At 64.2% G+C, this 57,671-nt stretch carries 49 protein-coding genes (2 of these 49 only partly in view); 40 read left to right on the forward strand and 9 right to left on the reverse strand.

Annotation, left to right across the window (positions count from 1 at the left end; translation table 11 throughout):
• From EGM87_RS03165 to EGM87_RS03180, 4 genes are all read left to right on the forward strand, one after another.
• Nucleotides 1–223, forward strand: partial view of a F0F1 ATP synthase subunit A gene (locus tag EGM87_RS03165; protein ID WP_503345423.1) — the 3' end only. It extends 536 nt beyond the left edge of the window; the window shows 223 of its 759 coding nt (coding positions 537–759); its start codon lies off the left edge, out of view; the stop codon is at nucleotides 221–223.
• Between the two features lie 53 nt (nucleotides 224–276).
• Complete coding sequence (locus EGM87_RS03170) at nucleotides 277–504, forward strand: F0F1 ATP synthase subunit C (protein ID WP_004207392.1); 228 nt, start codon at nucleotides 277–279, stop codon at nucleotides 502–504.
• 89 nt (nucleotides 505–593) lie between these two features.
• Nucleotides 594–1,088, forward strand: a complete 495-nt coding sequence (locus tag EGM87_RS03175) for a F0F1 ATP synthase subunit B family protein (RefSeq protein WP_137709888.1) — start codon at nucleotides 594–596, stop codon at nucleotides 1,086–1,088.
• A complete protein-coding gene (locus EGM87_RS03180) occupies nucleotides 1,081–1,695 on the forward strand; it encodes a F0F1 ATP synthase subunit B family protein (protein WP_061938755.1) in 615 nt (204 codons plus the stop codon). The genes EGM87_RS03175 and EGM87_RS03180 overlap by 8 nt, the downstream gene beginning before the upstream one ends.
• Nucleotides 1,696–2,142: 447 nt before the next feature.
• Here the strand turns inward: EGM87_RS03180 and EGM87_RS03185 are convergent, their stop codons facing one another.
• Nucleotides 2,143–3,198, reverse strand: a complete 1,056-nt coding sequence (locus EGM87_RS03185) for an NAD(P)-dependent alcohol dehydrogenase (RefSeq protein WP_137709887.1) — start codon at nucleotides 3,196–3,198, stop codon at nucleotides 2,143–2,145.
• Nucleotides 3,199–3,376: 178 nt separating this feature from the next.
• On the opposite strand from EGM87_RS03185, the gene uvrC reads away from it, so the two are divergent.
• From uvrC to EGM87_RS03275, 18 genes are all read left to right on the forward strand, one after another.
• Nucleotides 3,377–5,290, forward strand: a complete 1,914-nt coding sequence (gene uvrC, locus EGM87_RS03190) for an excinuclease ABC subunit UvrC (protein WP_137709886.1) — start codon at nucleotides 3,377–3,379, stop codon at nucleotides 5,288–5,290.
• Nucleotides 5,291–5,456: 166 nt separating this feature from the next.
• Nucleotides 5,457–7,124, forward strand: a complete 1,668-nt coding sequence (locus tag EGM87_RS03195; protein ID WP_253719131.1) for a sensor histidine kinase — start codon at nucleotides 5,457–5,459, stop codon at nucleotides 7,122–7,124.
• Nucleotides 7,125–7,269: 145 nt separating this feature from the next.
• A complete protein-coding gene (locus tag EGM87_RS03200; protein ID WP_137709884.1) occupies nucleotides 7,270–8,055 on the forward strand; it encodes a DUF2569 domain-containing protein in 786 nt (261 codons plus the stop codon).
• A 655-nt stretch (nucleotides 8,056–8,710) separates the two neighbouring features.
• Nucleotides 8,711–8,902 carry a Flp family type IVb pilin gene (locus EGM87_RS03205; RefSeq protein ID WP_025546516.1) on the forward strand — a complete coding sequence of 64 codons (192 nt, stop codon included), beginning with the start codon at nucleotides 8,711–8,713 and terminating at the stop codon, nucleotides 8,900–8,902.
• Between the two features lie 22 nt (nucleotides 8,903–8,924).
• Nucleotides 8,925–9,122: a Flp family type IVb pilin gene (locus EGM87_RS03210; RefSeq protein WP_025546518.1), complete on the forward strand. Its 198-nt coding sequence runs from the start codon at nucleotides 8,925–8,927 to the stop codon at nucleotides 9,120–9,122.
• Nucleotides 9,123–9,188: 66 nt separating this feature from the next.
• Nucleotides 9,189–10,118, forward strand: a complete 930-nt coding sequence (gene cpaB / locus EGM87_RS03215) for a Flp pilus assembly protein CpaB (protein ID WP_171010036.1) — start codon at nucleotides 9,189–9,191, stop codon at nucleotides 10,116–10,118.
• 10 nt (nucleotides 10,119–10,128) lie between these two features.
• On the forward strand, nucleotides 10,129–11,610 hold the full coding sequence (locus tag EGM87_RS03220; protein WP_137709883.1) for a type II and III secretion system protein family protein: 1,482 nt from the start codon (nucleotides 10,129–10,131) through the stop codon (nucleotides 11,608–11,610).
• Between the two features lie 14 nt (nucleotides 11,611–11,624).
• Nucleotides 11,625–11,897 (forward strand): hypothetical protein, encoded by a 273-nt coding sequence (locus EGM87_RS03225; protein WP_137709882.1) that lies wholly within the window; start codon nucleotides 11,625–11,627, stop codon nucleotides 11,895–11,897.
• A 22-nt stretch (nucleotides 11,898–11,919) separates the two neighbouring features.
• Nucleotides 11,920–13,494 (forward strand): pilus assembly protein TadG-related protein, encoded by a 1,575-nt coding sequence (locus tag EGM87_RS03230; RefSeq protein WP_137709881.1) that lies wholly within the window; start codon nucleotides 11,920–11,922, stop codon nucleotides 13,492–13,494.
• Nucleotides 13,495–13,499: 5 nt separating this feature from the next.
• The gene (locus EGM87_RS03235) at nucleotides 13,500–14,009 is read left to right on the forward strand and encodes a TadE/TadG family type IV pilus assembly protein (RefSeq protein ID WP_137709880.1); all 510 of its coding nucleotides are present in this window, start codon (nucleotides 13,500–13,502) and stop codon (nucleotides 14,007–14,009) included.
• A 5-nt stretch (nucleotides 14,010–14,014) separates the two neighbouring features.
• On the forward strand, nucleotides 14,015–14,671 hold the full coding sequence (locus EGM87_RS03240) for a TadE/TadG family type IV pilus assembly protein (protein WP_101756474.1): 657 nt from the start codon (nucleotides 14,015–14,017) through the stop codon (nucleotides 14,669–14,671).
• Nucleotides 14,668–15,903, forward strand: coding sequence for a CpaE/TadZ family protein (locus EGM87_RS03245; protein ID WP_061938727.1), 1,236 nt, complete (start codon nucleotides 14,668–14,670; stop codon nucleotides 15,901–15,903). Before EGM87_RS03240 ends, EGM87_RS03245 begins: the two co-directional genes overlap by 4 nt.
• A complete protein-coding gene (locus tag EGM87_RS03250) occupies nucleotides 15,903–17,258 on the forward strand; it encodes a TadA family conjugal transfer-associated ATPase (protein WP_044661955.1) in 1,356 nt (451 codons plus the stop codon). Before EGM87_RS03245 ends, EGM87_RS03250 begins: the two co-directional genes overlap by 1 nt.
• Nucleotides 17,258–18,259, forward strand: coding sequence for a type II secretion system F family protein (locus EGM87_RS03255; protein ID WP_025546534.1), 1,002 nt, complete (start codon nucleotides 17,258–17,260; stop codon nucleotides 18,257–18,259). The genes EGM87_RS03250 and EGM87_RS03255 overlap by 1 nt, the downstream gene beginning before the upstream one ends.
• Nucleotides 18,260–18,263: 4 nt before the next feature.
• A complete protein-coding gene (locus tag EGM87_RS03260) occupies nucleotides 18,264–19,232 on the forward strand; it encodes a type II secretion system F family protein (protein WP_061938721.1) in 969 nt (322 codons plus the stop codon).
• Nucleotides 19,233–19,267: 35 nt separating this feature from the next.
• A complete protein-coding gene (locus EGM87_RS03265) occupies nucleotides 19,268–20,029 on the forward strand; it encodes a tetratricopeptide repeat protein (protein WP_253719133.1) in 762 nt (253 codons plus the stop codon).
• Nucleotides 20,026–20,838 (forward strand): tetratricopeptide repeat protein, encoded by an 813-nt coding sequence (locus EGM87_RS03270; RefSeq protein ID WP_137709878.1) that lies wholly within the window; start codon nucleotides 20,026–20,028, stop codon nucleotides 20,836–20,838. The genes EGM87_RS03265 and EGM87_RS03270 overlap by 4 nt, the downstream gene beginning before the upstream one ends.
• Nucleotides 20,838–21,359 carry an A24 family peptidase gene (locus tag EGM87_RS03275; RefSeq protein WP_253719135.1) on the forward strand — a complete coding sequence of 174 codons (522 nt, stop codon included), beginning with the start codon at nucleotides 20,838–20,840 and terminating at the stop codon, nucleotides 21,357–21,359. Before EGM87_RS03270 ends, EGM87_RS03275 begins: the two co-directional genes overlap by 1 nt.
• A gap of 305 nt (nucleotides 21,360–21,664) precedes the next feature.
• On the opposite strand, the gene EGM87_RS03280 is transcribed toward EGM87_RS03275, so the two are convergent.
• Together EGM87_RS03280 and EGM87_RS03285 are read right to left on the reverse strand one after the other, a co-directional pair.
• Nucleotides 21,665–22,324, reverse strand: coding sequence for a response regulator (locus EGM87_RS03280; RefSeq protein ID WP_099185835.1), 660 nt, complete (start codon nucleotides 22,322–22,324; stop codon nucleotides 21,665–21,667).
• Entirely contained in the window at nucleotides 22,321–24,006 is a 1,686-nt protein-coding gene (locus EGM87_RS03285; protein ID WP_226870019.1) for a sensor histidine kinase, read from the reverse strand. The genes EGM87_RS03280 and EGM87_RS03285 overlap by 4 nt, the downstream gene beginning before the upstream one ends.
• Nucleotides 24,007–24,215: 209 nt before the next feature.
• Here EGM87_RS03285 and recO point away from each other — a divergent pair, with 209 nt between their 5' ends.
• The 12 genes from recO (at nucleotide 24,216) to EGM87_RS03345 (ending at nucleotide 46,508) form a co-directional block, all read left to right on the forward strand.
• Nucleotides 24,216–24,950: a DNA repair protein RecO gene (gene recO / locus EGM87_RS03290; protein ID WP_048577925.1), complete on the forward strand. Its 735-nt coding sequence runs from the start codon at nucleotides 24,216–24,218 to the stop codon at nucleotides 24,948–24,950.
• Between the two features lie 110 nt (nucleotides 24,951–25,060).
• Nucleotides 25,061–26,107: a 3-isopropylmalate dehydrogenase gene (gene leuB, locus EGM87_RS03295; RefSeq protein ID WP_137709876.1), complete on the forward strand. Its 1,047-nt coding sequence runs from the start codon at nucleotides 25,061–25,063 to the stop codon at nucleotides 26,105–26,107.
• A gap of 10 nt (nucleotides 26,108–26,117) precedes the next feature.
• A complete protein-coding gene (gene metZ, locus EGM87_RS03300; protein WP_137709875.1) occupies nucleotides 26,118–27,326 on the forward strand; it encodes an O-succinylhomoserine sulfhydrylase in 1,209 nt (402 codons plus the stop codon).
• Nucleotides 27,327–27,359: 33 nt separating this feature from the next.
• Nucleotides 27,360–27,758, forward strand: coding sequence for a Co2+/Mg2+ efflux facilitator ApaG/CorD (gene apaG / locus EGM87_RS03305; protein WP_025546552.1), 399 nt, complete (start codon nucleotides 27,360–27,362; stop codon nucleotides 27,756–27,758).
• Nucleotides 27,755–28,546, forward strand: a complete 792-nt coding sequence (locus EGM87_RS03310; protein ID WP_044661964.1) for a LysR family transcriptional regulator — start codon at nucleotides 27,755–27,757, stop codon at nucleotides 28,544–28,546. The genes apaG and EGM87_RS03310 overlap by 4 nt, the downstream gene beginning before the upstream one ends.
• A gap of 143 nt (nucleotides 28,547–28,689) precedes the next feature.
• Nucleotides 28,690–29,397 (forward strand): tetratricopeptide repeat protein, encoded by a 708-nt coding sequence (locus EGM87_RS03315; protein ID WP_137709874.1) that lies wholly within the window; start codon nucleotides 28,690–28,692, stop codon nucleotides 29,395–29,397.
• Between the two features lie 757 nt (nucleotides 29,398–30,154).
• Nucleotides 30,155–39,865 (forward strand): cadherin-like domain-containing protein, encoded by a 9,711-nt coding sequence (locus EGM87_RS03320; RefSeq protein ID WP_137709873.1) that lies wholly within the window; start codon nucleotides 30,155–30,157, stop codon nucleotides 39,863–39,865.
• A 40-nt stretch (nucleotides 39,866–39,905) separates the two neighbouring features.
• Nucleotides 39,906–40,613, forward strand: a complete 708-nt coding sequence (locus EGM87_RS03325; RefSeq protein ID WP_171010035.1) for an OmpA family protein — start codon at nucleotides 39,906–39,908, stop codon at nucleotides 40,611–40,613.
• A 12-nt stretch (nucleotides 40,614–40,625) separates the two neighbouring features.
• A complete protein-coding gene (locus EGM87_RS03330; RefSeq protein ID WP_137709872.1) occupies nucleotides 40,626–42,020 on the forward strand; it encodes a TolC family protein in 1,395 nt (464 codons plus the stop codon).
• A 53-nt stretch (nucleotides 42,021–42,073) separates the two neighbouring features.
• Nucleotides 42,074–44,233: a type I secretion system permease/ATPase gene (locus EGM87_RS03335; protein WP_137709871.1), complete on the forward strand. Its 2,160-nt coding sequence runs from the start codon at nucleotides 42,074–42,076 to the stop codon at nucleotides 44,231–44,233.
• Complete coding sequence (locus EGM87_RS03340; protein WP_503345420.1) at nucleotides 44,230–45,237, forward strand: cell wall hydrolase; 1,008 nt, start codon at nucleotides 44,230–44,232, stop codon at nucleotides 45,235–45,237. Before EGM87_RS03335 ends, EGM87_RS03340 begins: the two co-directional genes overlap by 4 nt.
• Nucleotides 45,234–46,508: an HlyD family type I secretion periplasmic adaptor subunit gene (locus tag EGM87_RS03345; RefSeq protein ID WP_137709869.1), complete on the forward strand. Its 1,275-nt coding sequence runs from the start codon at nucleotides 45,234–45,236 to the stop codon at nucleotides 46,506–46,508. Before EGM87_RS03340 ends, EGM87_RS03345 begins: the two co-directional genes overlap by 4 nt.
• A 45-nt stretch (nucleotides 46,509–46,553) precedes the next feature.
• On the opposite strand, the gene EGM87_RS03350 is transcribed toward EGM87_RS03345, so the two are convergent.
• From EGM87_RS03350 to EGM87_RS03360, 3 genes are all read right to left on the reverse strand, one after another.
• A complete protein-coding gene (locus EGM87_RS03350; RefSeq protein ID WP_137709868.1) occupies nucleotides 46,554–47,615 on the reverse strand; it encodes a transglutaminase-like cysteine peptidase in 1,062 nt (353 codons plus the stop codon).
• A gap of 150 nt (nucleotides 47,616–47,765) precedes the next feature.
• Complete coding sequence (parE, locus tag EGM87_RS03355; protein ID WP_137709867.1) at nucleotides 47,766–49,742, reverse strand: DNA topoisomerase IV subunit B; 1,977 nt, start codon at nucleotides 49,740–49,742, stop codon at nucleotides 47,766–47,768.
• Nucleotides 49,743–49,789: 47 nt separating this feature from the next.
• Nucleotides 49,790–50,227: a MarR family winged helix-turn-helix transcriptional regulator gene (locus EGM87_RS03360; RefSeq protein WP_025546568.1), complete on the reverse strand. Its 438-nt coding sequence runs from the start codon at nucleotides 50,225–50,227 to the stop codon at nucleotides 49,790–49,792.
• A gap of 136 nt (nucleotides 50,228–50,363) precedes the next feature.
• Here EGM87_RS03360 and EGM87_RS03365 point away from each other — a divergent pair, with 136 nt between their 5' ends.
• Nucleotides 50,364–50,789, forward strand: coding sequence for an organic hydroperoxide resistance protein (locus EGM87_RS03365; protein ID WP_137709866.1), 426 nt, complete (start codon nucleotides 50,364–50,366; stop codon nucleotides 50,787–50,789).
• 71 nt (nucleotides 50,790–50,860) lie between these two features.
• Here EGM87_RS03365 and EGM87_RS03370 read toward each other — a convergent pair whose 3' ends face one another.
• On the reverse strand, nucleotides 50,861–51,541 hold the full coding sequence (locus tag EGM87_RS03370) for a GcrA family cell cycle regulator (RefSeq protein WP_137709865.1): 681 nt from the start codon (nucleotides 51,539–51,541) through the stop codon (nucleotides 50,861–50,863).
• A gap of 117 nt (nucleotides 51,542–51,658) precedes the next feature.
• Between EGM87_RS03370 and EGM87_RS03375 the strand changes: the two genes are divergently transcribed.
• The gene (locus EGM87_RS03375; RefSeq protein WP_137709864.1) at nucleotides 51,659–52,507 is read left to right on the forward strand and encodes an ABC transporter permease; all 849 of its coding nucleotides are present in this window, start codon (nucleotides 51,659–51,661) and stop codon (nucleotides 52,505–52,507) included.
• Nucleotides 52,508–52,551: 44 nt separating this feature from the next.
• Here EGM87_RS03375 and EGM87_RS03380 read toward each other — a convergent pair whose 3' ends face one another.
• Nucleotides 52,552–52,677, reverse strand: a complete 126-nt coding sequence (locus tag EGM87_RS03380; protein ID WP_255308867.1) for a hypothetical protein — start codon at nucleotides 52,675–52,677, stop codon at nucleotides 52,552–52,554.
• The gene (locus EGM87_RS03385) at nucleotides 52,677–53,996 is read right to left on the reverse strand and encodes a UDP-glucose dehydrogenase family protein (protein WP_137709863.1); all 1,320 of its coding nucleotides are present in this window, start codon (nucleotides 53,994–53,996) and stop codon (nucleotides 52,677–52,679) included. Before EGM87_RS03385 ends, EGM87_RS03380 begins: the two co-directional genes overlap by 1 nt.
• Before the next feature lie 174 nt (nucleotides 53,997–54,170).
• Here EGM87_RS03385 and wecB point away from each other — a divergent pair, with 174 nt between their 5' ends.
• The 4 genes from wecB to EGM87_RS03405 form a co-directional block, all read left to right on the forward strand.
• Nucleotides 54,171–55,313, forward strand: a complete 1,143-nt coding sequence (wecB, locus tag EGM87_RS03390; protein ID WP_137709862.1) for a non-hydrolyzing UDP-N-acetylglucosamine 2-epimerase — start codon at nucleotides 54,171–54,173, stop codon at nucleotides 55,311–55,313.
• An 89-nt stretch (nucleotides 55,314–55,402) separates the two neighbouring features.
• A complete protein-coding gene (gene wecC / locus EGM87_RS03395) occupies nucleotides 55,403–56,713 on the forward strand; it encodes a UDP-N-acetyl-D-mannosamine dehydrogenase (protein WP_137709861.1) in 1,311 nt (436 codons plus the stop codon).
• Between the two features lie 121 nt (nucleotides 56,714–56,834).
• A complete protein-coding gene (locus EGM87_RS03400) occupies nucleotides 56,835–57,545 on the forward strand; it encodes a polysaccharide biosynthesis/export family protein (protein WP_137709860.1) in 711 nt (236 codons plus the stop codon).
• Nucleotides 57,545–57,671 carry the start of a GumC family protein gene (locus EGM87_RS03405; RefSeq protein ID WP_137709859.1) on the forward strand. It continues 2,015 nt past the right edge of the window, so only the first 127 of its 2,142 coding nucleotides appear in the window; the start codon lies at nucleotides 57,545–57,547; its stop codon lies off the right edge, out of view. The genes EGM87_RS03400 and EGM87_RS03405 overlap by 1 nt, the downstream gene beginning before the upstream one ends.

Below are 57,671 nucleotides of genomic sequence, written 5' to 3' on the forward strand. Positions count from 1 at the left end.
GTTCGTCGCGATGACCGCCGGGCACGTGCTTTTGAAGGTGCTCGCAGGTTTCGTCATCAACAGCGCCAATGCCAGCCCTGCGCTTGGCCTGACCGTCGGCGCCGCCAGCTTCATCCTGATGATCGGCATCAGCGCCCTGGAATTGCTGGTGGCGGTGATCCAGGCCTATGTGTTCGCGCTGCTGACCTCGGTCTACATCAACGATGCCGAGAACCTGCACTGATTTTCCGCCATTACCTCAACGTTCGAATAGAGTTTAGAAAAGGAGTTTATAACATGGACGCAGAAGCCGCAAAGCTGCTCGGTGCTGGCCTGGCCGCCATCGGTGCGGGCATCGCCGCCCTCGGTGTGGGCAACGTCTTCAGCTCGTTCCTCGAAGGCGCGCTGCGCAACCCCGGCGCTGCCGACGGCCAGCAGGGCCGCCTGTTCATCGGCTTCGCCGCCGCGGAACTTCTGGGTCTGCTGGCGTTCGTTATCGCCATGATCCTGGTGTTCGTGGCCTGAACAGCCGCTTTGGGGCGGGCAGGGATGGCCAGTCGGCCGCCATGCCCGTCCTCTGATTGACCGCGCCCTGATCGGACGGACCCGAAAAAATGCCTCAAATCGCGCAAATTGCCGAAACCTATTCATCGCAGATCTTCTGGCTGCTGCTGACATTCGGTTTCGTTTTCTTCGTCATCGGCCTCGGCATGGTGCCAAAGGTTCAGGCGACGGCCGATGCGCGCGACGCGAAGATCAGCGGCGATCTGGATGCCGCCAAGGCGGCTTTCGCCCGCGCCGATGAGGCGGAGGCCGACTATCGCGCCCGCGACGCCGAAAGCCGTGCTGCCGTCCAGGCCAGCCTGGCCAAGGCGAAGGTGGAGGCAGCCAAGGCTTCGGAAGCCAAGCTGGCCGCCGCCGATGCGGACATTGCAGGCCAGATCAATGCGGCCGAAGCCCGTATCAAGGCTGCCACCGACGCAGCCATGGCAGAGATTGAAACCGTTGCCGCTGATGCAGCGCGCGACATGGTGGCTCGCATTTCCGGCGTGAACGCGTCGGAAGATGCGGCCCGCAACGCAGTAAAGGCGGCACTGGCCCATGGCTGAGGCAGCAGCACAGCATAGCGAGACGGAAGCCCCGCACCTGAATGAGGCGATCCATTCGGAGGGGATGGAGCCGGTCGGCACCGTCGCTCACGAAGGCGTGGCCCCGCACACCGACCCGAAGGCCGTCGGCATGGATGCCACGGCCTGGGTCAGTCTGGCGATGGCGGTGTTCATCCTGATCCTGTTGATCAAGAAGGTGCCCGGTCTGATCGGCGGCGCGCTGGATGGCCGGATCGCGCAGATCAAGGCGCAGTTGGAGGAAGCCTCCAAGCTTCGCGCCGAAGCCGAAGCGCTCAAGGCCGAATATGAAGCCAGGCTGGCGGCTGCCGCCGGCGAGGCGGAGGCGATGCGCAAGTCCGCCGAGCATGAAGCGGCAACGCTGCTGGAGGACGCCAGGGCCAATGCCGTCGCGCTGGTCGCGCGTCGTCAGAAGATGGCGGAGGACAAGATCGGCGCGGCTGAGCGCGCGGCGGTCGCAGGCATCCGGTCCAAGGCGGTGAACGCCGCGACCGGCGCCGCGGCGGCGCTGATCGCTCAGGGCCATGATGCGCAGGCCGATAAGCTTCTGGTCGATGACGCGATCCGGGGGCTTGGCCCGAGCGTCTGACAGACACTGCCGAGGGTTGGAGTAGAAAGGCCAGTGCGGTTTTGCGCTGGCCTTTTTCTTTGAGCGGTGAAGCGGTTTCAAAGCATCGTGCAGAAAAGCCAGTCCTAGCCTGTCGAAGGATGGGGACCGGTTTCCTGCTTGATAGGATGCGACTACAGAAACCTGGAGCGCGCAACCAGCTCCCGATTTATCGCAGCGCGCTCTGGAGCGCCGTTCAAGCCTGTGGAATCACCTGCTGACTCGTCAAAGGCGGCGAATAAAGGGTGGGGCAGCCGAACGGATACCACAGGATCGGAATCCGCTCTGCGTTGGAGTTTTCGGGCAGACCATCCTTAGCAGACGAGGGCGGAACGGAGTTTCCGCCTTCGCAGGAGCGCATCTGCATTCGGGAGGGCAGGCGCGGGGTCGATCAATGGCCGGCGACGGGGCCGGCCATTGATCTGCCGATCAGGCTGCCGCCAGCGACGCGCTATCGATGACGAAGCGATATTTGACGTCGCTCTTCTGCATCCGGTCATAGGCGGTTTCGATGTCCTGCATCGCGATCATCTCGATGTCCGCCGTGATGCCCCTTTCCGCGCAAAAATCGAGCATCTCCTGCGTTTCGGCAATGCCGCCGATCAGTGAACCGGCAATCGACTTGCGCCCGAAGATCAGCACGCCGACGCTGGGCGAAGGGTGCGGATGTTCCGGTACGCCCACCAGGCACATCGTGCCGTCGCGCTTCAGCAAGGTGGTGAAGGCGTCGAGATCATGGCTGGCGGCCACCGTGTTCAGGATGAAGTCGAAACTTCCACCATGGGCGGCCATCTGGTCCGGATCGCGCGAGATGATGACTTCATCGGCGCCAAGGTCCAGCGCATCCTGCCGCTTGCTTTCCGAAGTCGTGAAGGCGACGACATGGGCGCCCATGGCATGGGCGAGCTTCACCCCCATATGGCCGAGCCCGCCGATCCCGACGATACCGACCTTCTTGCCGGGTCCGACATTCCAGTGGCGCAGCGGCGAATAGGTGGTGATGCCTGCACAGAGCAGCGGCGCCACAGCCGCCAGTTGATCCGCCGGGTGGTTGATCTTCAGGACGAACTTCTCGCTGACGGTGATGCTTTGCGAATAGCCGCCGAACGTATGCCCGGGCGCATCCGGCGTCGGACCGTTATAGGTGCCGACAAAGCCGTTCTCGCAATATTGCTCCAGCCCTTCGTCGCAGGCCGAACAATGCTGGCAGCTATCGACCATGCAGCCGACGCCGACCGTGTCGCCGACCTTGAACCGGGTGACGCCGTTGCCGACGGCGGTGACGTGGCCGACGATCTCATGGCCGGGAACGCAGGGGTAAAGCGTGCCGCTCCATTCGGAGCGGACCTGGTGAAGATCGGAATGGCAGACGCCGCAATAGGCGATGGCGATCTGCACGTCATGTTCGCCGGCCGGGCGGCGTTCGATGTCGATGGGTTCCAAGGGCTTATCGGCGGCATGGGCGCCATAGGCTTTCACGATCATGATCGGCTCTTCCTTCAAGGAGGAGCGGCCTCCCTGAAGGGACCGCATTATGGAGGATAGCGCTACCAGTTCCGGCAGCAGCAGAAAGATAGGAAGGGCCAGCCAAGGATCAACGAGGACGGGCCGAAATTTAACCCCATGCCATTGCGATCCGGGACCATCCCGCTATTTCTCCCTCATGTCGCGTCCCCAATCCCCCGATCGCTTTCATGAAGACAAGGCCACCTTCACCGTCACCGGCAGCCAGCCCGACATAGAGGCCGGCGTGGAGGCGATCCGCACGACGCTCAAAACCCTGCCGACCCGCCCGGGCGTCTATCGCATGCAGGATGCGCGGGGCGATGTGCTTTATGTCGGCAAGGCACGTGCGCTGCGCAACCGGGTCACCAACTATACCCAGGTCGACCGCCTGCCCAAGCGGCTCCAGCGCATGGTCGCCCAGACCCGCTCGATGACGATCGTCACCACCAACAGCGAGGCGGAGGCCCTGCTGCTGGAGGCGCAGCTCATCAAGCGTTTCCGGCCACCCTATAATGTCCTGCTGCGGGACGATAAAAGCTTCCCCTTCATCCTGCTGCGCGAGGATCATGACTTTCCCCGCGTCCAGAAGCATCGCGGCGCGCGCAAATATAAGGGGCGCTATTATGGCCCCTTTGCCAGCGCCGGATCGGTGACGCGAACCATCAACGCGCTCCAGAAGCTGTTCCTGCTGAGAAGCTGCACCGACAGCTTCTTTGCCAATCGTTCGCGGCCTTGCCTCCTATATCAGATCCGCCGCTGTTCCGCCCCTTGCGTGGGCCGGATCGACGATGCCGCCTATGGCGAGCTGGTCAAGGACGCGCAGGATTTCCTCGGCGGCAAATCGACCGCCGTGCAGAAGAAGCTGGGCGAGGCGATGCAGGCGGCTTCCGACGCCATGGACTTCGAGCAGGCGGCGGTGCTGCGCGACCGGCTGAAGGCGCTGACCTTCATCCAGGGCAGCCAGGCGATCAACGCGGAGGGGCTGGGCGACGCCGACATCTTCGCCCTGGCGACCAAGGGCGGAGCGATGTGCATCCAGGCCTTCTTCATCCGCGGTGGGCAGAATTGGGGCCATCGCAGCTTCTTCCCCGTCCATACCGCCGAAGTGGCGGAGGACGAGGTGCTCAGCAGCTTCATGGCGCAATTTTACGAGGAAGTGCCGCCGCCCAAGCTGATCCTTGCCGACCGGGCGCCCGCCGAATGCGAGCTGATGGCGCAGGCGCTGACCGAGCGCATCGGGTCCAGGGTGCGGATCGAAGTGCCCCAGCGCGGCGACCGCACCCGCCTCATCAAACAGGCGCAGCGCAACGCGGTGGAGGCGCTCGACCGGCGGCTGGCGGAAACCACGACGCAGGCGAAGGTGCTGGAGGAGATGGTCGAGACGTTCGGACTGGACGGGGTGCCCGACCGCATCGAAATCTACGACAACAGTCACATCCAGGGCGCTCATGCCCTAGGGGCGATGGTCGTCGCGGGTCCGGAGGGCTTCCGCAAGAACGCCTACCGCAAGTTCAACATGAAGAACCCGGAAACCTCGAACGACGATTTCGCGATGATGCGGGAGATGTTCGAGCGGCGCTTCGGCCGCGCCGCGCGCGAGGACCCGGATCGCGACAGCGGCGAATGGCCGGACCTGGTGCTGATCGACGGCGGCAAGGGACAATTGTCCGCCGCCCGGACGATATTGGAGGATATGGGCATAGAGGATGTCTGCATGATCGGCATCGCCAAGGGGCCGCATCATGGCCGCGAGGGGCGGGAAGTATTCCACATGCCGGACGGGCGGGAGATCACTTTCCCCCTCAACCATCCCGTGCTCTTCTACCTTCAGCGGCTGCGGGACGAGGCGCACCGCTTCGCCATCGGCGCGCACCGTCAGAAGCGCAGCAAGGCGATCACCGTCAGTTCGCTCGACGAAGTGCCGGGCATCGGACCTTCGCGCAAGAAGGCGCTGCTGATGCATTTCGGAACCGCCAAGGCCGTGAAGAGCGCGGCGTTGGAGGACCTGCTGAAGGCGCCGGGCGTTTCCAAGGCGGTGGCGCAGCAGGTCTATGATTATTTCCACGGCTGAGCGACGGCAGGGGTGGTCCGGATTGCCGCCGCCATATTGCCCGGAACGTCGGATTATCTCTGCGACGAATGGATCGCCATTTGACCATCGCCATTTGACCGGGGCATGATTTCCTTTCCATAAGAAGCGGCTCGACAGACATGATGCATCGGGCCGGATGGGGGATATGCGTCACGCGATGAATGGGCCGGGCGAAATCGCGATGCGCTTGAGCTGGTGGGACATGCGGGCGCTGTCGGCATTGCGTCCGTGGCAGACGCTGGATTTCACCCGACTGTTGCTGGCCGTCATCTATGCCGTCGTCAGCTTCGGCTTCTCCAGCGCGCGCCACTGGGCGGAAAGCGCGGAGCATGTGCTGATCCTGCTCATGCTGCTGCTGGCGTTTTCGGCGGTGCTGCTCTCGTCCCGCTCCTGGGTGACGGACATGCGGATCAGACGACCGGTCATCTATCTGGACACATTGCTGTTCCTGGCCCTGCTGGTCGTCACCAACCCGTCCAACAGCCCTTATTTTTCCGGCAGCTTCTTCGTGGCGGTGGAAGTGGCGCTGATCGTGCGGCGGCGGTTTCATCTGCTTGTTGCCCTGGCGGCGGGCATGGCTGCGGTCGGCGTCACATGGCTTGACGAGATCGCTTCCCTGCCGTCGGAGCCGGAAGCGGAGCGGGTCGTGCTGCGTGCCTGCTATCTGGCGGTGGCGATCCTGGTGACCGGCGTGCTGCTCGGGCCGCGCCGGGAAACGCTGTTGCAATTCGAGCGGGACAGGCGGTTGCTGGAAGGGGAGCTACCGCCCGCCGGGAGCGATCATGGCCCGTTCCTGCTCCATGCCTTGCGGCTTGCGACCCGCGGACATGGGGTTGCCGTGCTGTTCCGCCTTGCCAGCCATGAGCCCCTGCGCTTCGCCAGCAGCGCGGCGCGCGAAATGCCTGCGGTGGGTTTCGGCAACTTGCTGACGGCAGAGACCGGTTGGCATGACCGGTCGAGACATGCGTCGATCTCGCTGTCGGCGGATGGAATAGCCGTGCTGGGACCGTTGTCGCCGGGCGGTCAGGCATGGACGGCGCTGCTGGACGCAGAAACGCTTCTGACGGTAAGGGTGACCATCGGCACCTTCGAGGCGGTGGGCGCGGCCTGCCTGGACGATCCCTGCCATGAGGATCGGGCCGCCATCGCGCAGCGGGTCTTCGAAAGCGCATGTGAGGAACTGACTGTCCGCAACAGCCTGGACCTCGCGCATGTGATCGCCGGTGCGCGGGAGCGGGAGCGGCTGCAGCGGGAATTGCACGACAGCGTTCTGCAGGCGCTGGCCAGCATCCGTTTCCAGATCGCGCCGCTGCTGGCCGGGCGGCAGGTCGAGCCGCTCGCCGTGATCGAGAATGTCGACCGCATCGCGAAGGACCAGATCGCCACGATCCGCTGGATCATCAATCCGGACGTGGATGAGGAGGATTTCGCCTATCTGCCGGAGACGCTGGCGATGGTGGTGCGCTCCCTGGGCGAGCAGTGGGGCATAGACTGCGAGTTGAAGGTGGAGGACGGCAATTGCGCGACCAGCGCGATGATCGGCCGGGAACTGAGCTTCGCCGTGCGGGAGATCGTCGCCAATGCGGTACGCCATGCGCGGGCGACCATGGTGAACTTCGCGCTGGAGCCGGACGGCAACCGCATCGCCCTTCAGGTGAGCGACGATGGCGTGCCCAATATGGCGCGGCTGGGATCGAGCGGGGCGGTGCCTTCGCGGTCGCTGATGCGGCGGATACAGATGCTGGGCGGGGAGGTGTTCCTGCAGAATATCGGTGGGCGAACGACGATCCGCATCACCGTTCCGCGCAAGTAACGGGCCGCCGGGCTTTATCTTTTCCAATGGCTCACCATATCTGGACGGCCGCGTAGAACCTTTCCCGCGATTGCGCATTTACCGGGCGTTTACCAACATCGCGGATAGTCGCGGCAAGGTTCGGCGTGCAAAGGAGTCCGGTTCCATGGTGCGAATGGTCAGGGACCGTCTCTACCGCAAGAGCGTGGCCGTCGTGCTGTCGATGCAGGTCAATCTGGAGCGCATCGTCGCCATCTGGATCATGGCTGCCGCCTTCGCCTGCGGCCTGCGGCTGGCCTTTCCGGCGACGCCCTACAGCGGAACGCCCTGGGGAAGCGGGGCGGGCCTGCTGCCCTATATGCTGGTGGTTGGCGCGCCTGTTGGGTCGCTGCTGCTGGGATTGAAGCTGTTTCCGGCGGGACGCATCCATGCCCAGCCCGCCTTTCGACTGGCGCAGGTGGGCCGCTGGCGCAAGGTCGACTGCCTGAGAGCGCGGGAGATGTCGCAATTCGGCCTCTATGGCGTGATGGCGTCTCTGCTGGTGGGAATTGCGGTGAACGTGCCGGTGCGCACGCTGGAATTTCTCAGCTCCATTCCCGCGTTGGGCAGCTATTCGCCGCCCTGGTTCGTCGGTCTCTATAGCGTGATGCTGGCGGATGTGGTGATATTGTCCAGCCTTTACATGTTCGCCTTTGCCATGGCCCTGCGCCTCGTGCCGCTCTTCCCTCGCTTTCTGGTAATGGTCTGGGGTGTCGACCTGCTGGCGCAGTTGGGCATCGCCCATCTGGTGGCGGGGATCGACAATGTGCCGCATGGCGTCGACGCCGCTTTGCTGGACATGCTGACAGGCAATGTGAAGAAGGTCCTGATCAGCGCCGCGATCTGGCTGCCCTATCTGCTGTTGTCGGATCGGGTGAACCTCACCTTCCGTCATCGGGTAAGCGCGAGGTAAGGAAAGCGGCAACATTTGTTCCTGAATGGGTCAGGTGCAAACCGCTTTATTTCCGGGCCTTTGTGCGACGAGTCGCGGCTGATTCGCGATGATCGGTGCGAGTGGCGGCGGCTGCTATGGCCAAGTTATCGATCCTGTCTGCCCCGAATAGCCTAGAACGAAGGTATTAGTCGCCCGGGTAATTCAGCGGCGGACAGCCAACTATTCCTCTCAAATAAGACAGGCTTGAGTTCCTGAGAACTGTTATTTTATTCAAAATGAAATTCGGATAATATTCCTTGAATTTCAGTTTGACTATGATATTTTGAAATAGAGAAAAATAAAAATCTCAATAATATAAAAGAAAATCTCTAATTTTCTAAAAGCATATATCCAAAGATATATTAGAAAAATACCATTGTTTACTTAAAGTAATGAATCTGGTTGACGGAAAAGGTTAACAAAAAATTGCTTTAAGATTTTGAAAAATATACATATTTTTTACCATGTTGACTTGCATCAGCTTTGGTCCAATTTGAAAGCAAGTTCTACGGGAACTGCCAACTACCTGGTGATCGGAGCATACCGGCGCCGGGGTCGCGAGGTGGACAGGCCCCTACCGTGGAGCTGAGCAAGAGCAACTGGGAATTGCTCCCAGCGAGTAGGGGTAAAAGATATGACCTTTTTGAAGAGCCTGTGGGCCGACCAAAGTGGTGCGTCGGCGGCCGAATATGCTTTGATCCTGGCGATCGTGGGGACGGGTATCGCGCTGGCCGCCTGGAATCTTGGTGGCGCGATCAAGAACTCGATGAATGCGGCGACCAACTGCGTCAAGACGGTCGGTACGAACACGCAGCCCAGCTGCTAAACTGTAAATAGGGGTGAGGGACATGACTTTTTTCAAAAATCTTTATGCTGATCAAAGCGGCGCATCGGCGGCTGAATATGCTTTGATCCTCGCTATTGTCGGTACCGGCATTGCGTTGGCTGCCTGGAACCTTGGTGGCGCGATCAAGAACTCGATGAACTATGCCACCAATTGCATTTCGACTGTCGGCACAGGCAATTCTCCGTCAGCGAACTGCTAATGATGAAATAGGAAGGCCGGTCACATCACTGGCCTTCCTATACCTTCAATTCCGGGGGGAGTTGTCGTGGGGCAGCGCAGATCACTTATAGTCCTAGGCCTCGCAATATTGTTGGGTCTTGCGGCCGTTTTCGTCGCCAACGCCTATCTGAGCCGCGCCGAAAAGGCGCCGCCACCGGAAGGCGGAATGACCAAGGTCGTAGTGGCGACCGTCTCGCTGCCTTTCGGATCGGCGGTCACCGCCGAAAAGATCCGCGTGGTCGACTGGCCAGCCAATTCCGTACCGCCCGGCGCTTTCCGCGACCCCATCCAATTGACCTCCCTCGGCAAAGGCCGCGTCGTCCTTCGGCAAATCGAGCCTGGCGAACCGATACTGGCCTCCAAGCTCTCCGGTGAAGGCGGGCGGGCCACGATGTCGGCGGTCCTGGCCCCGGAAATGAGGGCCGTCGCCGTACGCGTGAGCGATGTAGCCGCTGCGGGCGGCTTCGTGCTTCCCGGCGACACCGTCGATGTCTTCGTCACCCGCACCCTTCAGGACCCGGCAGGCGGCGGCAGCCAGCAGATCACCGACGTCCTGCTTCAAGGCACGCGCGTGATCGCCATCGACCAGAACGCCAATGACACGTCCAAGGACCCGGCCGTCGGCAAGACCGCGACGCTGGAGGTCAACCAGGTCGATGCGCAGAAGCTGGTTCTGGCGCAGCAGGTCGGGCAACTCACGCTGGTCCTGCGCAATATCACCGACAAGCCCAATCCCGCCGTGCAGACCGTCGGTATAGAGGATTTGCGCGACGGCGCCTATGTGGGCGGTTTTGCCGGCCCGCGCGCCCGCGTTGCCGACCTTGCCTATCTGCCGCCGCGTCCGGCCTCCGCGTTCCGTCCCGCACGCCGCGCGATTCCGAAGAACACGAACGCTCTGCCGTCGACCGCATCGGTCGAGATCGTGCGCGGCACGACCGGCACCAGCTATGAGGTGAAGCGCTATGGTTCCCGCTAAGTCCTTGCCGATGCTGGCATTGTCCCTGGCGCTGGGCGCCGGTGCGTCGCTGCTGCCCATGCAGGCCCAGGCGCAGGTCGCCTCGCTCAACGTCAATAACGCCAACCATGCCGGCCAACTCGACGTGCCCCTCAACAAGAGCCAGGTGCTGACCGTCGACCGGCCTTTTTCCAAGGCGTTGGTCGGCAATGCGGAAATCGCTGACGTCCTGCCCATGACCAACCGTTCGGTCTATGTGCTGGGCAAGAAGATGGGCACCACCAGCCTGACGCTCTACGACAGCCGCAACATGATGATCGCGGTGGTCGACGTGGCCGTAGGCCCCGATGTCGTGACGTTGAAGCGGCAATTGTCGGAACTGTTGCCCGGTCAGCCTATCGGCGCCCGCATTTCCAATGACGCTGTGGTACTGACCGGCACCGTGTCGAGCGCGGCGGCGGTCGATCGCGCAGTGCAGATCGCTAAGACCTATGCCGGTGACAAGGTCGTCAACATGATGTCGGTAGGCGCCGCTCAGCAGGTGATGCTGGAAGTGCGCTTTTCCGAAATGACCCGCAGCGCGGCGAAGCAGTTCGGCATCAACACCGCTTTCCTGTCCGATAGCGGCAAGGTGGTGGGCGGCATCGGCAATGCGGCGCAGTCTTCCGCCATCTTGTCCGACACCAATGGTCGGCCGATTGTGGATCTGAGCAAGATTCTGGACAGCTTCGGCATCGGGGCGGCGAATTATTCAGTGGGCAGCCTCAACCTCACCACTGCACTGGACGCGCTGGAGCGCAAGGGCGTCGTGACCACGCTGGCCGAGCCGACACTGGTCGCGCTGTCTGGCGAAACGGCGTCTTTCCTGGCGGGCGGCGAGTTCCCGATACCGGTATCGCAGGGCGGCAATAGCGGCGGCAGCGGCAATAACGGCGGCAATTCCATCACCATCGAATTCAAGCCCTTCGGTGTCAGCCTGGGTTTCACGCCGACAGTGCTGGAGGATGGCATCATCAATCTGGTGGTGGAGCCGGAGGTGAGTTCCATCGATCCGTCCGCTTCGGTGACGATCAACGGTCTCACCATCCCGGGCCTGCAGACGCGGCGCGCCAGCACCACGCTGGAATTGCGCGACGGGCAGTCCTTCGCCCTGGCAGGGCTGCTGCGCAAGGATTTCCAGGACACGGTGCGGCAGTTTCCGATCCTGGGTTCCATCCCGATTATCGGCGCACTGTTTCGTTCCAGCGGTTTCCAGAAGAGCGAGAGCGAACTCGTCATCATCGTGACGCCGCGCCTTGTGAAGCCGATGCGGGCAGAGGATGTGCGCCTGCCGACCGACCGGGTCGCGCCCCCGCACGAACTCGACCTGTTCCTGATGGGGCGGACAGACAAGGCGGTGGGGATCAATCCGCTCGATCCCAATGCGATGCCGCCCGAAGCGCCCAAGAACGCGCCTGCGCCTGCCACGGAAGCGCCCGCGACAGGCAAGGCGCCCAGCGGATATGAGCTGTGAGCAGGAGGTTGACGATGCGTGCACTTTATCTTGCCCCGGCTCTGCTTCTGCCCCTGCTGGCAGGCTGCACGGCGAACGATCCGACCTTCGGCGGCGCGGTGCGCAGCAATTATGCGATGCAGGTGATCGATCCCGACCCGCATTATGAAGGTACGTTGGTCGAGGGTGGTAATGGACAGACCTCTGCCGCGGCCGTGGAACGCTATCGCACCGACAAGGTGAAGAAGCCCCAGTCGATCCGCACGACCAGCGGTACTGGGGGCGGTGGCTCCGGGGGCGGCAACTGAGCGCGGAAGGAGAAGTGATCCCATGTCTGCCTGGCGTAATGGATTGTTGCAGTCGACCAGCGGCGCGGTAGCGCCCACGGTCGCACTGTCGCTTTTCGCGCTGATCGCGGCGGGGGGAATTGCTTTCGACTATGCGCGTATGGCTGGGCTGGACACCGAATTGCAAAGCGCAGCGGATGAAGCGGCACTGGCAGCGGCCACGCAACTGGATGGGGAGACTAACGCCAGGCAACGCGCGAGAGACGCGGTCAATAATCTTATTCAGAATGATGCGCGATTTGCCAACGACGGCTGTGGTAGAGCGGTTAAAGTTGCCGGAACGAATTTGGCCGGATGTAATAGTAGTGGTACGATAATATTCTATCAGGATAAAGCAAAATCCAACACAGCAACTAGTGACGCCAATGCAAATTTCGTTCTAGTGACGGTTGACTCCCGTACTTCTTTTTTTGCTCTGACGCCAGTAGTGAGAGCATTGTCTTCCGGATTGATTTCGGCACAGGCCTTTGCTGGTGTGGGTTCAGCAATTTGTAAGGTTCCACCGGTGATGATCTGTAATCCGGATGAGCCGACTAGTAATAGTAACGAAGATCTCGACTTCAATCCGGCGCGAGGCGTGGGATTGAAGTTGATCACCGGTAACGCCGATGCGGCAGGCAATTTCGGCTGGCTTGAAGCAACCTTCAAAAATGGCGCCAATGGTCTCGCTGCAGCACTGGGTTACGATAATATTCAAGCTGATTGCGAAAGTACGGATGGTGTCGCGACCAAGACAGGCATGGATACTTCCGTGCTGGATGCGCTCAATACGCGCTTTGACGTCTATGCCAATGGTAATACATGCCCGTCGCAATTCGGTGGAACATGTTCGCCGTCGAGAAATACTCGAAAGGACCTGGTATGCGATTCCGACGACGCGACAACTTGCAAGAACAGTAACAGCTTCGGAGTTTCGAGCAATCCCTATCGACCTGACAGCGTTGCTGTGCTGAAGGATGGAGATACCTATCCGGACATCATGGGATACCCTCGGGACCTGTGTCACGCCGTGCAGCAAAGCGAGCAAACCTGTGGCGTCAAGGGGAATGGGACATGGGACAGAGACGCATATTTCAAGGTCAACTATGGATGGGCCGGTCAATATGACTGGACTATTGGAACTGGGCTGAGCGCAACTGCCACGCGCTATGAAGTCTATAATTGGGAGGTTGCGAACCCAAGTGTAGTGGTTGGTTCCAAAGCTTATGGTATAGGGGTTCCGCAGGCTTTGAACGGCAAGTCCACAGGGTTCGGATCGCCGGCCAACGGGATTGCGGGCATCACGCCGAGCTCGGCTGGTATAGACCGCCGGCGTATTTCGGTCGCGGTTCTAAATTGCTATGCGCTGAAGCTGCACGGCAAGACCACCGGCATAAAGCCACCCAAATGGTTGGACGTGTTTCTGGTCGAGCCGTCCATCGCCCGGGGCAAGGGCAATAAGGCATATACTGATAAGAAGGAAGTATATGTCGAGGTCATAGGGGAGACCGGAACCGGCACTAACGGAGCTAGCAATCCTCAGGTCATTCAACGTTCCGTCCCCTATCTGATTGAGTGATGGCGATGGCACGAAATTTCCTTTCTCGCTTATTCACCTGCGACCGGGCCGCCGCCGCTGCGGAAATGGCGTTGGTTACACCACTTCTGATTGTCCTGATGTTCGGTTCCTTCGAAATGGGCAATTATTTCCTAAGCGAACATGTCGTCGCCAAGGCCGTGCGCGATGGAGCCCGCTATGCGTCTAGACAGTCATTTACCAATTTTTCTTGTCCGAACAGTGTCAATGGCGGAGTTGTGACCAGTATACAGAATGTGACGCGTACGGGGCAGGTTTCTACTGGAGGCACGGCACGGCTGGCCGGTTGGACAAATGGAAATACCGTGTCCGTTACTCTAAGCTGCACGACGATAACCGGCGGTAATTATTCGGGCATATATAAAGGAATGACGAACCTGCCCAGAGTCAAGGTTTCTGCTACAGTTCCTTACAGATCGTTGTTCTATGTGTTGGGCTTTACCAGATCGTCTCCCCAACTGGTGTCCGAATCCGAAGCTACGGTGCAGGGAATATAGGGAATATGATGTGCAGGTTCGTCCGCCTTGTCCGCGATACTCACGCCTCGTCGGCGGCAGAGTTCGCAATCGTGCTGCCGTTGCTGCTAATTTTCCTGCTCGGTGTAATTGATGTCGGACGGTTGATGTGGACTTGGAATCGTGCTGAAAAAGCGACGCAGATGGGCGTACGCTATGCCGTCGCAACCGATATGGTTCCCAATGGCCTTGCTGCCTATAGCTTCGTCGTTAGCGGCGGGCTGTCTCAAGGTGACGTTATTCCCCAATCGTCCTTTGGTGGCGCTTCCTGCCTCATCAACGCGGGCGCCGTGAGCTGTTCTTGCAAGGCAGGTGCGACCTGTCCTCCAAATCTGATTGGCACGACTAACAGCGATAAAGCGAATGCGTTGACGGCCTTCAACAATATAGCTGCGCGCATGAAATTGTTTTTTCCAAAAATTGGTCCGACCAACGTGCAAATCGATTATGACTATTCTGGTCTTGGCTACGCTGGAGATCCTAACGGTTCGGATGTATCGCCACTAGTCAGAGTGAGCTTGCGTCAAGATAATCCAGTTACATTCACGCCAATGCTTTTTAGATTTTTCAACGGTACCATAACCCTACCCAGTTTCAGCGCCGCTCTCACCATGGAAGACGGCCAGGGCTCGGCATCAAATTGAGGGACAAGATCGTGGGCATCGTGACGAACGCAACGGAACCCGTCGAGAGCTGGACCCTCAATATCGGGGATGAAGGCCTTCACCTCATCCTGTCGGAGCAGGAGGTGCAGGCATCCGACATATTGGGCGATCGCCTGACGGGCCAATCGCTCACCCTGTCCATGCTGGGCGCGGGGGAGGCTGTGCCGGCGCAACTGGTGGCCGATGCCAAGGCGATCATCATCGAGGTTCAGCCAGACAATGAAGCCTCCATGGTGCGGCTCGCCGGCCTTCGCGCGGCTCATCCAAAGCTGATGCTGGTGGCGGCCGTGCGTGGCGCGCAGATCGCCGTCGTGCGCGCCCTGTTGCGCAGCGGGATCAACGACGTCATCGAACTGCCGCTGCGCGCCCATGATCTGGCGGCGATACTGGACGATCTGCGCAGCCGCATCGCAGCCAGCCGTCAGGACGACGTGAAGACCGGCCAGCTTGTGTCCATCATCAAGAGCGTTGGCGGCGTCGGCGCGACGACCATAGCGACGCAGGCGGCCAGTCTTCACGCACGCTCGACAAAGCAGGGCAGCGGTGAGGTCTGCCTGTTCGACTTCGACATACAGTTCGGCAATGCCGGCACCTTCCTGGGGATTTCCTCGCCCCTGACACTGGCGGACCTTCTCAACGCGGGCAGCCGCGTCGACAATGAGCTGTTGCGGACCGTCACCGTGGAAACTTCGACCGGCCTCAGGGTCGTGACCGCGCCGGCAGACATCATGCCGATCGAGGCAGTAAACGCCGATCAGGTCTTCCGCATCGTCGAACTGGCGCAGCGCAGTTTCGATACGGTCTATCTGGACCTGCCGGGCAACTGGACCAACTGGTCGATGTCGCTGGTGGCGCGTTCGCAGGTCGTGTTTCTGGTGTGCGAACTCACCATCGCCAGCCTGCGGCAGGCGCGCCGTCAGATTTCCCTGCTCCGCGATCAGGACATCGATCCCGCGCGCATCCATGTCGTCGCCAACCGCGTGGAGAAGAAATTCTTCCGCGCCATCGGTCTGGAGGATGCGGCGGCGGCGCTGGATCATCCGGTGAAGCTCAGCATCGCCAACGATTTCCCGCTGGTCAGCTCGGCGCTGGACCAGGGCGTATTGATCCAGGAGCTGAAGGCGCGCAGCCGCATCTGCAAGGATATGCAGGACATCGTCGATTGCTGCATCCAGGCTGCTGAGGCCGAAGGTCAGGCGGAGAAAGGCTGATGTGGCAGATCCGAAAAGGCGAACGCGGCGACCCTAGGGACGAGGTGGGACCGGTCGAGACCGAGGCCGCCCATCTGGAGGAGGACCGGCATACCGAACTCAAGGTGGCGCTGCACCAGAAGCTGATCGACATCATCAATCTTTCCGCGCTGGAAACCATGTCGCGGGCGCAGGTGGAAGCCGAAGTGGGCGAGATCGTCCATGAGCAGCTCGCGCTGCAGAAGCATGCGCTCAATCTGGAAGAGCGTCGCCGGCTGGTGTCGGACATATTGGATGAGCTGCTGGGACTGGGACCGCTTGAGCCGCTGCTCAAGGACCATAGCATCACCGACATATTGGTGAACGGGCACAAGGTCGTCTTCGTGGAGCGCAATGGCCGGCTGGTCGAAACCGCGACCCGGTTCAAGGACGAGAAGCATCTTCTGCGCATCATCCAGAAAATCGTGGCGGCGGTGGGCCGGCGGATCGACGAATCCTCCCCCTTTGTCGACGCGCGCCTTGCGGATGGCTCCCGCGTCAATGCCGTGGTTCCGCCGCTGGCCATCGATGGATCGCTGCTTTCCATCCGCAAGTTCGCCAAGGTGCCGATCAGCATGGCGCGCCTCACCGAACTGGGCAGCGTGCCCGCGCCGATGGCGCAGGTCCTCTCCGCTGTGGTGGAGGCGCGGCGCAACGTGCTGATTTCCGGCGGCACCGGTTCGGGCAAGACGACCCTGCTCAACGCCATGTCAGCCGCCATCGATGAACATGAACGCATCGTCACCATCGAGGATTCGGCCGAACTGCAATTGCAGCAGCGCCATGTCGCGCGGCTGGAAACCCGTCCCGCCAATATCGAGGGCAAGGGAGAAGTCACGCAGCGCGACCTGGTGAAGAATGCGCTGCGCATGCGGCCCGACCGCATCATCGTGGGCGAGGTTCGCGCCGGTGAAGCCTTCGACATGCTTCAGGCCATGAACACCGGCCATGACGGATCGATGACGACCGTGCACGCCAACACGCCGCGCGATGCGCTGTCCCGTGTCGAGCAGATGATCGGCATGAGCGGCATCGACATCTCGCCGCGTTCCGCCCGCGCGCAGATCGCTTCGGCGCTGAATGTGATCGTGCAGGTGGGACGGCTGGCCGATGGCCGCCGCCGTCTGCTCAGCCTGTCGGAGATCACCGGCATGGAAGGGGAAGTCATCACCATGCAGGAAATCTTCCGCTTCAAGATGACGGGCCGCGACGAGAACAACATGGTGCGCGGCCATTTCGAGGCGACGGGCATCCGTCCCAAATTCATGGGTGAACTGGCCGACCGGGGCATCGCCCTGCCGGCCGAATTGTTCCGGCCCGATGCGGTGATCCACTGATGAACCCGCTTTACATCCGCGTCTTCGTCCTCGTCCTGCTGTTCGCGGCGGTGATCCTGACGATCGAGGGCATTGCAGGCTGGCTGCGCGCGCGTGCGACGACCGATCGCGTGGTGAACCGGCGGTTGAAGATGATCGCGGCCGGTTTCGAGCGCAGCACGGTACTCTCCAAGCTGCGGCGAAGCGACGAGGCGGTGAGCTTCGACCGCTCCTCCCTGTTCGGACGGGCGGGGCTGGGGGTGATGCGGGTGCTGCATGGCGCCGGACTGACCTTTCCGGCGCGCACGGTGCTGATGCTGATGCTGATCGCGGCGGGCGTGCTGTTCCTGCTGGTGATGGTGGGCGGCATGGCGGCGGGTTACGCCCTGACGGCAGGGATGTTCGTGATGGCGCTGGCCTTTGCGGGCGCGCTGGGCATCGCGCTGCCGATGATGGTGCTGACGCGGCTTGCCCAACGGCGGCGCAAGAAGATGGAGGAGCAGTTTCCGGTCGCGCTGGACACCTTCGTCCGTGGCCTGCGCGCCGGCCATCCGATTGCCGCTGCGCTGGACCTGCTGACCAAGGAGATGCGCGATCCGATCGGCAGCGAATTCGGCATCGTCGTCGATGAAGTCACCTATGGCGCCGACCTGCGCGATGCGTTGCAGCGCATGGCGGAGCGCTGGGACATGAACGAGATGCATATGTTCGTCATCTCCCTGTCGGTGCAGAGCGAGACGGGGGGCAATCTTGCGGAGATCCTGGAAAATCTGTCGACCGTGATCCGCGAGCGGGCGAGCCTGTTCATGAAGGTCCGGGCGCTCAGTTCCGAAGGGCGCATGACGGCGGTGATGCTGACCGCCCTGCCGATCCTGGCCTTTGTCGGCCTGTTCCTGGTCAATCCTGCCTTCTATCTCGATGTCGCGCAGGACAGCATGTTCATCATCGGCTTTGTCGGCTTGATCGTCCTCTACCTGATCGGCTTCGTCACGATACGCCGCATGGTCGACCTGAAGGTGTGATGCGATGTTGAGTTCGGCACTGTTCATCCAGTTGCGGCCTTTCCTGTTGGGCTTGCTGTTCATCGCCATCGTTGCGCTGGTCTTCGGCCTGTCGGAAGTCGTGATGCGCAACGCGCGGGTGCGCAGCCGGCTCGACCTGGTCGGGGAAGGCGGGGCGTCCCAGAATGGCAGTCAGACGCTGCGCGGTGAACGCAACAGCAGCGAGTGGAAGAAGCTGGTCGACCGCATCGAGAAGATGGGGATCTCGCTGGTCGATACGAACAATGTGAACTTGCGCCGGCGCCTGATCGCGGCGGGTTACATGTCGCCGGAAGCGCCTAAGCTATTCACCCTTTTTCGCCTTGTGCTGACCTTTGCCCTGCCTGCGATATTCGTGATCACATCGCTCGGCAATCCGGAACCGCCCGCTCCGCTCACCCTCTATATGATCGCATCGCTGCTGGCGGTGTCGGGGCTTTACATGCCCAACCTCTATATTTCGGCCAAGGCAGCGCGCAGGCGGGAAGAAATCGTCCACGGCTTTCCCGATGCGCTGGACCTGATGCTGGTCTGCGTCGAGGCGGGCCTGGGCCTGGAGGCGGCGATGGATCGGGTGGGCCGCGAACTGGCCCTGTCCCATCCGCTGGTATCGGCGGCGCTGGGCAAGGTGGTTCTGGAACTGCGCGCGGGGCGTAGCCGGCAGGATGCTTTGCGGCGCATGGCGGACGATGTCGACGTGGACGAAATTCGCTCCTTCGCGACGCTGCTGATCCAGTCCGATCAACTGGGTTCGAGCGTGGGTCAGACCTTGCGCGTCTATGCAGCGGAGATGCGTGAGAAGCGGCGTATGCGCGCCGAGGAGAAGGCGCATCGCCTGCCGGTCCTGCTGTCGGTGCCGCTGGTCGCCTGCATGCTGCCGGTGATGATCGGCGTGCTGATGCTGCCGGCGGTGGTGCGGGTGGTGCGCGACATCCTGCCGGTCATGACTCGTTAGGATAAGGGGGAGGGGGGACCATGAACAAAGGGATAATGGCAGTCGCTCTCATCATGGCGACGACGGCGTGCAGCGGGCCGCAAAAGGGCGTCCTTTCGATAAGGCCCGTCAATCAGCAGCCTGCCGGACCGGCGCAGGATGCGCTGGCGCGGGGAGACCTGCTGTTTTCGCGGGCGGAATATGCGCTGGCGCTGGATGCCTTCCGCCGTGCAGTGCGCAACGATCCGACCGATGCGCATGGCCTGAACGGGGTGGCGATCAGCTATGCGGCCATGGGGCGGCATGATCTGGCGCGGGAATTTTTCGAACTGGCCCTGTCGCGGGCGCCGGAAGATGCCCGCATCGCGCGCAACTTCGCGCGGAGCCTGTCGGCACAAGGCCTGAAAGGCGAGGCCGATGCGCTGCTTGCCCAGGCCGGCGCGGCGCAGGCGGGTACGGCTGTCGTTGCTCGTCCGACGCTGGCTCAACTGGCTTCGGCTGCGCCGGCCGCGCGCCCGGCGCCGGTCGCGGGCGTCGAGTTGGAACGCCTTTCCTTGGGCGAGGTGCGGTTGCGGACGATGGAGGCAGCCGCACCGGCGGTACGCACCAACCCGCAACTGATGACCCGGATCGTCACCGTGGCCGAAACGCAGGCCCGGCCCGAACTGACGGCCCCCATCATCGCCGTCGGCAGGCCGGATGCGGCGGCTTTGCCCAATCTGGCTGCGCGCGAAGAAGCAAAGCCCGCTTATGACGGTCTGTTCGAGCGCTTGTGGAAGAGCATGGTGCGGCCCGACCGGAAAGGCGCTCGGGGATGATCCGGGCGCTGCTGCTGGCGGTTGCGGCGCCATCCGCCGGGGCGGTGCCGCCGCCGCTGGACTATGCCCGGCTGGTGGACGAGGCGATAGATGGCGGGCGGATCATCCAGGCGGATGCGATGTTGAGCCAATGGCGGGCTGGCGCGCAATCGGGCGACCTGCAAGCGATAGAGATTGCGGATGCGCGCATGGCGCTCGAAAAGCGGCGGGATGAGGAGGCGCTGGCGCGTTTCACCGCGCTGGAGCGAAGTGGCCTCAACAACTGCCGCGTCGATGAGGGGAGGGGGATCGCCCTGCTGCGCCTCGGCCGGTCGCAGGAGGCGCTCGAGCCGTTGCGCCTGGCTGTGGCCGATTGCGACGGTCGCTGGCGCTCATGGAATGCGCTGGGCGTGGCCTATGACCAGGCGCAGTCCTGGGCGTTGAGCAATGCGGCTTATGAGCGGGCGTTCCAACTCACCGACAAGCCTTCCCAGGTCCTCAACAATTACGGACTGTCGCTGCTCAAGCAGGGCAAGGCCGAGAAGGCGGCGGTGATCTTCGACAAGGCACGCGAAAGCGCGCCGGAAGATGCGCGGGTGATCGCGAATGGCGACACAGCCTATGTGATGGCGGGACAGGACATCAGCCGCCGGCCTGCCGACACCGCCGATGAGTGGGCGCGCCGGCTCAGCAATGCCGGGCAGGTGGCGATGCGGATGGGCGATCTGCCGAAGGCGCAGGCCTATCTCAGCCGTGCCGTGACCGAAGCCGACAGTTTCGTGCCTGAAGCCGCGGCCGCGCTCGACACCTTGAAGACCACGGAGAAGTGATGAAGGATCTGGTGCTGCTTGCCGTTTCGCTCGTCCTCATCGCGGCGGCGGTGGAGGATATGGCCCGGCTGCGCATATCCAATATCTTCCCCCTGCTGGTTGTCGGGCTTTATGCGGTCTGGGTCGCTGTGGCGGGGTGGGAAAATGACATCTGGCGGAACGGCACCGTTTTCCTGGGCATGTTCGCGGTGGGATGCGGCCTGTTCGCCATACGCGCGATGGGCGGTGGCGACGTCAAGCTGATGACGGCCTGTGCGCTGTGGTTCGACTGGGCGGGGGTGATTCCCTGGATCGTCTATGTCACCGTCGGGGGCGGTGTGCTGGCGCTGGTGCTGATGGCCGGCCGGCGGCTGGTGCCGCAGAGCGTGCGGGAAGGTTCGTCCGTTGCGCTGTTCGGCAAGAAAGGGCCGATTCCCTATGGCGTGGCGATTGCGCTGGGCACGATCATGGCGCTGTATATGGCCGGACCCAATCCCAGCGGCGTGGCGCGTCTGCCGGATTTCGTGCACGGGCTGAATTAGCGCATCGTGGGTTGAATCGGATCGCGCATCGGGTACGGGTTGAGCCATTCGGCAAGCCCGGGCCTAGGGGTATCGGGTGATCCGGATACAGGCATGATGGCGTTTCCGGCTCGCCTTTCGGCTGGTTGGCGCCATTATGCGCCCGCGCAGGCACCCGAATTGATCGAGTGGCTCGTGCAATCTCAGTTCAACCGGTGCGATGACATGCTGGCGGCGGGATTGAATTCCAGCCAGTGCGGGAGCACGCGACGCCGCAAGGGAAAGCAGACGATCCGCTTTTTGCTATCTCGCCGCCAAACAGCCGCTCAATGCTCCATCCCTACGGCGGGCATTTCACTGTCCATCGACATCATCATGATGATCAGTTCCGAGCGCGACTTGATGTTGAGCTTCTGGAAGATGCTGTGCAGGTGCACCTTCACCGTGCCTTCGGTGAGGCCGCACCGGCTCGCTATTTCGCGGTTGCGCAGGCCGGCGCGGATCAGGCCGGCGATCTCCAGTTCCCGCTCCGTCAGCACCGCAAGCACATTGGCTTCGCTGGCGGGCGCGGAAATGCTGTGCACCAGCGCCTGTTCCATGACGAAGGGGGCGATGCTCTTGTTGCCGTTCATGACCTGCTGGATGCAGCTTAGCAGGTCGTTGGGATCGCTGTCCTTCAGCACCACTCCGTCGACGCCCAGCTTGATCGCTTCCAGCGTCTGTTCAGGGCGGATATGCACGGTCATGAAGATGACCGGCACGGTGCTGCCGCTGTTGCGGATGGCGGACAGGATCGCAAGGCCGCCGCCACTCTTCATGCTGACGTCCAGGATCAGCAGGTCCGGTTCGCCGGCCTGCATCCGCTCCAGCGCCTCTTCGACCGAGCGGGCGCAGAACAATATGTCATGGCCGTGGGAGTTCAGGAACTGCGCCATGCCGTCCAGGAAGATCGGGTGATCGTCGACTATCGCAATCTGGGTCATCATATCGGAGACCTTGGTAAGGAGGAGGGTAATCTGATCGAGATCAGTGAATTCATGCTCAGATTATGAAAATATGCCGTTCCGCCGATCTTGCCCAGCCGCTTCATGATCGATTGCGACTGGAGTTCGAAGTCGCCGGTATAGTTTTCGCGGGCGACCGCCTGCGGTCCGGGATTGTCCTTCAGTGCGATCAATATCTCGTCGTCGACCTGCGCGATCGACACGGTGATGTGGCGCGCATGGGCGTGCTTGACCGCATTGGCGGCGGCTTCGCGGATCAGATATTCGACCTCCGCCGCCGTTTCGGCCGACACGGTCATGGAGCGTTCGGCCAGGTTCAGGCGGCAATCGATCGCCCATTGCAGGGCGATGAAGCGGCAGCAGCGTTCGACTTCGCGGCCAAGGTCCACATCGGTTTCGGCCGACACCGGACTTTGCTGGCTGAGCAGCCGGCGCAGATGCGCCTGTTCCGCCGTCACCAGTTCCTCCATCGACCTGAGTTCCGCCAACTGGTCCGGAACGGCGGCATCCGACAGGCCGTGGATCGTCGTCGCGAGTCTGACGCGCAGCGCCGCCAATGTCTGCAGCACGCTGTCGTGCAGATCGCGGCTCAGCGCCTGACGCGCCTCGGCAAAGGTCCGCTGGCGCCAGGCGAGGAAGAAGAAGTGGCGTTCGAGGAAAAGGTCTATCCCCTCCTGTATGCGCAGGCAGCGCAGCAGAACGGCGGGCGACCAGCCATGGCTGGTCCCGATGAACAGCCGGCCGCGCAGTTCCCCCGCCTGGATATGGATGCTCGCGCCCTGGCCGGGGCCGAACACGTCCGATATGCTGTCGATCAGGTCCGGCGCGCGCTCGTTCCGCAATATGCCGAGGCGGCTGCGCAGCAGCATCCGCGGCGACTGGGTGGAATAGAGGAAGGGCGCCTCCCGCGGCGTCACGTTGGACAGGCCGTCGATCTGCTTCTGCGGCAGGGCGAGGTGACGCACGCCGTCGGCATCGTACAGTTCGCAATGGACGGCGGTATCGTCCATCATCTCCCACACGAACGCGCAATAGCGGGAGTTCATCAATTGGGAGACCTGCTCCACCAGAAATTGCGCCAGCGACTTCTGGAAGGAAAGGCCGACGCCCTGTAGCCGTTCCGACCAGCTTATCAGCCGCCGCTCCAATATGTTCATGCTCAACATGGAGGCGGCGATGACGCAGCCGATGACGATGGTCAGGCTGTCGATCGCCCGGTCCACCGCCGGCACATGGCGGGCCGAGGCCCAGCTTTCATAATATCCCCGCGCGATGAAGGCGAAGATCAGGCAAATCCCCAGGATGAGGACCGCGCCGCGTCCGAACCGGTCGGATGCGGACCAGGCGACGAAGAACAGGCAGCCCAGCGCCGCGATCTGCAAGGGTTCGCACAGCACGATGACCGTCAGGAAGGCGATCAGGTCGAATATCAGGAAGATGGGCCGCAGCAGCAGGCCCAAAGGCGGCGTGAGCGAATTCTGCGCGATGCTGATCGCCGTCCACGTCCACACGGCTGCCTTCAACAGCAATGCCGTGCGGGCAAAATCCGGCTCGTTGCTGAACATCGCTTCGATCTGCCACGTCGCCGCAGCGGAAAAGGCAACGCGGGATATGGCGAAACCCAGCGTCGGTGAACGTCCCAGCCAAAGCACCAGGCGGTCCATCACGGAAGATGACGCCAAGGGCATATGATACATGGCGAAATTTGTCCCCCGACAAGTCCCCGCCGATAATTGTGCGCATGACCTGATCGAAAAGCAACATATATCAAAAGGCAGAAGGGCCCGTGCGACGATTTTGCGCGATTTCGGGACAGTCGGGCTGCGAAAGGTCATGGATGGCGCCCCGGGCCGTTGGCCGATATGGAGGGGGCATGGCGACGCTGATCACCCCGGCCCTGGTCTGCGCGTTGCGGCCCCATGGCGAACATGGGGCGATCGCGCGTCTTCTGACGCCCGGCCATGGCCTGCTGGCCGGCTATGTGCGGGGGGGACGTTCGCGGCAGTTGCGTCCCGTCCTGTTGCCGGGCAATGCCGTCAAGGCCGAATTCCGCGCCCGGACGGAGGAGCAACTGGCCGGGCTGACCGTCGAACTGGAGCACAGCCGCGCTCCCCTTCTGGCGGAGCCGTTGCCTGCGGCCGCGATCGATTGGGTCTGCGCGCTCACCGCCGTGGCCCTGCCGGAAGGGACGCCCTATCCCGCGCTCCATCAGGCGCTGGACGGCGTGCTGGGCGCCGTGGAGGCGGCGCCGGCTGCGCGGGGCTGGGCGGTGGCGCTCATCCGATATGAATTGCTGTTGCTGGCGGAATTGGGCTTTGGGCTGGACCTTAGCCGTTGCGCGGCGACCGGCGGGAATGAGGAGCTGGCCTATGTCAGCCCTCGCAGCGCGGCGGCGGTCAGCCGGGCGGGGGCCGTCGGCTATGAGGACCGGCTGTTGCCCTTGCCCGCTTTCCTGCTGGAGGGCGGGGCAGGGGACTGGCCCGCCTTATTGGACGGGCTGCGGCTGACGGGCTTCTTTCTCGAACGGTCAGTCCTTACCGACTGGCGCGTCGATGTCCTCGCGGCGCGGGAGCGCCTGGTGGACAGGCTGAAAAGAGCGGTTGCCTGAATTTTAGCGGTCGGTGTTCCTGCGCCGCGCCTCCTTCTCCCCTCGCCTAAATGCTTGCGCTGGCGGCGGCGGCTTCATAAGGGGCAGCCACGCGTTTGAAGGAGTTGCCCATGTTGATCGCCCTGTTCCCCGGAGACGGTATCGGTCCTGAGATCGTCGCGCAGGCGAAGCGCGTGCTGGACGCGCTGGCGATCCCCGGCATCACCTATGAGGAAGGGCTGGTCGGCGGCGCGGCCTACAAGGCGGTGGGCCATCCGCTGCCGCCCGAGACGCTGGAACTGGCCAAGCGCGCCGACGCGATCCTGTTCGGCGCGGTGGGCGATCCCGATTGCGACTCGCTGGAGCGGCATCTGCGCCCGGAACAGGCGATCCTCGGCCTGCGCAAGGAACTGGGCCTCTTCTCCAACCTGCGCCCGGCCAAGGTCTTCCCCGAACTGGCCGATGCCTCCGCGCTCAAGCAGGAGGTGGCGAGCGCCATCGACCTGCTGATCGTGCGCGAGACCAATGGCGACGTCTATTTCGGTGAAAAGGGCATGCGCAAGACGCCAGAAGGCCTGCGCGAAGGCTATGACATCATGTCCTATAATGAGGAACAGGTGCGCAAGATCGCGCATCAGGGCTTCCAGGCGTCGCGCGCCCGCCGGGGCAAGCTCTGCTCGGTGGACAAGGCCAATGTGCTGGAGACGAGCCAGCTCTGGCGCGACGTGGTGATAGAGGTGTCGGCGGACTATCCCGACGTGGCGCTCAGTCACATGTATGTGGACAATGCCGCGATGCAGCTCGTGCGCAATCCCGGCCAGTTCGACGTCATCGTCACCGGCAACATGTTCGGCGACATCCTGTCCGATCAGGCGAGCATGTGCGTGGGTTCGATCGGCATGCTGGCTTCGGCCACGCTCAACGACAGCAATCAGGGCCTGTACGAGCCGATCCACGGTTCCGCGCCCGACATCGCCGGGCAGGGCAAGGCCAATCCGCTGGCAACGGTCCTGTCGGCGGGCATGATGCTGCGCTACTCGCTGAACCTGCCGGAACAGGCCGACCGCATCGAGGCCGCCGTCGCCAAGGCGCTGGCCGATGGCGCCCGCAGCTTCGATCTGGGCGGCACGATGAGCACGGTCGAAATGGGCGATGCCGTGCTCGCGGCTTTGGTCTGAGGGTAAGAAAATGAAGCGCAAGAGCGGGCAGAATCCCGAAATCACCCGGAACTGGCGTCCGGCCACTATGGCGGTGCGTGGCGGCAGCGCCCGTACCGAATATGGCGAGACGTCCGAGGCGCTGTTCCTGACCAGCGGCTACAGCTACGACCGGGCGGAGGATGCCGCGGCGCGCTTCGCCGGCGAGCAGCAGGGCATGACCTATTCGCGCCTCCAGAACCCGACGGTGGAGATGCTGGAACAGCGCATCGCCCTGCTGGAAGGCGCCGAAGCCTGCCGCGCCACCGCGACCGGCATGGCGGCGATGACGGCGGCGCTGCTGTGCCAGTTGTCGGCGGGCGACCATGTCGTCGCGGGCAAGGCGCTGTTCGGCTCCTGCCGCTGGCTGACCGACACGTTGCTGCCGAAATTCGGAATCGAGACGACCACCGTCGACGCGACCGACAATGCGGCGTGGGAAGCGGCGGTGCGGCCCAACACCAAGGTCTTCTTCTTCGAGACGCCGGCCAATCCGACCATGGACGTGGCGGACCTTGCCGCGATCTGCGGCATCGCTAAGGCGCACGGCATCACCAGCGTCGTCGACAATGCCTTCGCCACGCCCGCGCTCCAGCGGCCAATGGAGTTCGGCGCCGACGTGGTGGCCTATAGCGCGACCAAGATGATGGACGGGCAGGGCCGCGTCCTCGCGGGCGCGATCTGCGGCACGGAGGATTTCATCCTCAACACGCTGCTGCCCTTCCACCGCAACACCGGTCCGACGCTCAGCGCGTTCAACGCCTGGGTCGTGCTGAAAGGTCTGGAGACGCTGGACCTGCGCATCCGCCGCCAGAGCGAGAATGCGCTGAAGGTTGCTGAATTCCTCGAAGGCCGGGTGGCGAAGGTGCTCTATCCGGGCCTCGAAAGCCATCCGCAGCATGCCCTGGCCATGAAGCAGATGGCGATGGCCGGTCCCATCTTCTCGCTCTATGTCGGCGGCGGCCGGGCGGAGGCGCACGGCCTGCTCAACGGCCTCGAACTGGTCGACATCAGCAACAATATCGGGGATTCGCGCTCGCTGATGACGCATCCGGCCTCCACCACCCATTATGGCATGGCGGAGGCGGCGCGGCTGGAGGTCGGCATTACCGAGGATATGCTGCGCCTCAACGTCGGGCTGGAAGACCCGGACGATGTGATCGAGGATCTGGATCGCGCGCTGAAGTCGATAGGGCGTTGACGGAAGAGGGGTGAAAGGCGCATTTCTTAAGCCGTGAACGCACTTTTCCCCTTCCATGCGACGACGCGCGACATCAACGTGCATGTCGCCGTCACCTTCCTGCCCGAACAGTCGGAGCCGGACCGGGGCCGCTGGTTCTGGGCCTATCATATCCGCATAGAGAATGACGGGGACCAGCCTGTGCAACTGCTGACCCGTCACTGGATCATAACCGATGGACGGGGCACGCAGCATCGGGTCGATGGAGACGGCGTCGTGGGGGAACAGCCAGTGGTGCAGCCGGGCAAGAGCTACGACTATGTGTCGGGTTGCCCGCTCAACACGCCGACGGGATCGATGAAGGGGCATTATCATATGATCGGCGCGAGCGGCGAGACGTTCGACATCGCCATCCCCCATTTCGCGCTGATCGCGCCGGCGGTGGCTGAATGAAGCGTACCCATTTGCCGCTCAACGGCCTGCGCGTGCTGGATGCGGCGGCGCGGCATCTGTCCTTCACCCGCGCGGCGGACGAACTGGCGGTGACGCCTGCGGCCGTGGGCCAACAGATCCGCGCGCTGGAGGACCTGCTGGGCGTCGTCCTGTTCCGCCGCACGCCCAAGGGGCTGGAACTCACTCCCGAAACCGAGGCAGGCCTTGCGGCCCTTCGCGCCGGTTTCCTGGAGTTTGAGGAAGCGGTCCGCGCCATGCAGGCTGGCCAGTCCAGCAGTTCCCTCACCATCGCCGCGCCGCGCGACATCACCGCCAAATGGCTCCAGCCGCGCCTTGCGGGCTATGCCGCAAGCCAGCCGGATCTCAAATTCGCATTGGTCGCGGCGGACGAGACGCTGGACTTCACCGAAGCCAATCTCGACCTCGCCTTGCGACTGGCCGAGGGGCCGGGCGAGAATGAAGGCATCAAGCTGGGCGAAGCGGCCTTCGTCACAGTGGAAGCGACGGAAGGCGGCCCTGACCATCGCATCGAATGGCCCGGCTGCCCGAAGGGGGACGCGCCCGCGACGATCCGCGTGGCCGATGCGGGGCTGGCGATCGAAGCGGCGGCCCATGGCTTCGGCCATGCCTGCGTGCCGTTCCTGCTGGCGCAGGCGGATATTGACGCAGGGCGCATCCGGCAGGTGGGCGACGCTGCGCCGTCCCCGCTCGCCTACTGGCTGATCGCGCCCTTGCCGCAATGGCGGCAGAAGAAGGTCAAGGCTTTGGTCGAGGCGCTGACGGGGTAAGTGCTCATCCGTCATGCCGAACTGGCTTCGGCGTAGATTTCTTCTCGCGCCTCAGACGGGCGGGCTCCACGTCGCGCTTGCACTTTCTTAATCCTGTCGCGCATAGCCTGATATAGGGAAGGCTTAGCGCGGGGAGGATGGCCATGACCGGCGGCAACAGGGGCTGGATATTGCGGGGCGCCTTGCTGCTCTGCCTCGCGCCGCCGTTGCATGCGCAGGCCCCCTATGTCCCCGATGTTACCGAGGCGCGCGAAAAGGAGTGGCGCAAGCTGGTGGCCGCATCCCAGGCGGCCTATGCGTCCGGCAATCCGGCCGACGGCGTCGATCCCGCGCGCAGGGGGCTGGCGCTCGCCGACGAGTTGTTCGGCGCGGACGATCCGCGCACGCTTATCTCCGCCAACGATCTCGCGCTGCAACTGGAGTCGACCGGTCGCTATCGCGAGGCGGAAGGCCTCTACCGGCGCGTGTTCGACAGCTATTTGCGAACGCGGGGAGAGGACGATCCCAATACCCAGCTTGCCGTGGAAAATCTCGTCGACTTCTACATCGCGCGCAAGCGCTATGATGCGGCGGAGCCATTGGCCGATTATGCGATGGCCAGCTTTCGGCGGACGACCGGATCAGGCAGCGCGCGCAGCCGGCGGATGGAACAGATACTGGCCGCCATGCCCAGACCCGCGCCGCCCATCGCCGCCGCCGCGCCCACGCAACCGTCCGGGGTCGTCGCGAACGGTGCGATGAACGGCGCGGACGGACCAGTAACCTCAATGTCTCCGGCGGCCACGCATGAAAATGATGTGGAAAAAGCTCCGTCCGAGGGGTTGGAAGCAACAAGAGAATCCGGTCCTTGAGGACGGATGTCCTTGTCTTTCTTCATCGTGTCTTGAGAAATTATCCTTGGATATAAGTCATCGGGTTAATTGTTAAAACCGCCATAGCCGCTATTCCTGATTCCTGTCGGAGGGGGGTTGATTTTCCATAGCTTATCGCCAGTCACAGGCCGACTGGACGAAGCCGCGGAAAGGAACGCACGGCTCCGCACGATAAGTCTATGGGTCGCATTTTGGACGGGCGGCCGGCTGCACAAGCCGGTCGCCCGTTTTCATTCCTTCCTTGCAACTTCCAATCCGATTGCGGCGGTCGGGAAGCCCTGTCGCGGCTGCCATTGAACGAATGGAGCAGGATCGACTCGCCCGAGTCGCATATGTCGTAAGCCTTGTTTGTTAACCAAATCCAAGTTCAGCATAGGCTGAAGGATATAAGTACGAAATTCCATCTATATCGTTCGTAATAGAGCATAAGTTATTTTTTCCGCCGTATCGTGTTTAAATGGTTAACAAAACTGGAATCTTCGTGACTCATTTTGCAGGCGGAGAATAAGATCGGCCATCGGGTCAGTAAAAATACAGATGCAGAAGGTTAATCCGGGGCGGCGGTCGACTTGGCAAAAGGGTCCTGCCGGCGGGAGAACGTTGACTAGGGGCAATAGCTGATCCGCTGATTGCCGCAATGTCGGGAAAAGATGTCAGCTCCGTATGCACTGTGCATTCTGGGCTAGGCCTCTTGCGCGCTCCTTCCATGCCCCCATGGCGACAGGTGGGATGGACAATGGATTTCGAGCGCGATTGGGATAGCAAAGACGCCGCTGACCATCAGCAGGCCCTTCATCCGGAAGCGGCTGCTCTGGCCGCAAAGGGCAAGGCGGTCCATCCCGGCAAGATGCATCGGGCGGAGGTTGTCCGCACGGTCGAACCCAATCCCGACGGCACCGTCGTCCTGCCGGCCGGCACCGACATCAATGGGATCGAGGTTTCCGGACGCAATCTGATCGTCCACCTGCCGGACGGCACCGATCTGGTGATCCTGGACGGCGCGGTGGTCATGCCGCGCCTGGTCGTGGGCGATGTCGAAATTCCCTCGGTCAACCTTGCGGCCTTGTTGATCGGGGAGGAGCCGCAGCCTGCAGCCGGTCCGCCGCGCAGCTCCGGCGGCAATTTCACCGGCCCCGACGGCGATGTGGGCGATCCGCATGGCCTGGGAGACCTGCTGCCGCCGACGGAATTGCTGTTTACCCAGCCCGAGGAGCGCGAGATCCTGCCCATCGCGCCCAATGAGGAGCCGGAAGTCACCATCATCACCCCCGATCAACCCGCTGGCGCGACTGCCGCGACCGCGGGTGTGAGCGAGGCTGGGCTTCCCGCGCGCGGCAACGAGCCGGCCGGTTCGGCCGCGGCAGGGGATGGCGAGCGCACCACGGGCACCATCGCGATCACCGCCAGCGACGGCCTGGCGGGCGTCACCATCAACGGCGTCGCGATCACGACGGTCGGGCAGACGGTCACGACGCCGCTCGGCGTGCTGACGATCACCTCCATCGCGGACGGTTCGATCGGCTACAGCTATGTGCTGACCGACAATGTGGTCGGCACGCCGCCCGCCGAAGTCTTCACCGTAGTCGTAACCGACAGCGACGGCGACCAGGCGAGCGCCACGCTTACCATCTCGATCGCGGACGATGCGCCGACTGCCGTCAACGATGCCGACAGCGTGACCGAAGACGGCCCGCTGGTTGCGGACGGCAATGTCCTGACCGGCAGCGGCGGCAGCGACGCGAACGCCACCGATGGCGTTGCCGACATCCAGGGCGCGGATGGGGCGGTCGTGTCGACCACGGGCACCTTCCAGGGCACATATGGCACGCTGACGCTGAATGCGTCGGGCGCTTATAGCTATACGCTGGCCAACGGCAATGCGGCGGTGCAGTTCCTGGTCCCCGGCCAGACGCTGACCGACAGCTTCAGCTACACGATCACCGATGCCGATGGCGACACCTCCACGGCAACGCTGACCATCACCATCAACGGCGCGGACGACGGCATCACCATCACCGGCCTCAATGGCGCGCCGGGGATCGAGGGCGCCGAAGTCGTCCTGCTGGAAAACGACCTGGCGGATGGCAGCTCGCCCGACGCGGCGGGCCTCACCAAGACCGGCTCTTTCGGCGTCAGCGGCGCTGACGGCCTGTCGGGCGTCACGGTCGGCGGCGTGTCGGTGCTGGCCAACGGCGCCTTCGTCGCCGGGCAGGTGGTGACGACGCCGGTCGGCACGCTGACCATCACCGGCTTCACCGCGACCGCCACGCAGGGCGGCGTGCCCACGGCCGGAACCTTCACCTACAGTTTCGTGCTGACCGACAACAGCCTGGGCCATGGCGCGGCGGGCGCGGACAGCATCCTGCAGAGCTTCGCCGTGGTGGCGACCGACCGCAACGGGTCGACCGCCAATGCCACGGTCGACGTGCAGATCGTCGACGATGTGCCGACCGCCAACAATGATGTCGATGGCGTCGCCGCCGGCACCTATGGCCCGGAAACCGGCAATGTCATCACCGGGGCGGGCACCGTCTCCGGCGCGGCGGGGGCCGACATCAAGGGCGCGGACGGCGCGGTCGTTTCGACCACCGGCACCTTCGAAGGCGCTTACGGCACGCTGACGCTGAACGCGGACGGCAGCTACAGCTATGTTCGCGCGGCTGGCACGCCGGGCGGGGTGAGCGACAGCTTCAGCTACACGCTGCGCGACGGCGATGGCGACACCTCCACCGCGACGCTGCGGATCGACATCGCGAATAGCGACGTCATGATCATTTCTATCCCCAAGGTGGGCGACGGCACGATCGTCGACGAATCCGGCCTGACGAATCCGATGGGCTCCAATGCGGGCAGCGGCGTCGACACCACGGACGGCACGATCACCTATACCGCGCCGGACGGTCCGGCGAGCGTCACCATCAACAATATTCCGATCACCGGCGTCGGGCAGGAAATCGTCACCGACAAGGGCATATTGACGATCACCGGCCTCAGCGAAGGCAGCATCGACTATAGCTATACGCTGACCACCAACACGGCGGGCGACAATGTGACCGACAGCTTCGTCGTCACCGTCACCGATGTGGACGGCGACACGGCGACCGACACGCTGACCATCACCATCATCGATGATGTGCCGACCGCCGTAAGCGATGCGGACTCGGTGCGTGAAGACGGCCCGCTGGTGGCCGACGGCAACGTCATCGCCGGTTCGGGCGGCGCGGACGCCAACGCGACCGACGGCAATGCCGACGTGCAGGGCGCCGACGGCGCGCATGTCAGCGCCATTGTCTTTGGCGAGACTGCCGGAACCGTCGGCGCGCCGCTGGCCGGGCTGTACGGATCGCTCCTGATCCAGTCGGACGGCAGCTATGCCTATACGCTGAACAATGAAAATGGTGTGGTCCAGGGGCTGGACAAGAACCAGACCCTGACGGAGACCTTCACCTACACGCTGACCGACGGCGACGGCGATAACAGCAGCGCGACCATCACCATCACCATCCAGGGCAGCGACGATGGCGTGACCATCAACGGCCTGGACGGCGAGGGCGCGGAAGAAACCGTCTTCGAAAACGACCTGCCGGGCGGCAGCTCCGAAAATGCTGCGGCACTGACCCAGACGGGCAGCTTCACCCTGTCCGCGCTGGACGGCGTGGCGGCCATCACGGTCGGCGGCCAGCCGATCTTCGGCGCGAACGGCTTCATTAGCGGCGTTACCCTGTCCAACGCCTATGGCACGCTCAGCATCACCGGCTTCACGCCGACCGTGGGCGCGGACGGCGAGGTGATCGGCGGGACCGTCAGCTACAGCTATGTCCTCACTGACAACACGCTGCTGCACAGCGGCGTCAATGACGGCAGCCTGACGGACAGCTTCGCGGTCGTCGTCACCGACACCGACGGGTCGACCGACAGCGCCAGCCTGGACATCCGCGTGGTCGACGATGTGCCGACTGCGGTGGACGACGTCGCGGGCCAGCTCACCGAAAATGCGGCGGTCACGATCGACGTCTTCGCCAATGACGTGGCGGGGGCCGACGGCGTCAACCTCGCCAGCGGCGTGGCGCTGGAGACCGGCGCGGCCAAGGGCACCGTCGTCTATGAGGGCAATGGCGTGTTCCTCTACACCCCCAATGCGGGCGCGGAGGGCAGCGACAGCTTCACCTACACCATCACCGACGGCGACGGTGACAAGTCGACCGCCACGGTGACGATCAACCTGCTCCAGGATTCGACGCCGACCGTCAGCGTGACCGACATGACCGTGTCCGAAGCGGGCCTGCCCGGCGGCACGCAGGAGGCGGGGAACAGCGAGACGGCGACCGGCGCCATGACCGTCGCGACCGGCGGCGACACGCTGACCAGGGTCGAGGTGCAGGACAAGAACGGCGCATGGGTCGATGTGACCGCGGCGACGGCGGGAACGCCGGTGGTGGTCGCGGGCGCGGCGGGCGCGCTGACCGTCACCTCCGACGGGGCGGGGCATTACAGCTACAGCTATACGCTGGCAGTCAACGATCCGGCCCATCCGGACAATGTCACCAGCGACGGCGACGGCATCAGCGGCGCGGCCGACCCCAAGGCGGGCGACGCCTTCGCGGTGCGCGTGACCGACAGCGACGGCGATGTCTCGCCGGCCGACACGATCAACGTGACCGTGCTGGACGACGCGCCGGTCGCCACGGCCGACAGCGGTTCGGTGAGCGAGGGCGACTCGCTGATCGTCGCCACGGCCGACGGCGTGCTGCACAATGACCAGCCGGGCGCAGACGGCTATGCGCCGGGCGTGGTCGGCGTTGCCAAGGGCAGCGATCCGTCCAGCCCCGTCAGCGGTCAGGTCGGCACGGCAGTCGCCGGCGATTACGGCACGCTGACGCTCTTTGCCGACGGCAGCTACCGCTATGACGCGACTCCCAACGCCATCTCCGCCGACAAGCAGGATGTGTTCGTCTACACCATCCGCGATGGGGACGGCGACCTGGCGACGTCGACGCTGACCATCAACGTCGCCAATGTCGCGCTGGCGGCGGACAACCAGACGAAGACGGTCTTCGAGGCGGCGCTGGACACCGGCATCAGCGGCGACGACATCGCGGCGGGCAGCGTCACCGGCAGCACGCCGGGCGAGCCCACCGAAACCGCGACCGGCCAGCTCAACGTCGTGGGCGCGGTCAGCTACACGCTGACCAGCTCCGCAACCGGCAGCCATGGCCAGATTCAGTTGAACGCCAATGGCAGCTACACCTACACGCTGACCTCGCCGGTGGACGGCCCGACGGCGAATGACGGTCCGCTGACATTCGCGGGCGCGGAGGTCTTCACCTATCAGGCGGTCGACGGCTCCGGCAATATCGCCAACGGCACGATCACCATCGACGTGGTGGACGATGTCCCGACCGCGGCGGACGACGCTGGCCTCAGCGTGGCGGAGGATGGCGCCGACATCGGCGGCAATGTCCTGACCAACGACACGCCCGGCGCGGACGGCGCGACCCTGACCTCCGTCACCATCGGCGGCGTCACCACGGCGATCAACGCCGTGGGCACGACCAATGTCAGCGGGGCCTTCGGCGCCTATACCTTCACGGCGGCGGGTGCGTGGACCTTCAACCCGTCGACCAACCTCAACAACGCCAGCGGCGTCAGCGCGGGCTTCTCCTACGTCATCACCGACGGCGATGGGGACCAGTCGACCGCCGTGCAGCCGATCACGGTCACGGACGGGGCTAACCCCATCGCGGGCGCCCCGATCAGCCTGGCGCTGGACGACCAGAATCTGGCGGGCGGCACGACGCAGGGCAATCCGGACTCGGCCAGCGGCGCCATCACCTTCACGCCCGGTTCGGACGCCATCACCTCCATCGTGTTCGGCGGCACCGGCAGCCTGACGGGTGACCTGACCTGGCTGCGGGTGTCCGACACCAAGATCACCGGCTCGGACGAACGCGGCGTAGTGGTGACGCTGGACCTGTCGCTCGTCGGCAATGTCGCGACCGTGACGGCTACGCTGAACGACAATTACGACACCCATCCCGGCATCGACGCCGACGATCTGGTGGCGCTGGGATCGGTTCAGGTGATCGCGCAGGATACCGACGGCGACACCGCCGCCGGCACCGTGTCGGTCAGCGTTTCCGACGACCGGCCGGTGGTCAGCGCCAATCCGGTGGCTCAACTGGACGACGACGCGCTGGGCGGCAATGCCAGTGGCACGGGTGACGATGCGAACAGCCTGAACGCCACTGGTACGCTGGCGCACGACTATCGCGCCGACGGTCCAGGCGGCATCGCCCTGCTCGCCACCGGCGCGCCGGTCGGCTTCACCTATGAAAGCAACGGCACCGTGCTGCTGGTGAAGCAGAATGGCACGACCGTCCTGACGGTGACGCTGACCGATCCAGTCGCGGGAACCTATTCTGTGGTCCAGAACGCTGCCATCGTCCACCCGGCGGGCGGTGACGAGAATAATGTCAGCTTCGACATCGCCTATCGGGTGACGGATGCCGACAACGACACTGCCACCGGCACGCTGACTATTAATGTCGACGACGACACGCCTGTCGCCGCCAACGACACCGATGTCGTCAAGGAAGACGTCACGCTAACCGCCAGCGGCAATGTGCTGACCGGCGTGGGCGGCGACGGCAATCCGGCGGGCGCGGACTCGCTGGGGGCCGACGGTCCGGCGGCGGGCGGCGCGGTGACCGCGGTCACCGGCGGTACGGTCGGCGGTAATGCCGTCGGCAGCTATGGCACCCTCGTCCTCAATGCTTCGGGTGGCTATACATACACGCTGAATAACGGCCTGCCTGCGGTCCAGCATCTGGACGACGGCCAGACGCTGAGCGACATCTTCACATACACGATCACGGACGGCGATGGCGACAGCGCCACCGCCACCCTGACGATCACCATCCAGGGCACCAATGACGCGCCGCAGGTCGACAGCGGCATCGCCGTCGTCTCCGAGGAGGGGCTGACCGGCGGCAACGCCGACACCGCGCCCGGCCTGCCGAACGACACCACCAATGCGACGGTGGCGACCGGCACGATCACCGCGAGCGACGTCGACGGCGACAGCATCACCATGACGCTGGGCAATCCGGGCGCTGTGCTGACTGCCGATGGCCTGCCCGTCACCTGGAGCGGCGTCGGCACGCAGACGCTGACCGGTTCGGTCGGCGCGGTGCCGGTGATCACGATCACTATCACCAACGGCGGCGCCTATACGGTGACGCTGCTGCAATCGGTCGATCACAGCGGCATCAATGCCGAGGATGTGAAGAACTTCCTCGTCCCCGTGAACGTCAGCGACGGCACCGCCACGGTCGCCACCAGCATTGCCGTCACGATAGAAGATGACAGCCCGATCGCCGTCAACGACGATGTGACGACCGTCGAAGGGGCGTCGGCCTCGACCGGCAATGTGCTGACGAACGATCATGTCGGGGCGGATACGCCCGGCGCGGTCCTGTCGGTGGGCGGCAATGCCATCACACTGGGCGGCAGCCAGACGATCATCGGCGCCTATGGCACGTTGCAGCTCTTCTCCGACGGCAGCTACACCTATACGCCCAAGGCTTCGGTGCCTTCGGGATCGTTCGACAGCTTCACCTATGTCATGCGCGACGCCGACAATGACACGGCCAGCGCCACGCTGAAGTTCACCTTCCAGGGCGACGCGAACAAGCCGACGGCGGACAACACCGCCGCCAAGCTGGACGATGACGGCCTGACCGGCGGCAACGCGGCCAGCACGACCGGCGACGTCGACGCCAATGTGGGCGACACCGGCGCGGCTGGGCCCAGCGAGGCCAGCTTCAGCGGCACCTTGCCCTTCACCTTCGGCGCCGACGGCGGCGGCAGCGTGAGCTTCGCCAATCTGAACGGTACGACCGGCACGGTTGGCACGGACACCGTATCCTATAGCTGGAACGGCACGACCAACACGCTGACCGCGACCATCACGACGGTCGGTGGCCGCGGCACGCCGCTGTTCCAGGTCGTCGTCAATCCGACGACCGGCGCCTATACGGTGACGTTGCTCGACAATGTGCTGCACGCAGCGGGCGGGAATGAGAATAACGCCTCCGTCAGCCTCAATTTCCTCGTCACCGACAGCGACTATAACGCGACGACCAACCCGACCTCCTCGGCCATCGGGCAGCTCAACATCTCGTTCAACGACGACATGCCCAGCGCCTTCACGCCGGCGGCTGGATCGGTGGCGAACAATGACAGTCCCGCCACGGCCTTCAACCTCAACTTCGCCAGCGTGGCGGGCGCCGATGGCGTCGGCAATGCGCTGTTCACCATCACCGACGGCGCGCTCGCCAAGGATACCAGCGGCGCCACGCTGCGGCTGGCCGGCGAAGACCTGTTCATTTTCGGCAACGGCACGAATGTGCTGACGGCGAAGACGGCGGACGGAGACATCGGCTACACCATCACGCTCCAGCCGGGGACGGACAAATATGTGTTCGACCTTCACGGGACGATCACCAACGGCAGCGAGATTTCGATCAGCAGCTTCAGCGCGGCGAAGGCGGGCAACACCGACTATCGCGGCCTGGGCGTCGATACCACCGATGCCATCGACGTGCTGTTTTCCGGCCGCAGCGCTTCGGGCGCCCGGGGATCGGTCAACACCGACAGCGACTCCATCGGCGTCGACAACCAGTCGGTCAATCCCGACGAGGCGGTACGCATCGATCTCATCAAGACGCTGGTCGGCAATCCCGTCACCACCACCGGCTTCTCCTATGCCGATCACCAGAGCGTGATCAGCTTCGAGCAGAATATCGCTCAGGTCGGCGGCAATCCCAACAGCACCGTGTCGATCAAGGTCACGGCCATCGATGCCGACAACGATCAGGATCTGGGCTTCTCTTCCGTGACGCCGGAAGCGGGCGAAAGCTTCGTCCCGATCGCCAAGGTAATCGTCACGGATGTGAGCACCGGGAATATCTACAGCTTCACCGGATCGGGGACGCAGGGCAGCATCGGCGTGACCTTCGCTTCCGGCAGCGTCACCATCACCGGCCTGCAGGTGAACGACAAATATGAGATTGTCGGCACCAAGGGCTTCGATGCGGTGCTGGTGGAATCGCCGCACGTCAACAATCCGTTCGACCTCGGCGTCTTCTCGGTCGAGACGCTGAATAGCGGCACGCCAATCAACATCAACCATGCCATCGTCGCCTCGGATGCAGACGGTGACAGCGTCAACAGTTCGGTCAGCGTCACGCTGAACCCGGTTGCCGTTCCCCCGGTTGCCATCGACCTGGACGGCGACGGGCTGGAATTTGTCGGTCTGTCGGCGGGCGTCACCCACGACTATGGCCATGGCGCGGTTGCGACCGCCTGGGTTTCCTCCGACGATGGGCTGCTCGCCCATGCGACGGGCGGCGGTTACGACATCGTCTTTGCCGACGATGCGCCCGGCGCCGCGAGCGATCTGGAGGGCCTGCGCCTTGCCTATGACAGCAACGGCGACGGCGTATTCGATGCCAAGGACGCGGCCTTCGCTGATTTCGGCGTCTGGCAGGATGCGAACGGCAACGGCGTGGTCGACGCGGGCGAGTTCAAGTCGCTCACCGCTATGGGCATCGCCGCGATCAATCTGACCGCGGATGGCAAGGGCTATACCGCCGCCAATGGCGACGTCACCGTGCTGGGCGAGGCGAGCTTCGTCCGCACCGACGGCACCAAGGGGACGGTCGGGGACGTCATGTTCGCGACCGGCGCCAAGGCAAGCGACACGAGCAAGACGGATAGCACGGCCAGTGGCTTCAACCAGGCGCTGGTAGCCGCCAGCCTGGTCGCGGCGGCGGGTGCGGCCGAGCATGTGGCCGAACAGCAGCCTGCACCCGCTCCGGCGGAAACCGCTCCGCCCGTTACGGAGACCGCACCGGCTGCCATGACCACGACCGAACCGGCGCCTTCGCAGGAGAGCCAACCGACTTCGCTCGCCACGACGGACGATCAGGCGACGCATGAGCAGCCCATTACGTCCACCGGCCATGCCAGCGAGGAGGCTGCGCCGGAGCATGCCACCCTGTCCGGCGGCGGCGAAGCGCATGCGGCGACAGCCGATACGGCCCAGGCTCCGCAGCCCGACCTCAGCGGCCATCAGGGTCTGCTGGCCCAGTCGATCGACCTGCCGCCTGCCTTCGACGGCAACGCGGCGGCGGTTCTGGCCGCGCAGCAGGCCGCTCCGGCGGCCAATGCGGCCGAAGTCGTGAAGGAAGCGCTGGGCACCCATGACGCGCCGCATATCGACGCGCTGCTGGCTGCCCTGCCGGGTGGCGAGCATCCGGCGGCGCCGGCCTTGCTGAGCCCGGCTGGCGTCGAAGTGGCGGACGCAGGGCACATGGCCGCGGCCACCGCCATCTTCGAAGCGGCGATGGTCGCGCATGAAGCGATGGCGGTCGCCCATGGCTGACAATTCGATTTTCTCGCGGGGAATTTTGGGGAGAGTGAATATGCGAAATGCAGTTGGGAGGGCGGCGGCTGTCGGGCTGGTAACCGCCATGCTGACGACGACTGCGGCCTGGGCGGCGCCTGCTTCGCCCTTGCTGCAACTGGGCAAGTCCGAACTGAGGGATGCGCTCACCAGCCGTTACGACACGGCGGTCAAGGCCGTGGGCGACGCCAGCGTGCGCGCGGCCCAGGACAGCCGCTGGACCTACGCGGTCGAGGCGAAGAACCAGTGCGGCATCGCCATCGGTTTCATCAAATCCGGCACGAAGGATGCGGAGAGCATCAACAAGTGCGACGACTTTGTGGCACGCCTCTCGGCGCCGCCACCGCCGCCGGTGTCGGCAGCTTCAGCCCCACCCGCGCTGGACTGTACGGCACCGGCGGTGTCCATCTTCTTCGACTGGAACATGGACACGCCGCTTCCTGAGGGCGTGAGCACCATCTCCACGCTGACGCAGACGGCGGCGCAGTGCGGCTGGAAGCGCTTCGGCGTCACCGGCTACACCGACACGTCGGGCACGACCCGCTATAATGACGGTCTGTCGCTGCGCCGCGCGCAGAGTGTCGCCAGCCTGCTGAGCCAGGGAGGCATCGCGACGGACGCCATGACCGTCAATGGCCTGGGCGAGACCCAGCTCAAGATCGAAACCGCCGATGGTGTGCGCGAACCGATGAACCGTCGGGTCGAAATCACCGCCAGCGCGAATTAAGGGGGGGAAGGCATGACTATCATGCGCAAGACATGCGGCAGCCTGATCGCCCTTTGTGCGGCGGCCATGGTTTCGACGGGCTGGGCCCAGACCACCGATCTCAAGAGCGCGATCGCTGCGGCGATCGACAGCCATCCGGAAATCAACCAGGCGATCCAGAACAAGGAAGCCATCGAATTCGAGCGTGAACAGGCGCAGGGGCTTTATCTGCCCCGCGTCAGCGTGGAGGGATCGGCCGGCGTCCGCCGTCTGGAAAACGCCACCCGCCGCGCCCTCAACCTTGACGACCAGACGCTCTGGCCGCTGGAAGCCAGCGTGCGGGCCGAGGAAACCGTCTGGGACTCCGGCTATCGCAGCGCGGAAAAGCGCCGGCAGGCCGCCCGCACCGACGGCGCGGCGCTGCGCGTCGGGGAGCGTTCGCAGTTCGTGGCGCTGAACGTCACTCGCCAATATCTCGATTATATGCTCCAGCAGCGTGTCGTGGCGGCGGCTGAGGACAATATCTCCTTCCACCGCAAGCTGCTGGGCGACCTGGGGGAAGGCGTGAGCAAGGGGTCGATCAGCATCGCCGATCAGCAGCAGGCGGAGGAAAGGCTGCAAGCCGCTCTCGTCCGCAAGAGCGAGGCGGAGCAGGACATGACCAATGCGGCCATCCAGTTCCGCACGCTGACCGGCCTTTCCATCGATCAGGTCACCATGCCCGATCCGGTGACGAGCGCCGTGCCGCCGACGCTGGACGAAGCGATCGCCGCCGCGCGCACCCACAATCCGCTGGTCCGCGAGGCGGAAGCCGACATCCAGGCGGCGCATGCCGTGGTGGACGAGGCCAAGTCGGAACTGGGGCCGACGGTCTCCGTGGAAGGAACCGGCCGCGTCGGTCAGGATGTCGACGGCTTCAAGGGCAATACCAATGACATTCAGGGCCGCGTCGTCCTGCGCTGGCAGCTCTTCAACGGCGGCATCAACCGTGCCAAGGTCCAGGAGATGACCCGCCGGGCGAGCGAGGCGCGCTTCCGCCTGAGCCAGCGGCTGCGCGAGGCGGAGGAGGATGTCCGCACCGCCTGGAACCGTTGGGACACGGAAAAGAAGCGCGTGACTGACCTGTCGCGTCAGGGCACCGTCTCCGACGGGCTGCTCGTCTCCTATCGCGAGCAGTTCAATGTCGGGCGGCGTTCGCTGCTGGACGTTCTGGACAGCCAGAACACCCGCTTCAATACGCAGGTGCGGACGGAAACGGCCCGCTTCTCGGAGATTTTCGCGCAATATCAGATTCTGGCGGCCACCAACACGCTGCTGGATACGCTGGGCCTCGCCGCGCCTTCGGACGCCAAGGCCGATGCGCGGAAGACCTATAATGTCCCCGATCTGCCGCCCGCTGAGTTGCAGCGGCGGCGCTATCCGGGCTGAGTTTCATTATTGGGGGTCATCCCGGCGCAAGCCGGGATGGCGCGGGGTAAACAATGTTGGAACGAAGCACACTCAGTCTGGCCGAATGGCTGGACCATCAAGGCACGCCTAGCGACGAGCTGGTCGAGAGCATCGCCCATGCGGCGCGGCATTTCGACCGGTCGCCGGGTATCGTAAGCCTCCGCGCGGGGTTGGCCGTCGATGAATCGGGGCGCTTGCCCTTTCATCAGGCGGAATCCGCGCTCGATCAGATCGGTCTTTTGAGCGATCATGTCCGGGGCCGGCTGGACAAATGGCGGCCGGGCAACCTGCCCGCCATATTGCCGCTGCGTGGCGGGCGTTTCCTGCTGCTGCTGGACATCAAGGCCGGTGACGCGCTGGTCCAGCTTCCGCATGCGGACGAAGCCGTCTGGGCGCCGCTCAGCGATCTGGAAGGCTATTTCACCGGCGAGGCGCTGGTGGTCATGGCAGATCATGGCCGCGAACGCGCCGAGGAACGCCCCTGGGACGAACGCGCCCGCCAGCACTGGTTCTGGCGCGAAGTCTGGCGCGCCCGTAGCGGTTTCGGTTATGTCATGCTGGCCGCGGCGATCATCAATCTGCTCGCCTTCGCGCTGCCGCTGTTCACGATGAACGTCTATGACCGGATCATCCCGAACAAGGCGGCTTCCAGCCTCTGGGTGCTGGGCGTCGGCGTCATGCTGGCCTTCAGCCTCGATTTCGCGCTGCGCATTGCCCGCGCGAGACTGGTGGACGAAGCCGGCCGCGAAATCGACGAACGCCTCTCGCAACGCCTGTTCGAAAAGGTGCTGAACACACCGCTGGCAAGCCGTTCGGGTAGCACCGGGGCGCTGGCGCGGCGCGTGTCCGAATTTGAATCCGTGCGCGAATTCTTCACCTCCACCACCGTGGTTCTGGTGGTGGACATCGCCTTCCTCTTCTTCTTCGTCGGCATTATCGCGCTTCTGGGGGGCTGGCTGGCCATCGTACCGGTCGTCATGATGGGGATCATGGCGAGCGCAGGCTGGGTCCTGCAACGGTCGATGGCCCGCCTGTCACGCGATGCCCAGGCGGACTCCAGCCTGCAAAGCGCGGCGCTGGTCGAAGCGATCGGCGGCATAGAGACGCTGAAGGCCTGCCGTGCCGAAGGACGGATGCTGGAACGCTGGCGCCGCTACGCCCGAATGAGCGCGGCCACGCAGGAAAAGCTGCGGCGGCTTTCCTCCAAGAGCGTCACGCTGGCCGCTCTCTGCCAGCAGGTGACGAGCATCGCGCTGGTCATCGGCGGCTTCTACATGTTCGCGGCGGGCAACATCTCGATGGGCGCGATCATCGCCATCGTCATGCTGGCCGGGCGCTCGCTCGCTCCGGTGGGACAGCTTGCCTTCGTGATCGTGCGCGGGCGTCAGGCCATGACGACGCTGGACAGCCTGCAAACGCTCATCGACCAGCCCGACGAACGGCTGGACGGCGCGCGCGGCATCATTCCCAAGATCCGCAAGGGCGCCATCGTCGCGCAGGGTCTGGAGTTCGCCTATCCCGGCGCCAGCCAACCGAGCCTGCGCGGCATCGACCTGCGCATCGAACCGGGCGAGCGCATCGGCCTGATCGGCCGCGTGGCGTCGGGCAAGTCGACGCTGGGCCGGGTGATCTGCGGCCTTTATCCGCCCACCGGCGGCCTGCTGACCATTGATGAGGTGGACAGCCGCCAATATCATCCGCATGAGCTGCGCTCCGCCTTCCGCTATGTCGGGCAGGACGCCGAGCTGTTCAGCGGATCGGTGCGGGAAAATCTGCTGCTTGGCGCGCGAGAGGCCAGCGACGAAAAGCTGCTGGAGGCGCTGGAACGTTCGGGCGCGGCGCGTTTCTTCGGACGCGATGCGGCGGGGTTCGACCTGCATATCGGGGAACGTGGAAGCCGCCTTTCGGGCGGACAGCGCAGCTTTCTGGTCATGGCGCGCGCCTTGGTGGAACCGGCCAAGCTCCTTTTCCTCGACGAGCCGACCGGCGCAATGGACAACCAGACCGAGCATCTGTTCATCGACCATCTGGAAAGGGCGCTGGAGCCGGACCATACGCTGATCGTGTCGACCCACCGCCATGCGCTGCTGCGGATCGTAGACCGGCTGATCGTCATCGATCAGGGCGTCGTGCTGGCGGACGGCCCGCGTGACGAGATCATCGGCCAGCTCCAGCGGGGGGCAGGGCAATGAGCGCGGTACAGCCTGCCCATTCAACACGGAGCGCTTTTATCCTTGGTGCGGGACTTGCTACGACGGCAGCCTTCGCAGTGGCGGTGCTGTGGCACCACGACCAGCCCCAGCCCACGATGCAAGCCAAGATCGTGGAAGCCGCTCCCGCCATCCCCCGCCAATATCTGGCATTGGTTCAGATGACCGGGCAAACCGACCCGACTGCGGAAGGCGACAAGGCCCGCGAGGAAAACCAGCGCCTCGGCTTCTCCGGCACGATCAGCGCCGCCAAGCCCTTCCGTGCCCTCGCCACGGCGGGCGAGGACCATGACCGCGCCCTCCAATGCCTGACCCAGGCCGTCTATTATGAAGCCGCCCGCGAACCCGAAGGCGGCCAGCGCGCCGTCGCGCAGGTGGTGCTGAACCGCGTGCGTCACCCCGCCTTCGCCAAGACGGTGTGCGGCGTCGTCTATCAGCGTTTCGACGCGTCGGTCTGCCAGTTCAGCTTCGTCTGCGACGGTTCGCTGGCTCGCCGTCCGCTGCCCGACCTCTGGAACCGGGCGAAGCGGATCGCCGCCGACGCGCTGACCGGCCGGGTCGAGAAGGAAGTCGGCACCGCGACCCATTATCACGCCGATTATGTCTTCCCCCGCTGGGCGCCGCATCTGGCGAAGCTCGCGCAGATCGGCGCGCATATTTTTTATCGCTGGCCGGGCGGCTGGGGCCTGCCCGCCGCGTTCACCGGCCGTTATGCGGGCGGGGAGCATATTCCCGCCTTCGATCCGTCGCGCTTCGCCACAGCGGCCGAACCGGCCATCGATTATCCGCCCGTCGCGGCCCTGCCGGAACGGCGGGCGGCCAACGATGTCGGCGGCCGGATGGACCCTACCAAGGGCTGGAAACTCTCCATCCCCGATCCTTCGACAGGCGGCGGAGCGCTGAGCGAGATGCTCGCCCGCCAGCAAAAAGCCGCGCCCGTCACTCTGGCGGCGGACGACCATCATATCCAAGGGGTGCAACCATGATTTCGCGCTGGGTACGCTGGCTGCGGGGGCAACCGGGCAACAAGCAGGTCATTCTCTACAGCGGCGGCGGCATGCTGGTCTTCCTGATGTGGGCCAGCCTGGCGCCGGTGGACGAGGTGACGCACGGGCAGGGCAGGGTGATCCCGTCCAGCAAGGCGCAGGTCATCCAGTCCGCCGAACCGACCACCATAGAGGAAATACTTGTTCGCTCCGGTCAGAAGGTCAGCAAGGGCCAGCTTCTGGTGCGGCTGGACGATGCGATGCTGGCGTCCGAACTTGGGCAGTTGCAGGCGGAGACCCGCTCGCTGACCGCGCGCGCCGGGCGTCTGGAAAAGGAAGGCACGGGCGAAGGCGCGGCCTGCACGACCGGCGGGCCGGAATGCCAGCAGGAACAGGCGCTCGCCGCCGTCCGCCAATCGGCGCTCCGCAGCAAGCAGGACGCGCTTGCGGCCCAGGTAGACCAGCGCCGCCGCGAACTGGGCGAAGCGCAGGCGACCATCGATAGCCTGGGCGGCAGCGTCCAGCTTGCGCGGCAGCGGGTGGCGATGCTGGAACCGCTCGCGGCGAAATCGATCATCCCCCAGACCGAATTGCTCGATGCCCGCCGCGAACTGGTGGACGCGCAGGGGCGGCTGAACGCCGCGCAGCAGCAGGCTTCGCGTGCGTCCGCCGCGATCCGCGAGGCGCAGGCGCAGCTTTCGGAAGCCAATTACCAGTTCCGTCAGGACGCGCTCAACGAGCGTAGCCAGTTGGAGGCGAAGATCGCCGTCAACAGCGAGTCCCTTCGGGGCGCAAAGGGACGGGCGCAGCGGGCGGAGATCCGCTCGCCCGTCGATGGCGTGGTCAATGACGTGCAGGTGACGACCATCGGCGGCTTCGTCAGTCCCGGTCAGAAGATCATGCAGATCGTTCCGGTGGGCGAAAAGCTGCTGGTCGAGGCGCGGGTGAAGCCGAACGACATCGCCTTCATCAAGACCGGCGACCGGGCCGTGGTGAAGGTGACGGCCTATGACTTCTCGATCTATGGTGGGCTGACGGGCACGGTGCAGCAGGTCTCCGCCGACAGCGTCTATGACGAAGCGACACGAGAAGCCTATTTCACCGTGGTCGTGGAGACGGACCGTGCCTGGCTCGGTTCAGGCGCACACAAGCTGCCGATCACGCCGGGCATGGTGTGCGATGTGGAAATCCTGACCGGCCGCAAGTCGGTGCTGGCCTATCTGTTGAAGCCGATCATGAAGGCGCGGTCGGAAGCGCTGCGGGAGCGGTAAGCCTATCCTCAACAATGCGAAGGACGATGCACCAAGGGGGCGCGATCACCGCGCCGCAAACTGCACCGGCTGCTGCGGCGTCACCCGATAGCCATGAGTCCAGCGCCCAAAGGCATTGAAGCTCATGATCGGCCGATAGTCGCTGACGCTGGACGAAGGCAGCACCCGGTCGGTCATGTTGTCCAGGATCATCAACTCGTCCCTGATCCGCACCGCCAGCACGGCATGGTCCGCCTGCCGCACCAGGTCGCGGGCGATGACCAGGAACATGGCGCGGCGGTCGAAACCCGCCGCCTCCAGCAGCTTCATCTTGGCGATGGCATAATCCTCGCAATCGCCAGCGCCGCTCTGTAGCGTCCGTGCCGCCGAAGCCCAGTTGTCGCCGCCCTGCCGGTCATCGACGAAATGCAGCCGGCGATTGACCCAGCCATTGATCATCTCGACCTGCTGCTGCGCCGTCGATCCGCGAGCCGCGTTCAGGACACCGCTCCAGACCCCCTTGCCGGGCAGCGCCGCCGAAACGGAAGCCCATTTGCTGTCGAGCAGCGTCCGGGAAATCGGCATGGCGACCGATCCGAAAACATCGGGTTGCCCATTGCGCGGCATGATCTGGCCCGAAAGCGCCGGAACCGGGCGGGCCGGCATGACGAACGCGCTGGCCCGTGGCATTGCGGCAGCCGTCGGTTCTGGCAAAAATCCCTGCATGAAGCCGGGCACCAGCACCGGCTGGCGATAGCTCAGCACGGAAAGCTGGACCCCCTGCAACCGCCAACCGGGCAATTTGCCGCTGAAGTCGTTGATGCGCCGATCGTTGATGATCATCGCTTCCGGGACAGGCGGTTGACCCACCCAGGGCGCTGGACTGGCCGTGCCGCCTTGCTGCGCACTGATTGCTGCCAGACGGCTCATGCCGCCCGCGAGAAGATTGGCGGCGACGCGTTCGGCGGGCATATAGGCCGGCCGGCTCTGCGTGAAGATGTCCGGAATAGCCCCCAGCGGCGCCTGCGCCAGAGCATGGCCGCTCGCCGCCAGCAGCAGGGTGGCGCTGGCGCGAAGCGCGAAGCGACGCAGAGCCGATGAGGGAATGGGCGGGACGAAGCCTGACATGCTTGCCCGTATCCCGCCGAAAATTGAACATCCGGTGCCCCGCGCTGGTTAACGCGGCGGTAGGCAAAAAATTGCCGGCAGATTTTTGCCCGGCAGTTTTCGGGCTATCGCGAAAATCCGCTTTGCCGCAATCAAGAAGAAAATCGCTTCTCAGGCGTCGATTGTCTCCTCATCGACCGTTGCCGCATTCTCCTGGATGAAGGCAAAGCGATGAGCCGGATTGGTGCCCATCAGCCGGTCGACCAGTTCACGGACCTGCTGCCGGTCCTCTATGTCGTCGGGCAGGGTGACGCGGATCAGGCTGCGGGTCTTGGGGTCCATCGTCGTTTCGCGCAATTGTGCCGGGTTCATCTCGCCCAGGCCCTTGAAGCGGCTGATGTCGACCTTCTTGCCCTTGAACTCCTTGGCCAGGATTTCCCCCCGATGCGCATCGTCCCTGGCGTAGAGGCTCTTGCCCCCTGCTGTCAGGCGGTAAAGCGGCGGCTGCGCCAGATAGAGATGACCCCGCCGCACCAGTTCCGGCATCTCCTGGAAGAAGAAGGTCATCAGCAGCGTCGCGATATGCGCGCCGTCGACGTCGGCGTCGGTCATGATGACGATGCGTTCGTAGCGCAGATTGTCGGGATTGCAGTCCTTGCGCGTGCCGCAGCCCAGCGCCAGGATCATGTCGGCAATCTCCTGATTGGCGAGGATCTTGGCGGTATTGGCGGAGGCGACGTTCAATATCTTGCCGCGCAAGGGCAGGATCGCCTGCGTCTTGCGGTCACGGGCCTGCTTGGCGGAGCCGCCGGCCGAATCGCCCTCGACCAGGAAGATTTCCGCTCCCTCCGGATCGTCGTTCGAACAGTCGGTCAGCTTGCCCGGCAGCCGCAACTTGCGCGCGCTGGTAGCGGTCTTGCGCTTGACCTCCTTCTCCTGCTTGCGTTTCAGGCGCTCGTCCATCCGGTCGAGCACATAGGCGAGCAGCGCCTTGCCGCGCTCCATATGGTCGGAAAGATAATGGTCGAAATGGTCGCGCACCGCATTTTCGACCAGCCGCGCCGCCTCCGGGCTGGTGAGCCTGTCCTTGGTCTGGCTCTGGAACTGCGGATCGCGGATGAAGACCGACAGCATGATCTCCGAAGAAGTCACGATGTCGTCGGCGGTGATGTCCTTCGCCTTCTTCTGTCCCACCAGTTCGCCGAAGGCGCGGATGCCCTTCACCAATGCGGCGCGCAGGCCGGTCTCATGCGTGCCGCCATCGGGCGTCGGAATGGTGTTGCAATACCAGGAGTAGCTACCGTCCGACCAGAGCGGCCATGCCACCGCCCATTCCACACGCCCGGCGGAGTCCGGGAAATCCTGACTCCCCGAAAAGAAGGCGCTGGTCGCGCATTCGCGGTCGCCCACCTGTTCCTTCAGATGATCGGCCAGCCCGCCGGGGAACTGGAACACCGCCTCGGCCGGCGTATCGTCGGTGATGAGTTCCGGCGCGCATTTCCAGCGGATTTCCACGCCCGCGAAAAGATAGGCCTTGGACCGTGCAAGGCGATAAAGACGGGATGGCTTGAACTTCTGCTCCCCGAAAATCTCCGTGTCGGGAATGAAGCTGACCGATGTGCCGCGCCGATTGGGCGCCGCGCCGACCTTCTCCAGCCCGCTGGTGGGCAGGCCCTGGGCAAAGCTCTGGCGGAACAGTTCCTTGTTGCGCGCCACTTCGATCACGGTGACGACCGACAGCGCATTGACCACGCTGATGCCGACACCGTGCAGACCGCCGGAGGTCGCATAAGCCTTGTCGGTGAACTTGCCGCCCGAATGGAGCGTGGTCAGGATCACCTCCAGCGCCGACTTGCCGGGAAATTTGGGATGCGGGTCGACCGGGATGCCCCGGCCGTTGTCGGTGATGGTCAGCCTGTTGCCTGGCTCCAGCAGCACCTCGATCCGCGTCGCATGGCCCGCGACCGCCTCGTCCATGCTGTTGTCCAGCACTTCGCTGGCAAGGTGGTGCAGCGCGCGCTCGTCCGTGCCTCCGATATACATGCCGGGGCGGCGGCGCACCGGCTCCAGCCCCTCCAGCACTTCAATGGCGGAGGCGTCATATTGCGGGGTGGCGGAGGGATTGGCGGCGAACAGGTCTTCGGACATGGGCACAAGCTATAAGCCGGCGGATGGCAGGCGCAAGCGCGCGTTGTTCAGGGCAGCGGATCGCGCAACGCGGCCCACAACTGCTTCACCCGCTCATTGAGGTCGGCCAGTTGCATCCCGTCCATGCCGGACCGCTCGAGCAGGGTTTCGCCCAGGCAGCCGCATTCCTCCCGCATCGCCGCGCCGCGCTTCGTCAGGCGCACGTCGACGCGCCGTTCGTCGGCCGTGCTGCGGGCGCGGGTGAGGAAGCCTGCCGCCTCCAGCCGCTTGACCAGCGGCGTCACCGTGCTGGATTCGAGCGACAGACGCTCCGCGATCTGGCCGATGGTGCGGCCGTCCTGTTCCCATAGGGCATGCAGCACCAGATATTGCGGGTAGGTGATGCCCAGTCGGTCGAGCATTGGCTTGTAGGCGCGGCCGATCGCCATGCTGGCGGCATAGAGCGAGAAGCAGAGTTGATCGTCGAGCGGCAGGGCGGCGGGCATGGGCGGTCTCCTTTGCAGGTTCCATAGCACGAAAATATATATCGTGATAAATAAAATGCTGGACAAGGGGCCGCGCCATATCTATCTAAACATTATCGCGATAATGATTATCGTGAAATATGAAGGGAAAAAGGCCATGTCCGTCGATGTCAAATATCGTACCCGCGCCACCGCCACCGGAGGCCGCGATGGGGAAGCCCGTTCGGAAGACGGCCGCTTCGCCGTAAAGTTGTCGACCCCGAAGGAACTGGGCGGTCCCGGCGGCGATGGCAGCAATCCCGAGCAGCTTTTCGCCGCGGGCTATTCGGCCTGCTTCATCGGCGCTCTCAAGGTTGCAGGCGGTCAGTTGAAGATTCGCGTGCCGCAGGATTTAGCCGTCACCGCGACCGTCGGCATAGGCCCGCGCGCGGCGGGCGGGTTCGGCATCACCGCCGATCTGGAGATCAGCCTGCCTGGCGTGGAGCGGGCTGACGCGGAAAGGCTGGTCGCCGCGGCGCACCAGATTTGCCCCTATTCCAACGCCACGCGTAACAATGTCGATGTCGGGCTGACCATCGCCTGACGCGCCACAGCCAATGAAAAGGGCCGCTTCCAAATGGAGCGGCCCTTTTTCATCCCGGTCTGCTCCGGCGATCAGCGAACTCGCGGACCACCGAAGGGCAGGGGCGGCGGCGGACGGCGAGTGCCGCGCGGCAACTGCGCCTGATAGGCGCGGCCGCAATGTTCGACGCAATAGGGGAAGCCGGGGTTCACCGCTCCGCCGCAGAAATGGAAGTCCGGCTCGCCCGGATGGCCCATCGGCCATTTGCAGATGCGCTCCGTCAGGTCGAGCAGCGTGGTCTTGCCGGCGATTTCCGGGCTGGGCTTTGCGGGGACCAGGCGGCGCGGCGGGGCTGGGGGGATCGGCGCCTGCTGGTCGCCCGGACCCTGACGCAGGAAGCCGCCGGGGCCCACGGAGATGATGCGCGGCTGCGGCGCGGCAGGCGCTTCGGCCGCCGGCGCGGCGGCAGCGGGCGCCGGGGTGGGCGCGGCCGGCGCCGCAGGGCGGGCGGGCGGTGGCGCGGCATGCTGCGCCGGCGCGGCCGGCTTTGGCGCTTCGGCCTCCGTTGCGGACTTGCGCAGCGGCGGGGCGGCCTTTTTCGGCACTTCGTTGGCTTTCACCGGGGATGGGCGCGATTGCAGGCCCAGGCGGTGCGCCTTGCCGATCACGGCGTTACGGCTGACCCCGCCCAGTTCGTCCGCGATCTGGCTGGCGGTCAGGCCCCGTTCCCACATTGCCTTGAGCTGGTCGATACGCTCGTCGGTCCAGGACAATGAATGACTCCTCAAAATTTCAAATTCGCGCCCTATATGGGGCGCGCCGGCCCGGGTTCAATTTCCCGTGCACAACGCCCTTGCGGCACAACCCCTCAGCCGATAGTCGATCCGACCATGAACGACCAGTCCAAAATTGCTGCTTCCCTGTCGCATCAGCCGCCTTTCCATGAGCCGGGCGAGCTGGTTATCCGCAACGTCAACTGGGCCGGAGCCCGCGCGCTGTACCGCAAGGAAGTGCGACGCTTCATGAAGGTGCAGCTCCAGACGATCTGGGCACCCGCCGTTACGACGCTGATGTTCCTGGTCATCTTCACCCTGGCGCTGGGCGGAGCCAACCGCCAGGTGCTGGGCGTGCCCTTCGCGGACTTCATCGCGCCGGGCCTGATGATCATGGGCATGATGAACAATGCGTTCGCGAACAGCAGCTTCTCCCTGCTGGCGGGCAAGATGCAGGGGACGCTGATCGATTATCTGATGCCTCCGCTGTCGGTCAGCGAATTGCTGCTGGCGCTGGTGGGCGCGGCGGTGACGCGCGCCTTCTGCGTCGGCCTGGCGCTATGGGGAGCCATGGCGCTGTGGCCGGGGGTGCATGTGACCCCGGCGCATCCCTGGGCGATCCTCTGGTTCGGGCTGATGGGCGCGGGGTTGACCGCCTTTATCGGCGTGCTGACCTCCATCTGGGCGGAAAAGTTCGACCATGCCGCCGCCATCACCAATTTCGTGATCGGGCCGATGACGCTGCTGTCGGGGACTTTCTATTCCATCGACCGCCTCGCGCCCGTCTTCCGCGCGATCAGCCACGCCAACCCCTTCTTCTACGCCATTTCCGGCTTCCGCTACGGCTTCGTCGCGGCGGCGGACGGCGATGTCGTGGTGGGCAGCCTGGTGCTGCTGGGGCTGAATATCGCGCTTGGAGTGCTGTGCTACGCGCTGCTCAAGCGCGGGTGGAAACTGAAGGCCTGAAAATAGCGGCACGTGCTCCTGCGCAGGCAGGAGCACATATTCTATCACATCAACCCGGCAATCACCGGCACCACCAGCGTCAGGACAAGCAAGGCAAGAACCGCCACCACCCAATGATGCAGCCGCGGAAGGCCGCGTTCATCGCGCCCTCGCTCTGGCTTCAGCAGCATCAGGCAGAAACGCCCTTGCCTCCAACCCGCGTCAGCGCAAAGCCAGCCGCCTCGGCTTCCCGGCGCGGGTAGATGTTGCGCAGGTCGACCAGCACCGGTCCGTTCATCGAAGCCGCCAGCCGCTTGAGGTCCAGCGCCCGAAACGCATCCCACTCCGTCACCAATACCAGCGCGTCCGCCCCGGTCGCCGCCTCATAGGCGTCCTTCGCCATGGTCACGCTGGACATTAGTGGCGCGGCGACCTCCATGCCCTCGGGATCATAGGCGACGATCTTCGCCCCCGCATCCTCCAGCGCCTGCACGATGGCCAGGCTCGGCGCATCGCGCATGTCGTCGGTATTGGGCTTGAAGGTCAGGCCCAGCAGCGCCACGGTCTTGCCGCGCGCTTCGCCGCCCAGCGCCTTCACGATCTTGCGCCCCATGGCCCGCTTGCGCAGGTCGTTCACCTGCACGACGGTCTCGACGATACGGATCGGCGTGTCGTAATCCTGCCCCGTCTTCACCAGCGCCAGCGTATCCTTGGGAAAGCAGGAGCCGCCATAGCCCGGGCCGGCATGCAGGAATTTCGACCCGATGCGGTTATCCAGGCCGATCCCCCGCGACACATCCTGCACCTCCGCGCCGACCGCTTCGCACAGGTCCGCCATCTCGTTGATGAAGGTGATCTTGGTCGCCAGGAAGGCGTTGGCGGCATATTTGATCAACTCGGCCGTCCGCCGCCCGGTGAACATCACGGGCGCCTGGTTGAGGTTCAGCGGCCGATAGACCTGCGCCATCACGTCGACGGCCCGCTGGCTGCCGGTGGTGCCGACCACGACCCGGTCCGGCCGCTTGAAATCCCCGATGGCCGCGCCTTCGCGCAGGAATTCGGGATTGGACACGACCTGGATGTCCAGATCGGGCCGCGCTTCCCGGACGATCCGCTCGACCTCGTCGCCGGTACCGACCGGGACGGTGGACTTGGTGACGATGACGGTCGGCCCATCCAGCGACTCCGCGATTTCCTTGGCCGCCGCATAGACATAGCTCAGGTCCGCATGCCCGTCGCCACGCCGCGAGGGCGTGCCAACGGCGATGAAGATCGCATCCGCGCCCTTCACCCCCTTCGCCAGGTCGGTGGTGAAGCTCAGCCGTCCGGCCGAAGCATTGCTGCCTACCAGATGGTCGAGCCCCGGCTCGAAAATCGGCATGCGCCCGGATTCGATTGCGGCGATCTTGCCCGCATCCTTGTCCACGCACACCACGTCATGGCCGAAATCGGCAAAGCAGGCGCCTGATACCAGCCCGACATAGCCCGTGCCGATCATCGTGATCTTCATAAAATAACTGAGCCCCCGATTGGGTAGATGGTTCGGCTGGCCTCTAGCACAGCTTCTCTCCCATGCGAAAGCGGGCGTCGGGGGTACCCATGTTCAGGGGATGGTTACCATTTTCTGCCAGACACTTACCCGAAAGACGGCTTGCAAAGGCGGGAAAATGGCAAAGGACGGCAAATGAAGGTTGCGCTGGTGTTCGGGACGCGCCCCGAGGCGATCAAGCTGTTTCCAGTGATTCACGCGCTCCGGGCGCGGGAGGATGTCGAAACCCGCGTGATCGTGACCGCGCAGCATCGCGGCCTGCTGGACCAAGTGCTGGAGATCGCCGGAATAGCGCCCGACATCGACCTGGACGTGATGACGCCGAACCAGACGCTGGACGGCCTGACGGCGAAGTTGATCGTGGAACTGGGCAAGGCCTTCGACGCGGAGAAGCCCGATCGCGTGGTCGTGCATGGCGATACCCTTACCACCATGGTCGCCAGCCTTGCCGCCTATTACCGCAAGATTCCCGTCGCCCATGTCGAGGCGGGCCTGCGCAGCGGCGACATCCACCACCCCTGGCCGGAGGAGGTGAACCGCCGCGTCGTCGCCTGCATCGCGGACATGAATTTCGCCCCGACCCAGGCAGCCGCCAACGCGCTGCTGGCGGAAAATCGCGATGCCGCGACCATATATGTAACCGGCAACACGGTGATCGACGCGCTGCTGGCCACCCGCAAGCGTGTGCTGGCCGAACCCCATCTCGCGTCGGGACTCGACAGCCTGGCCCAGCGTTTCGCCGGAAAGCGGATCGTCGCCGTCACCAGCCACCGGCGTGAGAATTTCGGCGGCGGGATGGAGGCGATTGCCCGATCGATCGCCGAAATCGCCGCGCGTCCCGACGTGGCGGTGATCTTCCCCGTCCACCCCAATCCCCATGTGCGCCCTGTCATGGATACCGTGCTGGGCAGCCTTCCCAATGTCGCGATGATCGAGCCGCTGGATTACCCCCATTTCGTTCGCCTGCTGGACCTGTGCCATCTCGTCCTGACCGACAGCGGCGGCGTGCAGGAGGAGGCGCCCTCGCTCGGCAAGCCCGTGCTCGTGATGCGCGAGACCACGGAGCGCCCCGAAGGGGTGACGGCGGGCACCGCGAAACTGGTCGGCACCGATCGAATAAAGATCGTCCGCTCGGTCTTTGCCCTGCTGGATGACGAAGCCGCCTACGCCGCCATGTCCCGCGCCCACAACCCCTTCGGAGACGGTCACGCGTCGGAGCGCATCGCAGACATCATAGCCGCGAGCGCGCAGGCTGAGAATATGGAAGAGGCGGCCTAAACTCGATTGGGAACTGACGGCCCGTTACCGAAATCTTCAGCATTTCCCGCCACAAACCGACGGAATTCAAAAGCTTCCACAGGACCCCCATGCCCCTCGACAAGCTCCAGCAGAAGGTATCCGTCATCGGCCTCGGCTATATCGGCCTGCCGACCGCCGCCCTGATCGCGCGCGGCGGCGCGCAGGTCGTCGGCGTGGACGTCAGCGCCCATGTCGTGGAGACGGTCAACTCCGGTCGCGTGCATATCGAGGAAGTCGATCTCGACGGCCTCGTCCAGGGCGTGGTCTCCCGCGGCAATCTCCGCGCCAGTCTGGAAGTCGAGCCGAGCGATGTCTTCATCATCGCGGTGCCGACTCCCGTGGCCGAAGACCGCGCGCCGGACATCAGCCACGTCCTCAAGGCCGCCCGCACCGTCGCTGAGGTCCTGAAGGCCGGCGATACCGTCATTCTCGAATCCACCTCGCCGGTCGGCACCACCGAAGCCATGCGCGATCTTTTCGCCCAGCTCCGCCCCGACCTGAAGATGCCCGAACCCGGCGTGGCGGGCGACATCGCCATCGCCTATTGCCCCGAACGCGTCCTGCCTGGCCGCATCCTCGTCGAACTGATCGACAATGACCGCTGCATCGGCGGCATCACGCCTCGCTGCGCCCGCAAGGCGCTGGGCTTCTACCGCCAGTTCGTGCGCGGCGCCTGCATCACCACCAGCGCCCGCGCCGCCGAAATGGTGAAGCTGGTCGAAAACAGCTTCCGCGACGTCAACATCGCCTTTGCCAATGAATTGTCCGTCATTGCCGAGCGCATGGACATCGACGTGTGGGAGGTCATTCGCCTCGCCAACCGCCATCCCCGTGTCAACATCCTCCAGCCCGGCCCCGGCGTCGGCGGCCACTGCATCGCGGTCGACCCCTGGTTCATCGTCCATGGCGATCCGGAAAACAGCCGCCTCATCCGCACGGCCCGCGAAGTCAATGACGGCAAGACCGACCATGTGGTCGCGAAGGCCTCCGACCTGATCGACGAATATCCGGGGGAGGCGGTCGCCTGCCTTGGCCTCGCCTTCAAACCCAATATCGACGATTTCCGCGAAAGCCCGGCCGTGAAGGTCGCGGCGCGTCTCGCCAAACGCTATGGCCGCCGCATCAAGCTGGTCGAACCCTATGCCCATGATCTGCCGATGGAGTTCGCCGGAACGGGCGCTGAACTCGTCGATCTCGATACGGCTCTGGAACAATGCGGCGTTTTCGTCATTCTTGTCGATCATGACATGTTCAAATCGGTTCCGGTGGACGAACGCGCCGACAAGGCGGTTTACGACACGCGCGGCGTCTGGCCGGATCAGCCACGGCGGCCGACCGCGGGTCAGGTTGTCCCGGATCAGGCCCGGATCGCCATCTGATCGGGCGCTCCGCGCCCTCCTTCGTCCAGCCGATGGTTGCCATGTTCCCGTCGCGCCGTTAACCCCGCCCGCAATGGCACGCCTTGTGCGTGCCCACTGAATTGCGGGGGATTTAAGCGGCATGAAGCGGCCGACCGACAGCAGGAACCAAGCGCTGGTCATGATCATGGCCTGCATCTGGCTCGGTGCCTGCTCGACCGTGGAGGACGCGCCGAAGGGGGAAGCCGCTTATGCCGCCATTCCGGCGGCTCCTGCCGTGGGGATGGACTATCGCATATCCCCCGACGATGTCCTGCGCATCCAGGTCTATCATGAACCGGGCCTTTCGCTGGAGGACGCGCAGGTGACGGCCGCGGGCATGGTTCGCATGCCGCTGGTGGGCGATGTTTCCGTCGCCGGCCTGTCCGCCAGCGAAGCATCGGAGGTCATCGCCGGGCGGCTGGGCGAGCGCTATCTGGTTTCCCCGCAAGTGACGGTATTCGTCAAGAAGGCGGTGGGTCGCCGCATCACCGTGGATGGGGAGGTTCGCGAACCGGGCCTTTTCCCAGTGGACGGCCGACTGGGGCTGTTGCAGGCGGTCGCGATGGCCAAGGGGCCGACGCGCCTGGCCAGCCTGGGCCAGATCGTCGTGGTCCGGCAATCGGACGGCGAGCGCAAGGCGGCGATGTTCGACCTGGGGGCGATCCGCAGGGGCGAGGCGCCCGATCCTGAAATCCTGCCGGGCGACACCATCATCGTCGGCCTCTCGCGCGCCAAGGCGATATTGGGCGGAACGCTGCTGGCGCTGCCTGCGGTCGGTGCCGGATTCGTCGTGCTGGATGGAGGACTCTGATGGCGCGGCCGGGTCTGCTGATCGACGATAGCGGCGCGTCCACTTCCATGGAGGGACGCGCGGCGCGCTTCGCTGCGGCGGCGAGCGGGGCGTGGACGGCGGTGCGGCGGCATCGCATCATCCTGT

Source organism: Sphingobium sp. RSMS (genome assembly GCF_005406185.4).
GTDB classification, from domain to species: domain Bacteria; phylum Pseudomonadota; class Alphaproteobacteria; order Sphingomonadales; family Sphingomonadaceae; genus Sphingobium; species Sphingobium fuliginis.

Excerpts from the sequence above, each read along its gene's own strand:
- EGM87_RS03340 (WP_503345420.1), top strand. The coding sequence starts at position 44,230 with ATGAGCGCGGTACAGCCTGCCCATTCAACACGGAGCGCTTTTATCCTT.
- EGM87_RS03255 (WP_025546534.1), top strand. The coding sequence starts at position 17,258 with ATGAACCCGCTTTACATCCGCGTCTTCGTCCTCGTCCTGCTGTTCGCG.
- EGM87_RS03235 (WP_137709880.1), top strand. The coding sequence starts at position 13,500 with ATGGCACGAAATTTCCTTTCTCGCTTATTCACCTGCGACCGGGCCGCC.
- EGM87_RS03330 (WP_137709872.1), top strand. The coding sequence starts at position 40,626 with ATGACTATCATGCGCAAGACATGCGGCAGCCTGATCGCCCTTTGTGCG.
- wecC (WP_137709861.1), top strand. The coding sequence starts at position 55,403 with ATGCCCCTCGACAAGCTCCAGCAGAAGGTATCCGTCATCGGCCTCGGC.
- recO (WP_048577925.1), top strand. The coding sequence starts at position 24,216 with ATGGCGACGCTGATCACCCCGGCCCTGGTCTGCGCGTTGCGGCCCCAT.
- EGM87_RS03225 (WP_137709882.1), top strand. The coding sequence starts at position 11,625 with ATGCGTGCACTTTATCTTGCCCCGGCTCTGCTTCTGCCCCTGCTGGCA.
- EGM87_RS03265 (WP_253719133.1), top strand. The coding sequence starts at position 19,268 with ATGGCAGTCGCTCTCATCATGGCGACGACGGCGTGCAGCGGGCCGCAA.
- EGM87_RS03310 (WP_044661964.1), top strand. The coding sequence starts at position 27,755 with ATGAAGCGTACCCATTTGCCGCTCAACGGCCTGCGCGTGCTGGATGCG.
- EGM87_RS03380 (WP_255308867.1), bottom strand. The coding sequence starts at position 52,677 with ATGCTGCTGAAGCCAGAGCGAGGGCGCGATGAACGCGGCCTTCCGCGG.
- leuB (WP_137709876.1), top strand. The coding sequence starts at position 25,061 with ATGTTGATCGCCCTGTTCCCCGGAGACGGTATCGGTCCTGAGATCGTC.
- EGM87_RS03360 (WP_025546568.1), bottom strand. The coding sequence starts at position 50,227 with ATGCCCGCCGCCCTGCCGCTCGACGATCAACTCTGCTTCTCGCTCTAT.
- EGM87_RS03350 (WP_137709868.1), bottom strand. The coding sequence starts at position 47,615 with ATGTCAGGCTTCGTCCCGCCCATTCCCTCATCGGCTCTGCGTCGCTTC.
- EGM87_RS03195 (WP_253719131.1), top strand. The coding sequence starts at position 5,457 with ATGCGTCACGCGATGAATGGGCCGGGCGAAATCGCGATGCGCTTGAGC.
- EGM87_RS03375 (WP_137709864.1), top strand. The coding sequence starts at position 51,659 with ATGAACGACCAGTCCAAAATTGCTGCTTCCCTGTCGCATCAGCCGCCT.
- EGM87_RS03205 (WP_025546516.1), top strand. The coding sequence starts at position 8,711 with ATGACCTTTTTGAAGAGCCTGTGGGCCGACCAAAGTGGTGCGTCGGCG.
- EGM87_RS03200 (WP_137709884.1), top strand. The coding sequence starts at position 7,270 with ATGGTGCGAATGGTCAGGGACCGTCTCTACCGCAAGAGCGTGGCCGTC.
- EGM87_RS03385 (WP_137709863.1), bottom strand. The coding sequence starts at position 53,996 with ATGAAGATCACGATGATCGGCACGGGCTATGTCGGGCTGGTATCAGGC.
- EGM87_RS03285 (WP_226870019.1), bottom strand. The coding sequence starts at position 24,006 with ATGGACCGCCTGGTGCTTTGGCTGGGACGTTCACCGACGCTGGGTTTC.
- metZ (WP_137709875.1), top strand. The coding sequence starts at position 26,118 with ATGAAGCGCAAGAGCGGGCAGAATCCCGAAATCACCCGGAACTGGCGT.
- EGM87_RS03230 (WP_137709881.1), top strand. The coding sequence starts at position 11,920 with ATGTCTGCCTGGCGTAATGGATTGTTGCAGTCGACCAGCGGCGCGGTA.
- EGM87_RS03325 (WP_171010035.1), top strand. The coding sequence starts at position 39,906 with ATGCGAAATGCAGTTGGGAGGGCGGCGGCTGTCGGGCTGGTAACCGCC.
- EGM87_RS03315 (WP_137709874.1), top strand. The coding sequence starts at position 28,690 with ATGACCGGCGGCAACAGGGGCTGGATATTGCGGGGCGCCTTGCTGCTC.
- EGM87_RS03250 (WP_044661955.1), top strand. The coding sequence starts at position 15,903 with ATGTGGCAGATCCGAAAAGGCGAACGCGGCGACCCTAGGGACGAGGTG.
- EGM87_RS03210 (WP_025546518.1), top strand. The coding sequence starts at position 8,925 with ATGACTTTTTTCAAAAATCTTTATGCTGATCAAAGCGGCGCATCGGCG.
- EGM87_RS03365 (WP_137709866.1), top strand. The coding sequence starts at position 50,364 with ATGTCCGTCGATGTCAAATATCGTACCCGCGCCACCGCCACCGGAGGC.
- EGM87_RS03400 (WP_137709860.1), top strand. The coding sequence starts at position 56,835 with ATGAAGCGGCCGACCGACAGCAGGAACCAAGCGCTGGTCATGATCATG.
- EGM87_RS03220 (WP_137709883.1), top strand. The coding sequence starts at position 10,129 with ATGCTGGCATTGTCCCTGGCGCTGGGCGCCGGTGCGTCGCTGCTGCCC.
- EGM87_RS03180 (WP_061938755.1), top strand. The coding sequence starts at position 1,081 with ATGGCTGAGGCAGCAGCACAGCATAGCGAGACGGAAGCCCCGCACCTG.
- EGM87_RS03170 (WP_004207392.1), top strand. The coding sequence starts at position 277 with ATGGACGCAGAAGCCGCAAAGCTGCTCGGTGCTGGCCTGGCCGCCATC.
- EGM87_RS03185 (WP_137709887.1), bottom strand. The coding sequence starts at position 3,198 with ATGATCGTGAAAGCCTATGGCGCCCATGCCGCCGATAAGCCCTTGGAA.
- EGM87_RS03175 (WP_137709888.1), top strand. The coding sequence starts at position 594 with ATGCCTCAAATCGCGCAAATTGCCGAAACCTATTCATCGCAGATCTTC.
- EGM87_RS03320 (WP_137709873.1), top strand. The coding sequence starts at position 30,155 with ATGGATTTCGAGCGCGATTGGGATAGCAAAGACGCCGCTGACCATCAG.
- EGM87_RS03240 (WP_101756474.1), top strand. The coding sequence starts at position 14,015 with ATGATGTGCAGGTTCGTCCGCCTTGTCCGCGATACTCACGCCTCGTCG.
- EGM87_RS03335 (WP_137709871.1), top strand. The coding sequence starts at position 42,074 with ATGTTGGAACGAAGCACACTCAGTCTGGCCGAATGGCTGGACCATCAA.
- EGM87_RS03275 (WP_253719135.1), top strand. The coding sequence starts at position 20,838 with ATGAAGGATCTGGTGCTGCTTGCCGTTTCGCTCGTCCTCATCGCGGCG.
- EGM87_RS03270 (WP_137709878.1), top strand. The coding sequence starts at position 20,026 with ATGATCCGGGCGCTGCTGCTGGCGGTTGCGGCGCCATCCGCCGGGGCG.
- EGM87_RS03345 (WP_137709869.1), top strand. The coding sequence starts at position 45,234 with ATGATTTCGCGCTGGGTACGCTGGCTGCGGGGGCAACCGGGCAACAAG.
- uvrC (WP_137709886.1), top strand. The coding sequence starts at position 3,377 with ATGTCGCGTCCCCAATCCCCCGATCGCTTTCATGAAGACAAGGCCACC.
- wecB (WP_137709862.1), top strand. The coding sequence starts at position 54,171 with ATGAAGGTTGCGCTGGTGTTCGGGACGCGCCCCGAGGCGATCAAGCTG.
- EGM87_RS03280 (WP_099185835.1), bottom strand. The coding sequence starts at position 22,324 with ATGATGACCCAGATTGCGATAGTCGACGATCACCCGATCTTCCTGGAC.
- parE (WP_137709867.1), bottom strand. The coding sequence starts at position 49,742 with ATGTCCGAAGACCTGTTCGCCGCCAATCCCTCCGCCACCCCGCAATAT.
- EGM87_RS03260 (WP_061938721.1), top strand. The coding sequence starts at position 18,264 with ATGTTGAGTTCGGCACTGTTCATCCAGTTGCGGCCTTTCCTGTTGGGC.